The organism is Arthrobacter sp. BL-252-APC-1A (assembly GCF_009696625.1).
GTDB lineage: Bacteria > Actinomycetota > Actinomycetes > Actinomycetales > Micrococcaceae > Arthrobacter_B.
Genome location: NZ_VULS01000004.1, coordinates 115,344 through 171,315 on the forward strand (window position 1 = coordinate 115,344; position 55,972 = coordinate 171,315).

Annotated in this window: 55 protein-coding genes and 1 riboswitch (2 of these 56 only partly in view); of the genes, 37 read left to right on the forward strand and 18 right to left on the reverse strand. The window is 66.1% G+C overall.

All coding sequences use genetic code 11. From position 1 onward, the window contains the following. The 5 genes from FYJ28_RS07900 to FYJ28_RS07920 form a co-directional block, all read left to right on the forward strand. On the forward strand, positions 1–368 hold the final stretch of the coding sequence (locus tag FYJ28_RS07900; protein ID WP_082413427.1) for a PP2C family protein-serine/threonine phosphatase. 517 nt of this gene lie to the left of the window's left edge; 368 of the gene's 885 nt are visible here — the last part of the coding sequence; its start codon lies off the left edge, out of view; the stop codon is at positions 366–368. Next, on the forward strand, positions 368–1,783 hold the full coding sequence (locus FYJ28_RS07905) for an FHA domain-containing protein (protein WP_229780355.1): 1,416 nt from the start codon (positions 368–370) through the stop codon (positions 1,781–1,783). Before FYJ28_RS07900 ends, FYJ28_RS07905 begins: the two co-directional genes overlap by 1 nt. Then, complete coding sequence (locus tag FYJ28_RS07910) at positions 1,780–3,387, forward strand: serine/threonine-protein kinase (RefSeq protein WP_154578922.1); 1,608 nt, start codon at positions 1,780–1,782, stop codon at positions 3,385–3,387. Before FYJ28_RS07905 ends, FYJ28_RS07910 begins: the two co-directional genes overlap by 4 nt. Positions 3,388–3,513: 126 nt before the next feature. Then, entirely contained in the window at positions 3,514–4,218 is a 705-nt protein-coding gene (locus FYJ28_RS07915) for a hypothetical protein (protein ID WP_154578923.1), read from the forward strand. Between the two features lie 56 nt (positions 4,219–4,274). Next, positions 4,275–5,288 (forward strand): RDD family protein, encoded by a 1,014-nt coding sequence (locus FYJ28_RS07920; protein WP_154578924.1) that lies wholly within the window; start codon positions 4,275–4,277, stop codon positions 5,286–5,288. Here FYJ28_RS07920 and FYJ28_RS07925 read toward each other — a convergent pair. The 6 genes from FYJ28_RS07925 to FYJ28_RS07950 are packed head-to-tail and all read right to left on the reverse strand — an operon-like array spanning position 5,285 to position 13,458. Beyond that, complete coding sequence (locus FYJ28_RS07925) at positions 5,285–6,307, reverse strand: DUF6177 family protein (protein ID WP_154578925.1); 1,023 nt, start codon at positions 6,305–6,307, stop codon at positions 5,285–5,287. The genes FYJ28_RS07920 and FYJ28_RS07925 overlap by 4 nt on opposite strands. Further along, positions 6,307–6,720: a hypothetical protein gene (locus tag FYJ28_RS07930; protein ID WP_154578926.1), complete on the reverse strand. Its 414-nt coding sequence runs from the start codon at positions 6,718–6,720 to the stop codon at positions 6,307–6,309. The genes FYJ28_RS07925 and FYJ28_RS07930 overlap by 1 nt, the downstream gene beginning before the upstream one ends. Beyond that, positions 6,717–10,718: a type VII secretion protein EccCa gene (gene eccCa / locus FYJ28_RS07935; RefSeq protein WP_154578927.1), complete on the reverse strand. Its 4,002-nt coding sequence runs from the start codon at positions 10,716–10,718 to the stop codon at positions 6,717–6,719. The genes FYJ28_RS07930 and eccCa overlap by 4 nt, the downstream gene beginning before the upstream one ends. After that, positions 10,715–11,743: a MinD/ParA family ATP-binding protein gene (locus FYJ28_RS07940; RefSeq protein ID WP_154578928.1), complete on the reverse strand. Its 1,029-nt coding sequence runs from the start codon at positions 11,741–11,743 to the stop codon at positions 10,715–10,717. The genes eccCa and FYJ28_RS07940 overlap by 4 nt, the downstream gene beginning before the upstream one ends. Then, positions 11,744–13,090 (reverse strand): type VII secretion integral membrane protein EccD, encoded by a 1,347-nt coding sequence (gene eccD / locus FYJ28_RS07945; protein WP_154578929.1) that lies wholly within the window; start codon positions 13,088–13,090, stop codon positions 11,744–11,746. It abuts the gene before it with no gap. After that, complete coding sequence (locus FYJ28_RS07950) at positions 13,066–13,458, reverse strand: hypothetical protein (RefSeq protein ID WP_195840630.1); 393 nt, start codon at positions 13,456–13,458, stop codon at positions 13,066–13,068. The genes eccD and FYJ28_RS07950 overlap by 25 nt, the downstream gene beginning before the upstream one ends. A gap of 233 nt (positions 13,459–13,691) precedes the next feature. On the opposite strand from FYJ28_RS07950, the gene FYJ28_RS07955 reads away from it, so the two are divergent. From FYJ28_RS07955 to FYJ28_RS07985, 7 genes are all read left to right on the forward strand, one after another. After that, complete coding sequence (locus tag FYJ28_RS07955; RefSeq protein ID WP_055240353.1) at positions 13,692–14,027, forward strand: hypothetical protein; 336 nt, start codon at positions 13,692–13,694, stop codon at positions 14,025–14,027. A gap of 39 nt (positions 14,028–14,066) precedes the next feature. Continuing rightward, positions 14,067–14,372 (forward strand): pore-forming ESAT-6 family protein, encoded by a 306-nt coding sequence (locus FYJ28_RS07960; protein ID WP_055240354.1) that lies wholly within the window; start codon positions 14,067–14,069, stop codon positions 14,370–14,372. Between the two features lie 3 nt (positions 14,373–14,375). Beyond that, positions 14,376–14,759 carry a DUF6507 family protein gene (locus tag FYJ28_RS07965; protein ID WP_154578930.1) on the forward strand — a complete coding sequence of 128 codons (384 nt, stop codon included), beginning with the start codon at positions 14,376–14,378 and terminating at the stop codon, positions 14,757–14,759. Between the two features lie 52 nt (positions 14,760–14,811). Further along, positions 14,812–17,640, forward strand: coding sequence for a hypothetical protein (locus FYJ28_RS07970; protein ID WP_154578931.1), 2,829 nt, complete (start codon positions 14,812–14,814; stop codon positions 17,638–17,640). Further along, positions 17,625–18,122 carry a hypothetical protein gene (locus FYJ28_RS07975; RefSeq protein ID WP_154578932.1) on the forward strand — a complete coding sequence of 166 codons (498 nt, stop codon included), beginning with the start codon at positions 17,625–17,627 and terminating at the stop codon, positions 18,120–18,122. The genes FYJ28_RS07970 and FYJ28_RS07975 overlap by 16 nt, the downstream gene beginning before the upstream one ends. A gap of 21 nt (positions 18,123–18,143) precedes the next feature. Next, the gene (locus tag FYJ28_RS07980; RefSeq protein ID WP_154578933.1) at positions 18,144–19,031 is read left to right on the forward strand and encodes a hypothetical protein; all 888 of its coding nucleotides are present in this window, start codon (positions 18,144–18,146) and stop codon (positions 19,029–19,031) included. Between the two features lie 313 nt (positions 19,032–19,344). Next, the gene (locus FYJ28_RS07985) at positions 19,345–19,560 is read left to right on the forward strand and encodes a hypothetical protein (protein WP_154578934.1); all 216 of its coding nucleotides are present in this window, start codon (positions 19,345–19,347) and stop codon (positions 19,558–19,560) included. On the opposite strand, the gene FYJ28_RS07990 is transcribed toward FYJ28_RS07985, so the two are convergent. After that, entirely contained in the window at positions 19,557–20,819 is a 1,263-nt protein-coding gene (locus FYJ28_RS07990; RefSeq protein ID WP_229780338.1) for an RNA polymerase sigma factor, read from the reverse strand. The two genes, FYJ28_RS07985 and FYJ28_RS07990, sit on opposite strands and share 4 nt — an antisense overlap. Before the next feature lie 4 nt (positions 20,820–20,823). Continuing rightward, positions 20,824–21,267, reverse strand: a complete 444-nt coding sequence (locus FYJ28_RS07995; protein WP_055240360.1) for a YciI family protein — start codon at positions 21,265–21,267, stop codon at positions 20,824–20,826. A gap of 174 nt (positions 21,268–21,441) precedes the next feature. Here FYJ28_RS07995 and ligA point away from each other — a divergent pair, with 174 nt between their 5' ends. Together ligA and FYJ28_RS08005 are read left to right on the forward strand one after the other, a co-directional pair. Continuing rightward, positions 21,442–23,688 carry an NAD-dependent DNA ligase LigA gene (gene ligA, locus FYJ28_RS08000; RefSeq protein WP_326831594.1) on the forward strand — a complete coding sequence of 749 codons (2,247 nt, stop codon included), beginning with the start codon at positions 21,442–21,444 and terminating at the stop codon, positions 23,686–23,688. After that, the gene (locus FYJ28_RS08005) at positions 23,685–24,485 is read left to right on the forward strand and encodes an inositol monophosphatase family protein (protein ID WP_055240362.1); all 801 of its coding nucleotides are present in this window, start codon (positions 23,685–23,687) and stop codon (positions 24,483–24,485) included. Before ligA ends, FYJ28_RS08005 begins: the two co-directional genes overlap by 4 nt. Here FYJ28_RS08005 and FYJ28_RS08010 read toward each other — a convergent pair. Further along, entirely contained in the window at positions 24,482–24,859 is a 378-nt protein-coding gene (locus FYJ28_RS08010) for an ArsR/SmtB family transcription factor (protein WP_055240363.1), read from the reverse strand. The genes FYJ28_RS08005 and FYJ28_RS08010 overlap by 4 nt on opposite strands. A 148-nt stretch (positions 24,860–25,007) precedes the next feature. Between FYJ28_RS08010 and FYJ28_RS08015 the strand changes: the two genes are divergently transcribed. Genes FYJ28_RS08015 through FYJ28_RS08035 form a run of 5 tightly spaced genes read left to right on the forward strand, consistent with a single transcriptional unit; the run spans position 25,008 to position 30,048 of the window. Then, positions 25,008–26,609 (forward strand): ABC transporter substrate-binding protein, encoded by a 1,602-nt coding sequence (locus FYJ28_RS08015; RefSeq protein WP_154578936.1) that lies wholly within the window; start codon positions 25,008–25,010, stop codon positions 26,607–26,609. Positions 26,610–26,612: 3 nt separating this feature from the next. After that, a complete protein-coding gene (locus FYJ28_RS08020; RefSeq protein ID WP_235472034.1) occupies positions 26,613–27,632 on the forward strand; it encodes an ABC transporter permease in 1,020 nt (339 codons plus the stop codon). Then, positions 27,625–28,491 carry an ABC transporter permease gene (locus FYJ28_RS08025; RefSeq protein ID WP_154578937.1) on the forward strand — a complete coding sequence of 289 codons (867 nt, stop codon included), beginning with the start codon at positions 27,625–27,627 and terminating at the stop codon, positions 28,489–28,491. The genes FYJ28_RS08020 and FYJ28_RS08025 overlap by 8 nt, the downstream gene beginning before the upstream one ends. Further along, positions 28,488–29,390, forward strand: coding sequence for an ATP-binding cassette domain-containing protein (locus FYJ28_RS08030; protein WP_154578938.1), 903 nt, complete (start codon positions 28,488–28,490; stop codon positions 29,388–29,390). The genes FYJ28_RS08025 and FYJ28_RS08030 overlap by 4 nt, the downstream gene beginning before the upstream one ends. Further along, a complete protein-coding gene (locus FYJ28_RS08035) occupies positions 29,380–30,048 on the forward strand; it encodes an ABC transporter ATP-binding protein (RefSeq protein ID WP_154578939.1) in 669 nt (222 codons plus the stop codon). Before FYJ28_RS08030 ends, FYJ28_RS08035 begins: the two co-directional genes overlap by 11 nt. A 34-nt stretch (positions 30,049–30,082) precedes the next feature. Here FYJ28_RS08035 and FYJ28_RS08040 read toward each other — a convergent pair whose 3' ends face one another. Next, the gene (locus FYJ28_RS08040) at positions 30,083–30,331 is read right to left on the reverse strand and encodes a hypothetical protein (RefSeq protein ID WP_055240367.1); all 249 of its coding nucleotides are present in this window, start codon (positions 30,329–30,331) and stop codon (positions 30,083–30,085) included. Between the two features lie 313 nt (positions 30,332–30,644). On the opposite strand from FYJ28_RS08040, the gene FYJ28_RS08045 reads away from it, so the two are divergent. The 10 genes from FYJ28_RS08045 (at position 30,645) to FYJ28_RS08090 (ending at position 39,034) form a co-directional block, all read left to right on the forward strand. Next, entirely contained in the window at positions 30,645–31,091 is a 447-nt protein-coding gene (locus tag FYJ28_RS08045) for a TraR/DksA family transcriptional regulator (RefSeq protein ID WP_082413430.1), read from the forward strand. A gap of 121 nt (positions 31,092–31,212) precedes the next feature. Further along, positions 31,213–31,707, forward strand: coding sequence for a GNAT family N-acetyltransferase (locus FYJ28_RS08050; RefSeq protein ID WP_055240368.1), 495 nt, complete (start codon positions 31,213–31,215; stop codon positions 31,705–31,707). Positions 31,708–31,873: 166 nt separating this feature from the next. Continuing rightward, positions 31,874–32,170, forward strand: a complete 297-nt coding sequence (gene gatC, locus FYJ28_RS08055) for an Asp-tRNA(Asn)/Glu-tRNA(Gln) amidotransferase subunit GatC (RefSeq protein WP_091606413.1) — start codon at positions 31,874–31,876, stop codon at positions 32,168–32,170. A gap of 8 nt (positions 32,171–32,178) precedes the next feature. Then, complete coding sequence (gene gatA / locus FYJ28_RS08060) at positions 32,179–33,681, forward strand: Asp-tRNA(Asn)/Glu-tRNA(Gln) amidotransferase subunit GatA (RefSeq protein ID WP_154578940.1); 1,503 nt, start codon at positions 32,179–32,181, stop codon at positions 33,679–33,681. Continuing rightward, the gene (gene gatB / locus FYJ28_RS08065; protein WP_154578941.1) at positions 33,681–35,198 is read left to right on the forward strand and encodes an Asp-tRNA(Asn)/Glu-tRNA(Gln) amidotransferase subunit GatB; all 1,518 of its coding nucleotides are present in this window, start codon (positions 33,681–33,683) and stop codon (positions 35,196–35,198) included. Before gatA ends, gatB begins: the two co-directional genes overlap by 1 nt. A 122-nt stretch (positions 35,199–35,320) precedes the next feature. Next, positions 35,321–36,217, forward strand: coding sequence for an aminoglycoside phosphotransferase family protein (locus FYJ28_RS08070; RefSeq protein WP_055240372.1), 897 nt, complete (start codon positions 35,321–35,323; stop codon positions 36,215–36,217). A gap of 20 nt (positions 36,218–36,237) precedes the next feature. Then, positions 36,238–36,816: a hypothetical protein gene (locus FYJ28_RS08075; RefSeq protein ID WP_154578942.1), complete on the forward strand. Its 579-nt coding sequence runs from the start codon at positions 36,238–36,240 to the stop codon at positions 36,814–36,816. Further along, positions 36,803–37,060, forward strand: coding sequence for a hypothetical protein (locus tag FYJ28_RS08080; protein ID WP_154578943.1), 258 nt, complete (start codon positions 36,803–36,805; stop codon positions 37,058–37,060). Before FYJ28_RS08075 ends, FYJ28_RS08080 begins: the two co-directional genes overlap by 14 nt. Further along, positions 37,053–38,138 carry an NAD(P)/FAD-dependent oxidoreductase gene (locus FYJ28_RS08085; protein ID WP_326831595.1) on the forward strand — a complete coding sequence of 362 codons (1,086 nt, stop codon included), beginning with the start codon at positions 37,053–37,055 and terminating at the stop codon, positions 38,136–38,138. Before FYJ28_RS08080 ends, FYJ28_RS08085 begins: the two co-directional genes overlap by 8 nt. A gap of 152 nt (positions 38,139–38,290) precedes the next feature. Next, positions 38,291–39,034: a hypothetical protein gene (locus tag FYJ28_RS08090; RefSeq protein WP_154578944.1), complete on the forward strand. Its 744-nt coding sequence runs from the start codon at positions 38,291–38,293 to the stop codon at positions 39,032–39,034. Between the two features lie 209 nt (positions 39,035–39,243). Here FYJ28_RS08090 and FYJ28_RS08095 read toward each other — a convergent pair whose 3' ends face one another. After that, complete coding sequence (locus FYJ28_RS08095) at positions 39,244–39,552, reverse strand: acylphosphatase (RefSeq protein ID WP_055240376.1); 309 nt, start codon at positions 39,550–39,552, stop codon at positions 39,244–39,246. 10 nt (positions 39,553–39,562) lie between these two features. Then, positions 39,563–41,152, reverse strand: coding sequence for a histidine ammonia-lyase (gene hutH, locus FYJ28_RS08100; protein WP_154578945.1), 1,590 nt, complete (start codon positions 41,150–41,152; stop codon positions 39,563–39,565). A 152-nt stretch (positions 41,153–41,304) separates the two neighbouring features. On the opposite strand from hutH, the gene FYJ28_RS08105 reads away from it, so the two are divergent. Together FYJ28_RS08105 and FYJ28_RS08110 are read left to right on the forward strand one after the other, a co-directional pair. Beyond that, on the forward strand, positions 41,305–42,084 hold the full coding sequence (locus tag FYJ28_RS08105) for a CPBP family intramembrane glutamic endopeptidase (RefSeq protein ID WP_154578946.1): 780 nt from the start codon (positions 41,305–41,307) through the stop codon (positions 42,082–42,084). Positions 42,085–42,091: 7 nt separating this feature from the next. After that, positions 42,092–43,951 carry a glycoside hydrolase family 2 protein gene (locus FYJ28_RS08110; RefSeq protein ID WP_154578947.1) on the forward strand — a complete coding sequence of 620 codons (1,860 nt, stop codon included), beginning with the start codon at positions 42,092–42,094 and terminating at the stop codon, positions 43,949–43,951. 55 nt (positions 43,952–44,006) lie between these two features. Here the strand turns inward: FYJ28_RS08110 and FYJ28_RS08115 are convergent, their stop codons facing one another. Together FYJ28_RS08115 and FYJ28_RS08120 are read right to left on the reverse strand one after the other, a co-directional pair. Further along, positions 44,007–45,005: a hypothetical protein gene (locus tag FYJ28_RS08115; RefSeq protein ID WP_154578948.1), complete on the reverse strand. Its 999-nt coding sequence runs from the start codon at positions 45,003–45,005 to the stop codon at positions 44,007–44,009. Between the two features lie 829 nt (positions 45,006–45,834). After that, positions 45,835–46,476, reverse strand: coding sequence for a VOC family protein (locus FYJ28_RS08120; RefSeq protein WP_055240381.1), 642 nt, complete (start codon positions 46,474–46,476; stop codon positions 45,835–45,837). Between the two features lie 123 nt (positions 46,477–46,599). Next, a riboswitch (SAM riboswitch) is annotated at positions 46,600–46,716 on the forward strand. 65 nt (positions 46,717–46,781) lie between these two features. Here FYJ28_RS08120 and FYJ28_RS08125 point away from each other — a divergent pair. Together FYJ28_RS08125 and metX are read left to right on the forward strand one after the other, a co-directional pair. Next, positions 46,782–48,098, forward strand: a complete 1,317-nt coding sequence (locus FYJ28_RS08125; RefSeq protein ID WP_154578950.1) for a bifunctional o-acetylhomoserine/o-acetylserine sulfhydrylase — start codon at positions 46,782–46,784, stop codon at positions 48,096–48,098. After that, positions 48,095–49,231 carry a homoserine O-acetyltransferase MetX gene (metX, locus tag FYJ28_RS08130; protein ID WP_154578951.1) on the forward strand — a complete coding sequence of 379 codons (1,137 nt, stop codon included), beginning with the start codon at positions 48,095–48,097 and terminating at the stop codon, positions 49,229–49,231. Before FYJ28_RS08125 ends, metX begins: the two co-directional genes overlap by 4 nt. A gap of 302 nt (positions 49,232–49,533) precedes the next feature. Here the strand turns inward: metX and FYJ28_RS08140 are convergent, their stop codons facing one another. Beyond that, complete coding sequence (locus tag FYJ28_RS08140; RefSeq protein WP_326831620.1) at positions 49,534–50,406, reverse strand: SGNH/GDSL hydrolase family protein; 873 nt, start codon at positions 50,404–50,406, stop codon at positions 49,534–49,536. Between the two features lie 111 nt (positions 50,407–50,517). Between FYJ28_RS08140 and FYJ28_RS08145 the strand changes: the two genes are divergently transcribed. Then, positions 50,518–51,171: an alpha/beta hydrolase gene (locus tag FYJ28_RS08145; RefSeq protein WP_154578953.1), complete on the forward strand. Its 654-nt coding sequence runs from the start codon at positions 50,518–50,520 to the stop codon at positions 51,169–51,171. A 4-nt stretch (positions 51,172–51,175) separates the two neighbouring features. Here FYJ28_RS08145 and FYJ28_RS08150 read toward each other — a convergent pair whose 3' ends face one another. Further along, positions 51,176–51,406: an RNA-binding S4 domain-containing protein gene (locus FYJ28_RS08150; protein ID WP_055240385.1), complete on the reverse strand. Its 231-nt coding sequence runs from the start codon at positions 51,404–51,406 to the stop codon at positions 51,176–51,178. A gap of 133 nt (positions 51,407–51,539) precedes the next feature. Between FYJ28_RS08150 and FYJ28_RS08155 the strand changes: the two genes are divergently transcribed. The 3 genes from FYJ28_RS08155 to FYJ28_RS08165 all read left to right on the forward strand — a co-directional run bounded on the left by FYJ28_RS08155 (position 51,540) and on the right by FYJ28_RS08165 (position 54,987). Continuing rightward, positions 51,540–52,538, forward strand: a complete 999-nt coding sequence (locus FYJ28_RS08155) for a DMT family transporter (RefSeq protein ID WP_326831596.1) — start codon at positions 51,540–51,542, stop codon at positions 52,536–52,538. 155 nt (positions 52,539–52,693) lie between these two features. Then, positions 52,694–54,082: a glycine--tRNA ligase gene (locus FYJ28_RS08160; RefSeq protein WP_154578955.1), complete on the forward strand. Its 1,389-nt coding sequence runs from the start codon at positions 52,694–52,696 to the stop codon at positions 54,080–54,082. Continuing rightward, a complete protein-coding gene (locus FYJ28_RS08165; protein WP_055240388.1) occupies positions 54,082–54,987 on the forward strand; it encodes a GNAT family N-acetyltransferase in 906 nt (301 codons plus the stop codon). Before FYJ28_RS08160 ends, FYJ28_RS08165 begins: the two co-directional genes overlap by 1 nt. A gap of 75 nt (positions 54,988–55,062) precedes the next feature. Here FYJ28_RS08165 and FYJ28_RS08170 read toward each other — a convergent pair whose 3' ends face one another. Continuing rightward, positions 55,063–55,626, reverse strand: coding sequence for a TetR/AcrR family transcriptional regulator (locus FYJ28_RS08170; RefSeq protein WP_055240389.1), 564 nt, complete (start codon positions 55,624–55,626; stop codon positions 55,063–55,065). 39 nt (positions 55,627–55,665) lie between these two features. Beyond that, positions 55,666–55,972 carry the end of a YhgE/Pip family protein gene (locus tag FYJ28_RS08175; protein WP_154578956.1) on the reverse strand. It continues 1,817 nt past the right edge of the window, so 307 of the gene's 2,124 nt are visible here — the last part of the coding sequence; its start codon lies beyond the right edge, outside the window; the stop codon is at positions 55,666–55,668.

The following is a 55,972-nucleotide window of genomic DNA, read 5'->3' on the forward strand; positions in this document are numbered from 1 at the left end:
CACTGGGCACCGGCAATGACACCAACGCCGATTTCTGGCTGATTCCAGTGGAGCCGGGAGACCGGCTCATGGTCTGCTCCGACGGACTTACCGGAGAAGTGAGCGACGGCCACATTTTCCAGATCCTCTCCTCCGTGTCCAACCCGCAGGACGCCTGTGCCGCCCTGGTACAGGCCGCTTTGCGCGCCGGCGGCCGGGACAACGTCACCGTGCTGGTGATCGACGCTGAAACCGGCTCAGGGAACCCGGATTCCGGTGCCATCACGCTCCCCGGCCCGGCAGTGGACAACGCCCGTGCGCCGGAGAACTCCGATTCAGGAAATGCCGCCGGCTCCGAGGCGGCGGGACCGGCAGAAAACGGGCAGTGATGGACGGACTGCGGTATCGGCAGGCCGCTGAGCCGGCGTGGCTGGTCCTGACCCGCGGCAGCCGGACGGCGATGCTGCCCGCGGAAAGCAGCCAGGAACGTGTGGATGAAGTCTGGGCTGCCCTTCAGGACGGGTCTTCCCTGGACGAAGTGTTCGAGGCAGTCACCGGAGGACTGTCCGGTTCGCTGAGCAGGCTTCCCTCCTTCGGGCTGCTCTCGGTGGATGGCCAGGTGCACGTCCTGCTGCGCGGCCCGCTCGATCTGCTGGTGGACGGCGCCGCAGTCACGACCGGGAAGAATCTGCGGACCTGGAGCGAGCAGGTGCTTCCGGCATCGGGCCGTCTCACGGTGCAGGCGTCAGGCGAGCCTGCAGGCGCAGCCGGACCAGTGCTTGTTCTCCGTGAGGGGATGGCCCCGGCCAACAGCGTAGAGCTTGAGCTTGGGGCACTGCCTGCAGCGGCGGCTCCCCCGCGGGCAGGGCAGGCGGCACCCGTATCGAAGCCGGCCGCGCCAGCACCGGCGGCCCCAGCACCGGCAGCTGCCGAACCGGCCGCGCCGGCACCGGCGGCTCCCGCACCGACGGTCGCCGCACCCGCGCCGTCGTCCGGTCCGGACCTCAGCGATGCTGTCCCGTGGCTCAAACTGACGCCGCCGCCGTTGTCAGCAGACGCTGGTGCTGACGCAGGTGCCGCGGACCCTGCCACCGAAGTGACCGGTGACTTTCCGGCGCTGGAAGACGGGGAACCAACCGAAACACTCCCGCCGGTGCCCGAAGACCACGACGGGGACACTGTGATGGGCTTCAGCCCCCAGCCAGGCACGGCACTGCCCGGCACACCCGCCTCAGCCGCTTCCGGCACCGGAGACCTGGACGACGACGGCGAGACGATCCGTTCAGCTCCGGGGGCGCCACAGGGCCCGGGCGCTGCGCCTGGGAACAGGCAGTCCACGGACACCGGCCCCACGGTCCTGGCGCGTACCTGCCCGCAGGGCCACGTGAACCCGCCTACCGCGGCGGCCTGCCGGACCTGCGGATCGGAGATCTCCGGCGATCCGCGCCCGGTGCAGCGGCCCTGCCTGGGAATCCTGCGCCTGTCCACCGGGCAGACCTATGAGCTGGACCGGAACATCATTATCGGACGCCAGCCTTCGGCGTCGCGGGTAGCCGGAGCCGCCCTGCCAAGGATGGTTCAGGTACCCAGCGACAGCGGGGACATCTCACGGTCCCATGCCGAAGTCAGGCTGGAGGGGTGGCACGTGATGCTCAAGGACCTGTTTTCAACGAACGGAACAGTGCTCATCCGTGAAGGAGCGCTGCCGCGCCGCCTGGCCCAGGGAGAAGCAGCCATCCTTTTGGACGGGGACATCGCTGAGCTTGGCGACGGCGTCACGCTCCGGTTCGAAGGGCTCGCATGACCAAGCGGCCACCCGCGCCGCCGCCCGAGATTCCAGGATTCCGTTTCCTGCAGCACCTGGGATCGGGCGGCTTCGCCGATGTCTACCTCTATGAGCAGGACCGCCCCCGCCGCAGGGTGGCGGTGAAAGTGCTGCTGTCCGACCTGCGCGGCGACGCCTCGCGCTCCGGGTTCGAGGCGGAGGCGAACCTCATGGCGCAGCTTTCCTCCCACCCGTACATCGTCACGATCTACGAGGCGGACACCACGGCCGAGGGCCGTTCCTACCTGGCCATGGAATACTGCTCAAGGCCCAGCCTGGACGCACGGTACCGGCAGGGCGGACTGCCGCTGGCCGAGGTGCTCGCCGTCGGGATCCAGGTAGCTTCCGCAGTGGAGACAGCACACCGTGCCGGGATCGCACACCGGGACATCAAACCGGCGAACATCCTGACCACAGACTACAACCGCCCAGCCCTGACGGACTTCGGCATCTCCGGGACCATGGAAGCCGACGACGAAGGCGACGTCGGTATGTCCATCCCCTGGTCTCCGCCGGAAGCACTGACGGGGTCCCGGGTGGACGGAGTCCGCGCCGATGTCTATTCCCTCGGCGCTACGATCTACACGCTGCTCGCCGGGCGGTCCCCGTTTATGCGTCCCGGCCGGGGCAATACGCAGCGGGATCTGATGGACCGCATCATTTCCGAGCAGCTCACGCCGACCGGACGCAGCGACGTTCCCGAATCAATGGAACTGGCACTGGCCACGGCGATGGCCAAGAGTCCTGAATCGCGGTACTCCTCGGCCTACGCGTTCGCCCTGGCACTGCAGCGGATCCAAGCTGAACTCAACCTGGCCGTGACCGAATTTGCCGTGCTCGAAGATGCAGGGCGCCAGCAGGCAGAGCCGGAAGACGACGACCGCACCCGTGTCCGGCGAATCGTCTCCATCGACCCGTCCGCAACGACTTTCCCCCCGACCCTCCGCGGCTCCGGCCCACGCAGGAACAACGGGGGAGGGCTGCTGGAGGAAGAGGCAGAGGGAACCATACTGCGGGCACCTGCAGGGGTTCCCGGACAGACCCTCAACCCGGCAGCCCCGGCAGCCCCGGCGGCCGCGGCTGTCGACCAGAAGCCCCGTCCGGCTGGAGCGGGAAATGGCACACCGGCCGCACTGGCAGCTCCGGGGAACGCAGCGGATAACCGGAAAACGGGTTCCCGCCGCACCAGGGTCCTCGCCGCGCTCGGAGGAGCAGCCGTCGTGGCAGCCGCAGCGGTCGCGCTGCTGCTGCCGCCGGAGTCCGCGCCGCGGGAGGAGCCCCCGCCGCCGGCCCAGCCGCCGTCGAACGCCCTGGGTGGACTGGACGGTGCAGTGGCGCCGCCGTCGGGCCTCTCCGGAACGGAAGACTCGGGCACAGCTGTGTTCACCTGGACCAACCCCGAACCGCAGGAGGGGGACATCTACCTCTGGCGCAGCGTCACCGCCACCGCCAAGGGTGATCTGGTGCGCACTTCACAGCCCGAAGCCGTCCTCCCGGCCACCGGGACCGAGACCTGCATTGAAGTCCAGGTGGCACGCGCGAACGGACGTGCATCAGAGCCGGCTGCCGTGTGCACAGACTAGGGCGGTGGCCAGCGGCGGGCACCGCTATGGGACATAATGAGCCTCTGGGACGCACCAGCACTGTGCTGCCCGGAAAAGGCCTCCGTTGCGCGCCGCGCTCCGGGGCCGCTACGAAGGAGAGGGATCTTGGGGGATCTGGCGATCGACTTTAGCGGGGAATGGTACGAACCCGAGGACGGGTCCGTATTCCGGATTGGACGGGAAGGGGATCTCGCCATTGACGACAACCCTTACCTGCACAGGCAGTTCCTGACCATTTCCCAGGAACACTCGATTTGGTGGCTGACCAATATCGGAAGCCGTATTTCGGCCACCATCTCCGATTCCAGCGGCGGCATGCAGGCCTGGGTTGCGCCCGGTGCCCGCATCCCCCTGGTTTTCGAACAGACCCGGGTCATCTTCACCGCCGGCCCCACCACCTACGAATTCGATGTCCACCTCAAGACGCCCGCGTTCAGGCCGGACCCGCTTAACGGATCCGGCTCCGGCGAAACCACCATCGGGCCTGTGGTGTTCACCGAGTCTCAGCGGGCGGTGATCGTAGCGCTGGCGGAACCCCTCCTGAGGCGCGACGGCACCGGCTACAGTTCCCTCCCTACCTCCGCCGATGCTGCTGCCCGGCTGGGCTGGTCCCAGACCAGGTTCAACCGGAAGCTGGACAACGTGTGCGACAAGCTTGACCGCGTGGGAGTGGGCGGGCTGCGCGGCGGGCCCGGAAAACTGGCGGTGAACCGGCGTGCCCGGCTGGTGGAACATGCCGTGACATCCCAGCTGGTGACCGCAGCTGACCTGGTTCTGCTGGACCAGGTGGCCGAAGAGCCGGACGCATAGCCGGGCATCCGTATGCCGCGCTGCGCAGGAAAAAGAAGCTAGGAACGAAGAAGGCAATGGCAACCAACCCGAATCTTGTGAACGCCACTGCGGGGCAGCGGCTGGCTGCCGGGGCGGTGGACAGCATCCCGCTGCTGGTACTGGCACTCGTTGTACTGCTGGTGCCGGGGCGCCCCGCGCTCATTGTCTGTGCTGCGGCAGCGGCAGGGTACCTGGCCTGGCTCTGGCTGTGGGAAGCAGGAAAAGCCCAGACGCCGGGCAATCGGCTTCTGGGTCTGCGCACCGTGGCCGAGGACGGCCTCGCCCCCGGATTTCCAGCAGTACTGGTCCGAAACCTGCTGCTCCTCCTTTCCGCTGTGACGGTTGTCGGGCCCTGGATCCTGACGGTCTCGAATCTCTGGGACCACCCAACCCGCCGGCAGGGGTGGCATGACAAGGCCGCCCGTACACTGGTGGTCGATGTCCGGGCCGGCCGCGATCCGCTTCTGACCGGCGGACGCTGGGCCGGTGCAGCAGCCCCGGCACCGGTCCCGGCTGTCGCCCCGGTCCCGGCCGCCGCGCCGGCCACCGGCTGGGTGCCTGGACCTTCGACGCCGGCGCCTTCTGCACCGGCTGGGCCACCAGCTCCCATCAGCAGTGTGCCCGGAGTAGGCGCAGCCGCAACGCAGACAGCGGTGAGCAGTCCTGCACCGGAAGAGGAAGAAGACGTTGAACTGACCCGTATCGTCTCCCGCGGGCAGGGGACCGGCTGCCGCCTGGTGTTCGACGACGGCGCCGCTGTCCGGGTCACCGGCACCGCACTGCTGGGCCGCAACCCCGCGCCGGCCATCGGCGAAAAAGTGAACCAGCTGATCGACTTCGCGGATATGGGGCGGTCCGTGTCCAAGACCCACCTGCACCTGCAGTCAGACGGTTCAACCGGGCTGTGGATCACAGACCGGGGCTCCACCAACGGCAGCTCGATCGTGGCTCCGGACGGCCGGCACGAAGCACTGGCCGCCCACAGCCCCGTGCTCGCGCCGTCGGGCAGTACCGTCTACTTTGGTGACCGCCACTTCACCGTCGGCTAGTCCCTGACGGGGCGCCGCGGCTCGGGCGCCAGCTCCACAGCGAGCTGCGCGTAGGCCTCCAGCGGGTGCGGTTCGCCTGGCACCGGTTCGGAGGCGTAGCGCATGCCGAGGGACTGGGCCGGTGCGGTGCCGATGAGCTTCGCACGGGGACCGGCTGAGGCCAGTGCGGATGAAGCAGGTCGACCGGCGAGGGCTTCCGGACCGAAGAGGGCTGCACCGGGAACCGCAGTCCCGGTGAACCGGGCCGGGCGCAGCAGATCGCGGTATCCGAGGCCGTAGGCCAGCACTGCCGTACGCGCCCGGGCACGGTGCATGGCCGCGAGGAAGGTGTCCAGCCCAGCGTCATCGAGAGGGGCCCGGGCGCCGGCCAGCAATTCGACGCTCTCCACCACACCGGAACGGGTGCGCTCCACGGTGACGACGGCGATAGATCCTGCCGCCAACCCAGGACTGCCGGGGGCGCCGGGCGCGGAACCCAGGACAACCAGACGGCTGGGCAGCGGCGCACGGCCGTAGCAGTAGTCGGAGAAGGCAGCGGCGTCCCATGTTTCGCTTACCGGTTCATACAGTCCCCAGCCCACGGGCGATGATCCGGTGACAGCTTCAAAGACGCGTTCGGTGAACGTTCCGGCCCGGGTGGACAGCGACGCCGGGTGCAGCACACCGGCGCGGACGTGGAAGTACGCGCTGGGGCTCCGTTCCGCGGCGAGGAAATCGTCCGCCACAGTTCCGGCGGGCTGCAGGGTGCCGCCGTCCCAGGTCTGGGCCTGGCCGGTCACGGCGTCGAAGAACCCGCCGTCGGAGCCGGTTGCCATCCAGGACGCACTGTCGCCGTCGAAGAGGGCGGACAGCGGAAGCGTGAGGGAAGAAGCGGAAGGAGTCAGCAGCACAAAGCGGCGGCCGGACTCGACCGCTCCGGCGTGGGCGCGGGCGAGCCAGGGACTCAGGGCGGCTACCGGCTGGTCACAGAAAACCATCGCGGTGGACGTGGTGAGGAAGTCGTACGCAGAGTCGTGCATCAGGACCGCACCCCGTCAGGCATCAGGACTACGCCGCCGGTCAGCCGAGCCAACGCGTGGCTGAACGCATCAGCCAGTCTGCCGCCGTCGGGCACCCCTCCGGTGGCATAGACCTCGAGCCACCACAGCGGTGACGCGGCCCCGGTTCCCTCGGCGGTGAAGAACCCCGGAATGGCGGACCCGGCCGGTGCGCTGACCTCCGCGCCGGGGTGCAGCCGCATGATCTCTCCCGGCAGCTGAATGAGGCGGGGGAGTTCGATGGCCAGCGGCACGCTGTCCCCGTCCAGAATTTCAAGGACCTCCCCGGCAGCGGCCTCCCGCATGCTCTTCTCCGGCATGGTTTCGGCCAGGGCCTGGACCACGGTGCGGCGGTCCGGTTCGCCGGTGCTGACCACCACCCAACGCGCGCTCACTGGCCACCCACGGGTGCCACAGCGCTGGCCGGATCATTGAGGAACAGCTGGAGCATCTGCACCGGACGTCCGGGCTGGATCAGCTGGGCCCGGCCGGGCGGCAGCGTGCGGGCGCGGACACCGTTGATGAGGCCGCCCTCGGTCCGGTCGCCGGAGAGGATCAGGGCGGCGCTGCCGGAGTCCCGCAGCGCGGTGAAGAAGGATTCGTACATGCCGCGGCTGGCGCCCCGCACCCGGCGGGACAGCACTGCGTGCAGCCCGATCTCCGGTGCAAGGGGCAGATACGGGGTCAGCCGCGCGAGCGGTGAGGAACCGCCCGCAGTCAGCACATCGTAGTCGTCGATCACCAGGACCACGCGCGGGGCTGCCGCGACCTCCTCGGGGGAGGCCCCCACCCGCTTCTCCAGCTCGGAGGCGACGGCGGCTGCCAGCTTCTCGGCCAGTGCCGCGCTGGTCGCGTAGCCGCCCAGATAGTCTTCCTGGACCTCGCCGGCCAGGGCACGGCGGGGGTCGAAGACGGCAAAAACGATGTTCTCGGCGGTGTGCTGGGCGGCGAGGGTGCGAACCACGCTTCGAAGCACATTGGACTTGCCTGAGGCGTCATCGCCCATGACCACCAGGTGGTGCTCGCGGCCCTGGAGATCCAGGTTCTCGGTGCCCAGATCGGTTTCCCGCAGTCCCAGCGGCACCAGGCCCGGAACGGACGGTACCGCTGCGGGATCCGCAGGAGCGACGGCAGGAAGCACCCGGACCGCCATCGCCCGGCCGTCGGTGGAGGCGGCTACGGCTGCCACCAGATCCCGTGTGCCCTGGATTGCGGAGCCCTCATCCGGGTCGCCGTCGATCCGCGGCAGGGCGATGTGGCCCTGCAGTTTGCGGTCGGTCAGTGCCCGGCCCGGTGTACCGGGACGCAGGGCCTCGGCCAGCTTGCGGCCGTGCGCGGATTCGCCGGGATCGGCCAGGCGCAGCTCGATCCGGTTCCCAAAGAAGCTCTGCTGCGCAATCCGGATTTCATTCATGCGCGAGCAGGTGACCACCACGTGGATGCCGTAGCCGCCGCCGCGGGAGATCAAGGCGTGGACGGACTTTTCGATGTCCTCGAACTCGTCGGAGAGCTGCCCGTATCCGTCGACCAGCAGCACAATGTCCGCGCTGGGAAGCTCGGGAATCCGGCCCTGGGCGTGCAGGGTGCGCAGTGTTCCGAGCGAATCGATCTGGTGCTTCTCAAAGATCCGTTCGCGCTGGGTGAGCATGCCCAGTACCTCGTCCACGGTCCGTCGGACAACTTCCCGGTTGGTGCGCACGGCCACCCCGCCCACGTGGGGGAGTCCTTCCAGCGGGAGCAGCGAGCTGCCGAGCAGGTCCACGGCGTAGATACCGGCTTCGGACGGCGTGTGGGTCAGGGCGAGCGATGCCGCGATGGTGCGCAGCGCGGTGCTCTTGCCGGTCGAGGGCCCGCCCACAATGGCGGCGTTCCCGCCGTTGGCAGCCAGGTCCAGGTTCCAGATGCCCTGCCACTGCTTCGCCGGGTCATCCAGCAGGCCAATGGGAATGGAGAGGTTCCCGCCGGCGTTCAGCCGCAGGCCCTGGCTGGTGGTGAGCACTCCGCCGGCCGCGGTGTCCAGGGCAAGGCCACGGGGCAGCGGCGGCAGCCAGATCGGGTCCACGGCGCGCGGGAAGCGGGCCAGGGTGTCCATGAGCGTGGACAGCACGGTGGGTCCGGTGGTGCGTTTGGATGACGACGTCGAGGCCGGCGCCGGAGCGCCGCCGTCCCGGGAGGACTCCAGCGACGCCGCGTAGCGGGGAACTTCAAGGACCGGCGGCTGTTCGTCCACGTCCTGCTCTGCGGGGGCCGCTGCATCTTCCAGCGGACCGGAGACGTACCCGGCCTTGAACCGGGTGTAGGTGGTGGTATCCACCTTCAGGTATCCGAAGCCCGGCACGGGCGGAAGGTGGAAGGCGTCCGGAGTGTCCAGGACGGTCCTTGATTCGGATTCGGAGAGGGTCCGCAGGCCGATCCGGTAGGAGAGGTAGGTGTCCAGGCCGCGCAGCTTGCCGCCTTCGATCCGCTGGCTGGAGAGCAGCAGGTGCACGCCGATGGACCGCCCGATGCGGCCAATGGAAAGGAAGAGTTCGATGAAGTCCGGGCGTGCGGTGAGCAGCTCGCCGAACTCGTCGATGATGACCACCAGGTGCGGCAGCGGCGGGAGCTCTTCGCCCTGGCCCTGCCGGTGTTTGCGGTGCAGCTGGTAGTCGGTGATGTTGGCCAGGTTGCCGGCGTCCTTGAGGACTTCCTGGCGGCGCTGGATTTCGCCGGACAGGCTGGCGTAGACGCGTTCGATGAGGCTGACATCGTCGGAAAGGTTGGTGATGACGCCGGTGACCTGCGGCGCGTCGGCGAACGGCGCGAACGTGGCGCCGCCCTTGTAGTCCACCAGGACCATGGCCAGCAGTTCCGGTGGATGTGTGGCCAGCAGGCCGACCACCAGGGAGCGCAGCATTTCGGACTTGCCGGAGCCGGTGGCACCGACGCAGAGGCCGTGCGGACCGTGGCCAAACTGGGCGGATTCCTTCAGGTCCAGCAGCGCGGGACGGCCGCGGTCGTCAGCCCCGAGCGGTACCCGGAGGAAGTCCACCTCGCTGCGCGGCTGCCAGAGCCTGCGGATGTCTGCTTCATCCAGCTGGGGGGAGAGGCCAAGCATGTCCAGGAATCCTTCGGAGCTGCCGGTGCTCTCGTGTTCCAGGGAATCGGGGGAGAGCCGCAGCGGAGCCAGGGTCCGGGCGAGTGACTCGGCCAGCGCCACGGGAAGTGAATCCAGTGTGCCGGTATCCAGGCGCGGCTGGACCGGATCTTCGCGGTAGTTCTCCAGCAGGAACCCGGAGTCGGTTTCAGAGATGCGGACAGCTACTTCCCCCGGCTCCTGTCCTCTGTCTGCAGCAAGGTGGAGGGTGGTGATGCCCAGCTGGCCCGGAGCGGCCTGCCGGTCCGGTAAGGGCAGCTCGGACGGCAGCGTCCCGTAGCTGTCCGAAACCACCAGCAGGCGCGGGAGTGCTGAGCCGATTCCGCCGCGCAGGAAGTTCTTTCGGGCCTCAGCGGCCATGTTGGAGCGGCGGGAGAGATCGTCCTGGACCAGGTCGGCCAGCGTGTCCATGCTGGGCGCAATCCGCCGGACGGGACCGGTGCGGTGGGTTTTGTCCTGGTCCGCCAGGTGCGGGAGCCAGGTGGCCCACTCCCAGTCTGCGCGGGTCTGTTCAGGGGAGACCACCGCCAGGTGCAGGTCTTCGGGTGAGGAGAACGCCGCGGACTGGAGCAGCAGCAGGCGCGAGACCTGGAGCACGAATTCCCGGGAGCCGACCACGCTGACCGTTCCGGCGCCGTCCAGCGGAACGGTGACCGGCAGGTCGGGGCTGGCCTCATAGCGCCGCTTGAGGATCTGCAGCTCGGCGGTCATGAAGGTATCATCGCGGGCCAGCGCCGACCCCGAATCCATGATCGTGATTTCCCGGTTGCTCCGGGTGCCGGTGCCAATCCTGGTGCGGAGGAAGTCCTCGTTATGCCGGCGGCGTTCCCAGACCCGGCGGTGGTTGCGGACAATGTCGAAGAGCGCCTCGGGCGGCGGGTTGGCCGCACGCGCGACGGCGGCTGCCTCCTGTTCCTGGACCCGGAGCGTGGTGCGGCAGCGCTCCAGGTACTCGAGGTAGTTCTCCCGCTGTTCCCGGCGGGCGCGTACCTGTTTCCCGCGCTGACTGACCATCATCACGATCGAGGCGAGGATGGTCACGATCATCATGAGCGCGCCGACGGCAGCGAGCGGCGAGCCGCGGAAGAGCATCATCACGGTCATGGAGACGCCGGCGCCGAGCAGCGGCACCAGGGACATCATGTTCATCCCGCCCTTGCCGCCCTCGATCTGCGGCGGCGCGTCCAGGGCGAACGCTTCCATGCTGCGGGCCGGCGGGGTGGTGCGGGCGGGGCGGTGCAGCAGTTTCACGCTCATACCCGGGCCCTCCTCCCGGAACCGTTTTCGGCTTGCCTGGCGGCGGCGGGCTTTCCGGGCCGGCCGGGCGCGGAAGACGCAGCCGCGAGGACCCGGGCAGCCAGTTCGGCGGACTGCAGGCGCGCGGCACGGGACAGCAGCCGGGGCTGGATTTCGACGCCGGCGGCCAGATGGGCGTCATAGTCAAGCACTGCGGTGTCTATCCCGGAACGGGCGAGCCTGCGGGCTTCGGCCACGGGATTGAACGGGCTGCGGGAGGAACGGGTGAGAAGCACCAGCAGGGGCACCTGTGCCATGGCCGTGTTGCTGCGCCAAAGCTCGGCGGCCTGCCCGGCATCGTCGATTCCGGCCACGCTGGCCGGAGTGACGAAAAGGGCCAGATGGGATTCGGCCAGGGCCCACTGAACGGCGTCGGATCCGAGACCCGCCGGGCAGTCAAAGAGGGTGACCGGGCAATACCGGGAGAGTACCCGGGAGAGGTGGGTGGCGTCGTCGTCCGTGGCTTTATGGGTTCCCGCAGCGGACCGCCGCCCGGTAACCAGCAGGTTGTCCGGTCCGGGGGAGGCCACGACGTTCCGCACCTCGGCGAGCGAACCGGGGATGGTGCGTGCCAGGCGGGCTGCCGCGGCGTCCAGGGAGGGGGCCTCCGGTGCCGCAAGGCGGAGCGCGAGCGTTCCGGCTTCAGCCAGGTCAACCGCTGCTGCGGCGTCGGTGCGCAGGGAAGCGTAGGTGCGTGCCAGCAGGGCTGCGGCCGTGGTCCGTCCGGCACCGCCGCGGAAACCCGTCACCGCGATCCGCCGGCCGGTTGTTACTGGACGCTGCACACCGGCAGCGGCTTCTGCGAGGGACTGCGGGTAGTCGTCCCCGCGGAACATGTCCGCCGCCTGCAGCAGCAGCCGGCGTGCGGGCCCTTCCGCCGGGCGGGTGCGCAGCGTGCGCCGCAGGCGCTGGGGCGTGGATTCAAAGCCGTCGCCCTGGGCTGCGGCAGGCGCCCCGAAACCGTTCCCGGGAGTTATCTGTGTCATCTAGAAGCTCTCCAGCAGTTGCGCGAAGATACCGAACATTCCGGCCGCGAGCGGGACGGAGGCGAGGATCGCGAGGGTTTCCAGCCGCTTTGCCGCCAGCCGGAACCTCGCCTGGGCATGGTCGGGAAGGTTCAGGGACAGTGCGATCCAGACAGCGGCCGTGAGCACCAGCACAACCACCCCGGTGGCCCAGGGCTGGTCCGTGAACCAGCGGCTGCTGCCGGCCACGAGGGCCGCCAGCCCGACGGCGGTGGCAGCGTAGAGTGCCAGCCGTTCCGGGGCCAGTGGGAAGGCCCGGGCACGCAGGAATACCGCCAGGGTGAGCACTGCGAGCAGCGGCAGCGACCAGGCCTGCTGGGCTGTATCCGTGCCGAGGGTCCACAGCGCGAGGGCTGCGGAAGCTGCGGCGGCCGCGGTGCCGGCTACCAGTCCGCCGTGCGCCGAGGCGACGGCCTCGAGGGCATCCGGGCGTCCCACCTGGCCGCCCTTGGCCCTGCGGTCATCCAGCGCCGCCAAGCCGGAAGCGGCGAGAGCCAGGCCGGGGAGCAGGCCGAGCAGCAGTACGCTGGCGATCCCGGCGAGGGCTGCTGCCTGGACAGCTGTGCCGGTGAGAACCACCGAGGCGCTCCAGACCGCTGCAGTAAGAGCTGTTACCAGTGCGCCGGTGTACATGGCCTTGGGCCGGCGGTTCGCCGCACCAAGGGCCAGGAGCGTCACCGTGGTGGACCCGGCGAGAAGCAGTCCGGCGCGCGCGTAGTCGCCGTCGGTCCCGCCGAGGAATCCGGCTGCATGAAGGGCGGAGCCCAGTCCGGCCAGCCAGGCGGCCCCAATGGCGGCGGGTCCTGCGGGAGAGGAGGGGCTGCGGCGGCAGACCAGGATGCCTGCGGCCGCGGCCAGCACTGAGATCGCGGCGAGCAGCCACCAGGCTGCCTCCGGAGCGACCGCCGCGATGATCAGTTCGGCACCTGCCCAGAGACCGGCTGCTGCAAAGATACCGGCGGTGGCGTTTTTCCAGGTCCTGGTCCATCGGCCGCGAACTGCCTCGGTTTCGGCGACCACTAGGTCGGTGACGTCGTAGACAACCGGCGCGGGCGGGGCCTCGGAAGCGTTGCAGAGCTGAAGTGCGGTGCCATCGAGCACCTCGGCCTGGGCAAGGGTGTCCGTGGGAGTGAGCTCGGAGCCGTCCGGGGTGACGAGGACCTTGGCGGCCACGTCCGCGGCGGGTTCATCGCCCAGGAGATCCAGCACCTGCGGCATGAGCGCCGCCACCGGCTGGTCCGAGGGCAGCAGCAGATCCAGATGGCGCTGCCGGCCCACCAGTGTCACCCGTGTGTAGGCATGCGCCATGGCTGCCAGGCTCCTGTCTCGTGGCTCAGGTGATCGATGATTGTGTGTTCGGTGACGCTTGTGTGTTTGGTGACCGGACTGCCGCCGGCGGCACCTGCTGCGCTCCCGCCGTCGATCAGGGGACCTGCTGCGGTGCTTTGCTGCTGTTGCTGCTTGGCCCGGTTCTGCTCGAGCAGGTTCGTGACGAACGAGTAGCCGACGCAGACAGCTGCGATCAGGGCCGCCACGGCAACGCTGAACAGGAACAGCTTCACGGTGTCCGCCCAGCGGCGTTCGTTGGGGTTTCCCCCGTAGAGCAGGGCTGTGAGCAGCCGGTTTCGGCGGACAGCAACAGACTCAATGAGCTGGTTGTCGTAGTCGCTTGCCATGATGCATGTTCCCCCAATCACAAGTACGCTACATATCCTTACATGCCCCGGCCCTATTCCCGGCGGCGCCGGGCGGTTATCCACATGGGTAGTTCTCCCCATTGCGGGGCTCAGGAAGTGCGGCTTGTATAAGGGGGTACCGCGCGGAGGCCGGGCCGCTTTGGGCGGCCGGAGGACGGCAGCGGGGGGAATGACCGGACGATTGGCACGCAGGTGCCGGAGGTGGTAGACGAATGAAATTCGATATGGGGTCCTCGACTCTCGGCACACTGACGCAGCAGACGGGACACTCCAATGAGGATCTGGGCCAGCTGGTCCGCAACCTCATGGACGCCGTCACCCCGCTCCAGGGCAAGTTCAACGGCCAGGGCCGGGTCCGCTTCGATGAGTTCAAGGCCCGCACCGATGAGATCGCCAACGAGCTCAACAGCTCGCTGTCGGCGATCCTGATGGGCCAGTCGGAAATGGACCGTTCCTTCCAGATGGGCGACCAGGAGTCAGCGGACAACGCAGCCCAGCAGCAGGGCGCGGCCAGCTTTGATGCCGCACGCTTTGGCTCCTCACGCTAACTCCCGCCCTTTTACACAGTCTTAGAGAAGGAAATTGCCATGTCCCAGGACCGTTTGAGCTATGACACCGATACTTCCGCTGCCGTACAGGGAGACATCCAGGCCATTGTTGCCCGCCTTGAGTCCCTGATCGGGGAACGGGAGAAGGCCGTGAACGCGGCCATGTCCGACTTCCAGGCCGACGGAGTCTCCGAGGAGTACCAGGCGGTGGAGAACCGCTTCCGCAACGCCGCCAACGAGACCCGCAACATCATTGCCCTGGTCAAGCAGACGCTGAACCTCAACGACCAGACCGCTTCCAGCGCCGGCTCCCGCGCCAGGAGCGCTGTCCAGAACATTGGCTAGCAGGTGAGTTACAACGTCAACCCGGGTGCCGTCTCCGGGGTCCTCCAGCAGGTAGCACCCCTGCTGGAGGAATACGGTGCCGAGTTCGCTGCGGTGGGGGAGAAGATCAGCGAGCTGGCCACGGCCTGCATGGCTGAGCCGGTGGCCGCGGAACTGGGAGCCCTCACCGAGAAGCTGATCAACCCGGCCTTCACCAACATTGCCGGGCGCTCCTCGAACGCCGTGAACGCGGTCAACAACGTGTTGGCCGTCCTGCTCGAATCCGACGCGCAGATGGCCGGCGATGCCCGCGAAGCGTCCATGCGTGCCGCACAGTCTGCGGCGGACGATCCGCCGCCGGCGCCGGAACCTGCAGCCCACTACGGGCCTGGACCGCAGGCCGTCTAGGCCAGCCGCAGGCCCAGCAGCACTCGTATCCAGTTCAAACCGGGGGAAACCATTGAGCATCGACATCGCAGCGTTCGAGGCTGTGCTGCCGGATCCGGAAGTGATCCGCGCAGCGGCCGCGGCGCTGGTGAGCGCCGTCGGCGCCGTCGTGGACACCGCTGAGGAATCCTCCACTGCGTGGGGACACCTGCAGTCACCGGACGTCTATGACATTGCCGGTTCCGAAGTGGTGTTCAACGCCTTCCGCCCGGTTACGTCCTCCGCCGCGGATCTCGATGCGGACATTGGCACCGTCGATAAAGCCGTGCTGGCCTACGCGGATACCGTGGATGCCCTAAAGCTGCGGCTGGACGCGGTAAAAGCGGATGCTGCCAACTTCTTCTCCCGCACCCGCGGCCGAAGCCAGGATGACTGGGATGATGACGAAGGCCTGATCCAGGCGGAACAGAACATCATCGGGGACCTGAACCGGCTGTACTCGGATCTCCAGGAAGCCCAGCGCGTCTGCGCCAACGCGATCAGCGCTATCTACGGCGGCCCGAAGTATGTGCTGACCACTGAAGAAGGCGCCGGGACCGGTGAAGTGGAGTTCGGGTTCAGCGGGGAACAGCTCGACGCCGCTGCGGTGGAGGGCAACGTTCCCTGGGGGCAGCCCACCGAGTGGGACAAACCCTGGTACCGGGACGCCTGGGACGGTGTTGCCTCCTTCGGCAAGGGTGTTTGGAGCGGCGTTACCGGCACAGTCACGGGGCTCGGCAACATGGTTGGGCTCGGCGGTGCGGAGGCCTTCGAACAGACCTGGAAGGGCCTGGGGAACCTCGCAGTAAACCTGGTGATCATGACTACCCCTGTTGTCCAGATTGCCCTGCACGCCAGTGGCAACAGTGACCGTGTTCAGCAGGCGGGGGATGAACTGCTGGCTGTTGGCAAGGCTGCCATCCACTGGGATGAGTGGCAGACCGATCCTGCATACGCTGCCGGTGCGACGTCGTTCGACCTGGCGTCGATCCTGCTGACGGCTGGTGCCGGTGCAACGGCGAAGGTCGGTTCCGTGGCGGGGAAGATCGGCGATGTAGCCAATGCCTCGGGCAAGGTCTCGGCCGTGGTGAATGCCACCGGTATCGGCAAGGTGGCCGGGGTGACGGTGAAGGTCACCGACGCCGCGCAGGCGTTCAAGATCAATGCCATCACCACGGTGGTGGATACCTCCCGGGTGACCGTCGGCAAGGTCGGAGATGCGTGGCAGGCGGCGGATCAGTTTGTGATCGATTCGAGCAAGTCAGCGCTGGACTCAGGCCGGGCGGCACTGAACTCAGCCCTGAGCAAGGTGGATACCGTGCTGGCCAACGCCGGCCACGGCCGGTTCGGGACTCCGGCGCTGGCCGGTGCCGGCGGGGCGGGCCCCCGCGTCGTGGCCTTCACACCCGACACTCCACCGGCCCGCACCGGTGCCGGTTCGGGTGCCGGTTCCACGGTCCCGCATTCGACGACGACGCCGGATGCCCCGGTGCGCACGAACGTTCCTGAGCCCTCCGGCAACGGCCGGTCATCTGCACCGGATGCCCCGGTGCGCGGCAACGGTTCTGGTGCTGAATCGCCGTCGGGCAAGCCCGGGCATGCCGTGCCGGAGGACCGCACGCCGTCGGGCAAGACCACGGAGACGTCTGCTCCCGCGGGACGTGTGGATGGCGACGACGGCCGTCCGGGTGGAAAGGGCGATGCCGACGATGTGCGGCCTGGTGCTGCAGCGGTTGACGATGCTGCCGGACCGCGGAACGGTGATGCTGATTCGCCCGCGTCAGCTGAGGGGCCGGATGCCATGGATGCACCTGCGACCAAGCCTGTTGTGCACTACGACGCGGAAGGCCGGGTCGAGAAGGTGGACCTCGGGGACCGCACCCATACGGTCTCGACCCGGAACGACCAGATTGCGCAGCTGCAGCGTTCCCTGGATCCTGCGACGTGGAAGAACACTGACGGTTTCCTAGCGGCCCATCTCTCGCCGTCTGAGTTCCAGGCCCTGGACGGGCTGCGCAGCCCGGACGGCAAGCTGCCGCCGCATGTGGTGGAGACACAAGTTGCTGACCTGCTGGAGAAGGCTTTCGACGGAGAGATTCGCGGACCGGTTCGCCCCGGCGCCAGCCCGCTGGAGAACGCGCTGCGGGGGATTCCGACCCGCTATTACTATGACCTGACCGATGCGCAGGCGATCATGGTCCACGACGTCCGGCATCTGCTGGGCAGTGGGGATATCAGCCAGCCGTTCCAGAAGATCATGGGGGCTGACGATGCCCGCCTTGTCCTGGCCAATGAGGACCTCTATGCAGGCAGCATGGGCGGGTTCATCTCGCAGGCGTCCGACACGTCCTTATTGCGAACAGTAGACGAGATTATCCTGGGTCTGCGGTTGGACTACGTCCTTCCCAACAATGCCGGAATGCCATACCGGGTGGGGGAAACGGAAGCAGTCTATGCGGTCCGATTCCACGCCCAAAAGGCGGCGCCTATCCACATCCCGGACTATTCCAACCATCTCCGCGTCGAGGAACTGCGCCGTGACCGGGTTGCAGAGCAGATCAGAGAGGCCGACGGAACGCTCACGCCCGAAGACATCCGGCTCACGGAACAGGACATTGCAACCTACCGGGAACACGCGAATACCGAATCGGGAGCAGGAACACTTGCTGACCGCGCGGAATGGCCGAACACCGGTCATGGCCTTACGAGCAGCAGGGTTGACGCTTTGCCTGTGGTGCCGGAACTCAAGGTCGACAGGGGTGTGATAATGGAATCAGGTGCGGAAATGTGGCGGATCGACAGGGACGGAAACGAAGTATTAGTGGGAGTCTTTAATCAAAAAACTGGATGGATGAGCCTGTAATTATGTGGAGAAAAGACGGGACAAAACTCACCGGAAATTACGGGACATGGAAGGGGCGAGAATTTGAGCTTTGGTCCCTGAAGCCATATGAAGGGTATTTGACCCTGGTGCAGAACGGCGGCGATTCGCCAGGCCCGGAATGGCACACCGCAACCTTTCCGAACCGATTTGCAAAAACTCCCCTTACCCACAGCCTGGATGTCCCGGCAGACGAAGTTACCAACCGCCACAGCATTGAGGTCACCGGCAACATGGGCCCGGGACGTCACTTCATGGTCATCGCGGAAGACCATGAAGGGAAGCTGGCCGTGGAAAGCATCGACCCGATGGCTGCGCAGTACAAGCGCCAACTTATCAACAACCACAACTTCAAGCCGTTTAGCGAGAACGAACCGTTGGAACACGTATTCGTTGCTGGCTGGCTTCCTGCTGACCGTATTCGGGATATCAACGTAGAAACTATTCCATTTGGCAGTGACTGATTGATCTACCGAAGGGTAGTAATGAATTTTTTTCAGAAGGCATTGAGTCCGGCGCAGGTTGAGTACTTGGTGGGTGGTAACCGGGACACGATTTCGGGGTTTGTGGTGAACGCCGGGGATGCGGTGAATGCGCGGACGCCGGAGGACTTGTTTGCGGTTCATGGTCTGGATTTCCCGGGGTCGCCGTGGGACCGGGCTGCCGGGTACGTTGATGTGCTGCGGTTCCAGGTGCCGTTGTCCATATATGTGCACGATGCTGCGGGCCCGGAATTTGTGGACCGTCCGCCGTTTACGGGGACGGGTTTCGCTGCGTGGTCCGGTGGTGTGGTGCCGGTGTATTTCCTGGATGAGTGTGCGCTTCCCCCGGGAGCTGAGCTGTGGCGTATCCGGGCAGGGCAGCCTGAGGAACTGATCGCGGTCTATTTTGAGGTGGCGACCGGCTGGGGTGTTTCCGATGCCTCGGGCATCTCCCGGCCTGGTGCGCATACCCCCTCGCACATTATGGGCTGGTCAGCGGTCTGGCAGGGGCAGGTGTTCCGTGCTGATTTGGTGGATGAAGGCCGGTCCGTTGAAGTGGCGGCCACGTCGGATCCCGGGGTGGAGGGTTTTGAGCAGACCCCGAAGGGGGTTTGGCGCCGGACGGTGGGACTGGGGGAGATCCGGGACTTCTATGAGCTGCTGGCAACGTGTTCGTGGCAGGGGGAGCCGTTCCGGATCACGGATGTCGCCCAGGGCGAGGGCGGGCAGGTGTACCGGTTGTTCTATACGGGGCGTAACGCTGACCGGGCTGAGGCGTTGGGGCTGAACAAGGCTGATGCCGGGGTGTATTGGACGGTGGTGCCGGCGTCGCAGGTGCAGGATGTTCAGGTGGTCCAGAACCGGTTGCCGTCGCTGGCGTTCCGGGGGTGACCCGGTGACTAGATTACGGCTGGTACCACCTCTTCCCGATACAGGCGAGGAGAGGACACCCGAGCCAGAGTACCGGCGCGCACAGCGATACTTGCCCAACGGGATGCGGGTCCCGGGTCTGTACGGTGTCTTGCAGGGTGAGTGGTTTCGGGCCAACTCATTGGGTCATGGACGCTTGTTTCTTTATACGCATGCCGAAGAATCCCCGGGGGAACAGTGGCAGCCGTCTGATGATGCGGATGACAGGGGCAGGCCCTTGTCTTGGACCCGGATAGTCTCTGAAAGAGACTTGGACCGGTTGGTGGACATCTCAGTGCTAGCAACTTGGCAAGGGCTCGGGGTAGGCATCCAAAAATACCGCGAGGGGACGGTGTACTCCTTTGTCGATATCGCCCCGAAGGAGGAGCAGATTCGCCGCGGAGAAATCCCTGAGATCACTATTGCCGGACCAAGCGAGTATCACGGAGCGTTCCGCTGGGAAGACCTCAGCGACGTCGTCCTGACCGAGCACGATCTGCTGACGCGCTAAGGCATTCCAGCCGCGCGGCCCTCCAAAACCTCCCGCTCCCGGTCGTTGCGCGCCAGCGCAGCAGCAGCACTGAATTCAGTCCGTGCCTCTTCGACCCGGCCGAGGCGGGACAGCAGCTCACCCCGCACGCTGGGCAGCAGATATGAACCGCGGAGCGCACCCGTGGCAGCAAGCCGGTCCACCATCTCCAGCGCCGTCGCCGGACCGGTCTCCATGGAAACCGCAACGGCACGGTTTAGCTCCACCACAGGAGACGGTGCCAGCCGGCCCAAAGCCTCATACAGCAGCACGATACGGTGCCAGTCCGTGCCCTCGACACTCGGCGCAACCGTGTGGCACTGCGCAATCGCAGCCTGCAGCGCATAGCTACCCCTGCCCCGCCCCAGCGCATCAGCCTGAGCCAGGGCAGCCCGCCCGCGCTCAATCTGGGCGCGGTCCCACAGCGTGCGGTCCTGGTCGGCCAGCAGCACGGGTGATCCATCCGCACGCGTTCTGCCGCGGAACCTGGATGCCTGGAACTCCATCAGCGCCACCAGGGCGAGAGCCTCCGGCTCCCGTGGAACGAGTCGGGACAGCAGCCGGCCCAACCTCAGTGCCTCTGCAGCAAGGTCCTGGCGCATCCACGATTGCCCTGCGGACGCAGCGTACCCCTCCGTGAACAGAAGGTAGATCACCGCGAGCACCCCGCCTAGCCGGTCGCGCCACTCATTCGGTTCCGGTACATCGAAAGGAACCCGGGCGGCGGCCAGGGTCTTCTTTGCCCGGACAATCCGCTGCTGCACCGCAGCCACCGGAAGCAGGAACAGCCGCGCGATCTCCCCGGTGGACAGTCCGCCCACAATCCGCAGGGTCAACGCCACCTGCGCTTCACGGGACAGCACCGGATGACAGGCCACAAAAATCAGCTTCAGGACGTCGTCCGGCAGCGGATCCCACGCCGGGGCGGCCGCGTCCCGGAGCTCCCTGCCGAGGTCCGCGTAATGCTCCTCGAGACGCTCCGCCCGCCGCCAGGCATCAATCGCGCGGCGCTTGGCGACGGCGGTCAACCACGCAGCCGGGTTCCGCGGCACTCCCTCGGCCGGCCACTGGGCCAGGGCCTCAGCCACCGCTTCTTGGGCAACATCCTCCGCCAGCCCGACATCCCCGGTGGCACGGGCCAGCGCCGCGACAATCCGCGCACCGTCAATCCGCCACATGGCGTCTATCCGGTGGCGGACCGCCGCGGCGGTGTCCTCACCAGCCCAGTCCATGGACGCCATGACGCTAGGGGTTCTCTGCGCGCAGCTTCTCTTCCTGCTCGCGCCAGCCTTCTTCCTTCTGGATGTACTCGTTGTCAGCGAAGTCCTCAAAGTCAGAGGCATCGGTTACCCGCCGGACTTCCAGCTTCGCGCCGGGGCCAAGCGGGCACCGGCTGGCCCACTCCACAGCTTCCTCCTTTGAGGAAGCCTGGATGATCCAGAATCCGTTGAAAAGTTCGTGGGTCTCTCCATACGGCCCGTCGGTGATCAGCGGGGGATCCTGGGCGAAGTCCACCAGGAAGTTGGCGTCCTCCGTCGCTTCAGCCAGCCCTTCGCCAGCCAGCAGGACGCCGGCGTTGATCATCGACTCGTTGTAGGCGCCCATGGCGTTGATGATTTCTTCAAACGGCATGTCCTTGGAAGCTTCAACGGCCGAATCAGTGGTCCGCATAATCATCATGTACTTCATGGCATTCTCCTGATCTCTAGGGGGAGCGCTCCGTGCTGCTCCTACTATGCCGTCGAACGGGCCGCACGGATATCGACAGCCATTGGGGATTTATTTCCCGAGCCGGGGACGCGCGGCAGCCGGCAGGTCCCGCATAGCTCCCGCCGCCGTCGTACATACGGCAAGATTGGGTAGGTGAGCACAGCCAAGACCTCCCCCGAAGAAGCCGTCGACGCCGTCAGCACGGATACCCCTCCCAGTGACAGCCTGCGCGAAGAGTACGAGACCCTTTCCGACCAGGTCCGGAAGTACCGCTTCGCGTACTACAACGAGGACGCCCCGCTGGTCTCCGACGCCGAGTTCGACGAGTTGTACCGCAGGCTCGAGAAGCTCGAGGCACTCCACCCCGAACTGGTGACCAACGATTCCCCCACCCAGGAAGTCGGCGGCGAAGTATCCGCGGCGTTCGCGCCGGTGGAACACCTCTCCCGGATGTACAGCCTGGAAGATGTCTTCTCGCTGGATGAGCTCGATGCCTGGGTGAAGCGGGCCGAGGCCTCCATCGCGTCCATCGCGCCGGGGTCGAAGGTCCGGTGGCTGACCGAACTGAAGATCGACGGCCTGGCGGTGAACCTGCTGTACCGCAACGGCGAGCTGGTCCGGGCCGCCACCCGAGGCGACGGCACCACCGGTGAGGACATCACCCACAACGTGCTCACGATTGCCTCCATCCCGCGCCGCCTCGAGGGCGAGGACCTTCCCTCCGAGGTCGAAATCCGCGGCGAGGTGTTCATCCCTTCCAAGGAGTTCACCCGCCTCAACGAGAAAATGGTCGACGCCGGGAAGGCGCCGTTCGCGAATCCGCGCAACGCTGCCGCCGGGTCGCTGCGGCAGAAAGACCCGAAAGTCACCGCGGAACGCCCGCTGAGCATGTACGTGCACGGCATCGGCGCCCGGGAAGGCCTCGGAGCCGCCAGCCAGTCCGAAACCTACGAGCTGCTCAAGGCCTGGGGCCTGCCCACCTCGCCCTATTACAAGGTGCTGGACACCTATGACGAGGTCCTGGAGTTCATTGCCGTCAACGGCGAACACCGGCACGACCTGGCCCATGAGATCGACGGCATTGTGGTCAAGGTGGACGACTTCGCGCTGCAGCGCGCGCTCGGCCACACCTCCCGGGTGCCGCGCTGGTCCGTGGCGTACAAGTACCCGCCGGAGGAGGTGAACACCAAGCTGCTGGACATCCGGGTCAACGTGGGCCGCACCGGCCGGGTCACCCCTTACGGCATCATGGAGCCGGTAAAGGTGGCCGGGTCTACCGTGGAGATGGCCACGCTGCACAACCAGGACGTGGTGAAGGCCAAGGGCGTGAAGATCGGCGACACCGTGGTGCTGCGCAAGGCAGGCGACGTCATTCCCGAAATCGTGGGACCCGTCGCCGCACTCCGCGACGGTTCCGAACGCGACTTCGTGATGCCCACCCACTGCCCCTCCTGCGGCACCGAGCTGAAGCCGGCGAAGGAGGGCGACGTCGACATCCGCTGCCCCAACGCCCGCTCCTGCCCGTCCCAGCTGCGCGAGCGTGTGTTCCACCTGGCCGGCCGCGGTGCGTTCGATATTGAAGCCCTGGGCTGGGAAGCGGCCATCGCACTGACCTCGCCCGCCGAACCCGAAAACCCGCCGCTGACCAGCGAGGCCGGTCTGTTCGATCTCAAGGTCGAAGACCTGGCCGATGTCCGGATCGAACGGCCCAAACGCTCCAAGGGCGTAGTGGTCGGTACCGAGCTGGTGCCGTACTTCTACACCAAGGGAACCGCCAAAAAGCCGTCCGAGCCGTCGGCCAACACCCGTAAGCTTTTCGAAGAACTTGAAAAGGCCAAGTCCCAGCCGCTCTGGCGGGTCCTGGTGGCACTGTCCATCCGGCATGTGGGCCCGACGGCGGCACGCGCCCTTGCAACTGCGTTCGGCTCCATGGAGAACATCCGGGCAGCCACCGAAGAGCAGCTCGCGCACGTGGACGGCGTGGGCCCGACCATCGCCGCGGCGCTGGAGGAATGGTTCGCCGAAGACTGGCACGTGGAAATCGTCGATTCCTGGGCCCGTGCGGGCGTCCGAATGGCTGATGAACGGGACGAATCCCAGCCCCGCACCCTGGAAGGCCTCACAATCGTCGTCACCGGCACCCTGCCGAACTTCAGCCGCGACGAAGCCAAGGAAGCGATCATCACCCGCGGCGGCAAGGCCTCCGGCTCCGTTTCGAAGAAGACCGACTATCTGGTGGCGGGGGAGAACGCCGGCACCAAGCTGGACAAGGCAGAGTCGCTGGGAGTTCCCGTACTCGACGAAGACGGGTTCCGCCAATTGCTGGAAAACGGACCGCTGGACTCGGATTCAGCGGACAACGCAGAAGACAATGCAGAGGACGAGGAAACCACGCCATGACCGAAGCACCCGCCCCTGACCCGCTGGAACTGCTCGACGTCGCCCGGCAGGCAGCCGCCGCCGGAGCCGCTGTGCTGGCCAAACGGTCGGAGGCAGGGCTGCACGTCGAGAACAAGGGAGCCTCCGGAGACTGGGTTACCGCCTATGACACCGAGGCCGAGTACGCCGTCCGGGACGTGATCAACCGGATGCGTCCCTTTGACACGGTCACCGGGGAAGAGCTGGAAGCCAGCGTTCCCGAGGATCCCTCCGGCATCCGCTGGTCGGTGGACCCGCTGGATGGAACCACCAACTTCATCCGCAACATTCCCTTCTACGCCACGTCGGTGGCCGCGGTGAACGCCGACGGCGGGTGGCTGGCCGGGGTAGTCCACGCACCGGCGCTGGTGCGCGTCTACTGGGCAGCGAAGGGCCATGGCGCGTGGCTGGCCGAGCACGGGAGCCTGCGCCGGCTCCACGGCCCGGACCCCGAACGGACGGGCAAGCTGCTGGGCACGGGCTTTTCCTACGAACCGGAGGTGCGCACCGAACAGTATGCAGCGCTCGCGGACCTGATGGACGGCTACGCTGACGTGCGCCGGCTCGGCTCGGCGGCACTGGACCTGTGCATGGTGGCTGACGGAACGCTGGACGCCTATGTGGAGCGGGGACTGAACGAGCACGACTTCGCCGCCGGCGCGCTTATCGCCGAGGAAGCGGGCCTGACGGTTCGCCGTCCCGGCTCGCCGGACCGAAAGATGGACGACGCCGAGCGGCTGGCAGCCGTGACCACGGCCTGGCTGGTGCCGCCCGCCTAGGCAGGCCCCGGCACGCCGTGTGTGCGTGAATGCTGATCGCTGTGGTCCGAATGCGGCGCCCCAATGACGTGCAGCAGCTGGTGAAGGGAATCGTCCACAATCCGGTAGCGGTGTTCACGCCCCACCTTGGCCGCCTGAACCCATTCCCTGTCCCGCAGCCGGCGCAGGGACTGGCTTACCACTGTCTGGGAAACCCCCGAAGCAGCTGCCAGCCGGGTCACGGTGATGCCGGGACTGAAATGCAGGCAGAGCAGCAGCTGCAGTCTCGTGGGATCTGAGATCAACTCGAACCGGGTACACCACGCCGCAACGTCCACTGCGTCCAGTGCGCGGGCTGCGGAGTCTTCTGGAGCCTTGCCGGTAGCAGATCCCATGAACCCTTCCCTTACAGATTGCGGCTGCGAAACCAATTTCGGTTTGAAGCGCCCCTTCGATGCCTGAACCCTAGCTGTGCCCGGCGCAGGAATCGAGAATTGATCCACCAATAGCTGCACACGTATGCATACGTTGAGGGGTTTCCCTATGCCAGCAGGAAAGCATCAGAGCAGGACCTTGGCGGCCGGCACCATACTGGTCTGCGGAGTTGTGGCCGGCTGCAGCGGCTCACCGGGGGAGACCACCGGAATCATCCTGGCGGATGCAAACGAACCCGGACAGTTCAACCCGGTTGGCGGTCACGGAGACAGCGGTCAGTCACAGATCTACGACGGCCTGCTGCGCCTGTCTCCCCAGGACGGGTCTTCGGCGCTTCCGGAGCTCGCGCCGTGGCTCGCGGAAGGCATGCCGGAGAGTAACGCCGAAGGAACGCAGTGGACAGTCCACGTCCGCCCCGGGGTGAAGTTCACCGACGGCACGGACCTGGACGCCGGGGACGTCGCGGCGACCTACCGCGCCGTCGTAGATCCGGCGTCGGCATCCGAACTGGCAACGTCCTATGACATGCTCCGGGATGTCGAAGCCTCTGAGGACGGCACGGTCACCTTCACCCTGAAATACCCCTATGCGGGCTTCCCCAGCCGGCTGCTGCTGGGGATTGCACCGTCCGAACGGCTGACTCCGGGACTGGCGGCAGAGTCCACCCTCAACACGGATCCAGTGGGAACCGGACCGTACAGGCTCACGTCGCTCCGCCCGGGCGAAGCGGTCCTTACGGCCAATGAGGATCACTGGAACGGCGCTCCCGAAGTTGAAACCGTCACCATCATCCACGTCCCGGATGACAATTCGCGGGCCCAGCGGCTCCAGTCCGGGGAAATCGACGGTACGGTCCTGCCGCCGCTGCTGGCAGCCCAGTATGAGGGCAAGTCCGGATACATTTACGAGGCCGTCAAGACGGCCGACTGGCGTGGGCTGTCGCTGCCGGCGGACAGTGTCTTTGCCGCTGACCCGGCCGCAGTGATGGCCATGAACATGGCTGCTGACCGCCAGGGCATGGTGAACCATGTCCTGGGCGGGCGCGGCAAACCCGCCCATACTCCGGTGGCTGACATTTACGGGGAAGCCTTCGACCCGGACGCGGTGTTCGATTACGATCCCGAGGCAGCCGGTCAGCTGCTGGACGATGCAGGCTGGCTGCGCGGCGAAGACGGCATCCGGACCAGGGACGGAGAGCGCGCCGGGTTTGAGGTTGCCTACAACGCCACTGACACACTGCGGCGGGACCTTGCGCTCGCGTTTGCCTCGAACATGTCCGAACTCGGTGTAGACGTCACGCTTCTCGGCACGGACTGGAACGTCATCGAGGAGCGGCGCGGAGAAGTGGGCATCCTGCTCGGCGGCGGCGACAAGCCATATGACCTGGACACACAGCTCTTCGAAACCCTCCACAGCCCGCTTGAGGGCGGCTCGCCCTTTGCCAATCCCGGCGGCACCGGAAGCCCGGAAATGGACACCCACCTTGAGGCCGCGCGCAGCACCCTGGACGCGGACGAACGCACGAAGCACTATTTGGCCGTCCAGGACCTCTACATCCAGGATCCCGGCTACGTGATGCTGGCCTTCATCGACCACAACTACGTCCAGGAAGACCAGGGCTGGAACAACGTCCAGACCGTGCTGGAACCACACGCCCACGACGTCGGCTGGGGCTTCTGGTGGAGTCTCCGCGACTGGACGCGGGACTAACCGGTGCCGGGCATCGAAGCCGCGTCCCGGCCGGCGCGACGGCGCAGGCGCCTGCGCCAGACGCGGGTGATCGTCCTGAGGCGTCTGGGCCTGGGCGTGCCGGTGGCCGTGGGCGTCTCCCTTCTCGTTTTCCTGCTCGCCAGCATCTCGCCCTTCGATCCGCTTGCCGCGTACCTGGGAGACCGCTTTGCACAGACCTCCGCGGAACAGCGCGAGGTGCTGTCCGAATCCCTCGGGCTGGGCACCTCGTGGATCCAGGCCTGGTGGCACTGGGTGACATCCGCGCTGTCAGGAGACCTTGGCTACTCCCGTGTGTTCCGCCAGCCGGTGGCGTCCGTGATTTCTGAACGGCTGCCCTGGACGCTGCTGGTCGCGGGAACCGGCCTGCTCCTGGCAGCCGTCGGTTCGCTGCTGCTGGCTGCCCGGTGCGCCCGCCGCCCGGGCGGTCTCCTGGATCGGATCACGGCAGCGGCGGCAACCCTGCTCCAGGGGCTGCCGCCGTTCGTGATCTCGCTGGGGCTGCTTATGGTTTTCGCCCTGGGCCTGGGGCTCCTGCCCGGGGGAGGGCTGAGCGATCCGGGCACGGAGCCAACTGCCGGGCAGGTGCTGCGCCATATGATCCTCCCCGTTACGGCTACGGCGCTTTCACAGCTTCCCTGGCTGGCACTTTCCCTGCGGGCTTCCACCAGGGAGGCGCTCGCATCCGACGCCGTGCGCGGAGCCCTGCTGCGCGGACTGTCCGAAAGGACCGTCGTCCGCCGGCACGTCATGCCTGCCGCCCTCGCTCCGTTCATCGCCGTCCTCGGCACCCGGCTGCCGGAAGTCATCGTGGGGGCGGTGCTGGTGGAGACGGTGTTCTCCTGGCCGGGGCTGGCGGCAGCGGTGGTTTCCTCGGCGCAGGCCCTGGACTTCGCGCTGCTGGCGGCCTTGACGGTGCTGACAACCGCAGCAGTGCTCGCCGGTTCGCTGGTCGCAGACCTGCTGTATGTCTGGATTGATCCGAGGGTGTCCGCCGATGTCTAGCACCGTGGAAGCTGCAGATCTCCGTCTCACCGGCCCCGCCGTCCGGAGGCGGGGACTCCGTGCAGCCGGCACGATCCTGGGTGTGGCTGTCCTGGTGCTGATTGCGTCCTACGCCGTCTTTGTTCCGATGCTTGCCGGCACGGACGAAAAGCTGACCGATTTCAGCTCCGCCCGGCTGCCGCCGTCGGCCGCCCACCCCTTCGGAACCGACCACGCGGGCCGTGACCTCTTCATCCGGCTTGCCTCCGGGCTGCGTGTCTCACTGCTCATCGCTGTTCTCTGTGCGCTTGCCTCGATGGGACTCGGGATGCTGATAGGGGCCGTGTCGGCGGCGCTCGGCGGCCGGACGGACCGAATCGTCATGCGGGTGGTCGATGGCATCAACGCTGTGCCCCACCTGCTGCTGGGGGTGGTCATTGTTGCGATGTTCCGCGGCTCCGTGACAGCCATCATCGCCTCCATTGCGCTCACGCACTGGACGCAGGTCGCGAGGATTGTCCGCGCCGAGGTCCTGTCCCTGCGCAGCCGGGAATACGTGGAGGCTGCCTACCTCCTTGGGTCGACCCGGCGAGAGGTACTGCGGCGGCATTTCCTTCCCGGGACGCTGGCACAGGGGGTAGTGGCCACTGTCATGCTGCTCCCGCACGCCATTTGGCACGAGTCCACGCTCTCTTTCCTGGGACTGGGCCTGTCGCCGGACCAGGCATCCCTGGGAACGCTTCTGAAGGAAGCGCAGTCGGAAGTGATGCTCGGCGGCTGGTGGGCCCTAATTTTCCCGGCGCTGCTCCTGCTGGTTACCACCCTGGCTGTGGCCGCCTGCGGGAAAGGCATCCTCTCCCGGACGGAAGGAAGACAATGAACAGCATCGCGATCCGCGCCGAGGGGCACACCGTACGCATACCCAGCCGCACGCGGCGGGGTGCAGCCTGGGTCCACGCGGCCACCGACGTGGCCTTCAGTGCGCACCGGGGCCGGGTGCATGCCCTTGTTGGTGAATCCGGCTGCGGGAAGACCACCTTCGCCTCAGCCATCCTCGGCATGCTGCCGCCGGGAACGATGGCCGCCGGTGAGCTGGACTATGTGGATGCCTCCGGCACCCGGACCCCGCTGACGGCGGGTCGGGACGGAGCAGCCCGTGCGGCCAAACTGCGCGGGCGGGTCATCGGCTATGTTCCCCAGTCTCCGGCCACCTACCTGACACCCGTGCGGACCGTCGGATCCCAGCTTGGGGAAACGGTCCGCGAACTGGGCGGAGCCAGGAACCCGCAGGATCTGCTGGCGCAGGTGAACCTGGAGGCGCAGGCGCTGGACGCGTTTCCACACGAGCTCAGCGGCGGCATGCTGCAGCGGGCAGCCATCGCCTTTGCCCTGGCCGGCGGTCCGGACGTCCTGCTGGCCGACGAACCGGTTTCCGGCCTGGACCCTGACCTGGCACAGCTGACGCTGGGGCTGCTGCGCCGCGTCGCCGACGCCGGCGCCGCCGTCGTCCTCATTACCCACGATCTGCAGCGCCTGGCCGATTCAGGCACTGCGGACGAAGTCTCGGTCATGTATGCCGGGCGCATCGTGGAGTCCGGCCCGGCGTCCGAAGTCCTGGAGCTTCCGTCCCATCCGTACTCGCGGGATCTGCTCGCAGCTCTGCCCGCCAACGGACTTCAGGCGATGCCCGGCACCTCCCCGGAGCTGACGGACCTTCCCCCGGAGTACAGCTACGCCGAGCGGCTCGCGGCGGCAGCGGAGGCCGGCTATGCCCGCTGAGCTGAGCGCGGTGGACGCCGGATTCAGCTACGGCGGCACAGCTGTCCTGCGCAACGTCACCATCAGTGTCCCGGCCGGAGGGCAGGTCGGCCTCACGGGGCCCTCCGGCAGCGGCAAGACCACGCTGGCCCGTATCCTGGCCGGTTTGCTGCCGGCGGGGGAGGGAACGGTGACGTGCAACGGACAACCCGTGCAGCGGCCCTGGAAACAGAACGGACACGGCTGCGGCATCGCGATGCTCTTCCAGTCTCCGCGGGCCTCCTGCAGTCCCAGGCTGACGCTGCGGCAGATCATCGCGGAAGGGGCACGGCGAACAAGCCGGGGCGGGAGGGCACACCTCGTCGAGCAGCTAGCCGCGCAGGTGCAGCTGACCCCGGACCTCTTGGACAGATACCCCCGTGAAGTGTCCGATGGGCAGCTCCAGCGGGCGTGCCTGGCAAGGTCACTCGCGGCAGCGCCCGGTTATCTGATCTGCGACGAAGCGACCGCGATGCTGGACGCCGCCACCACTGCGTCGCTGGTTCGCGTCATCAGCAGCGAGGTTGAGTCCCGCGGCATGGGGGTCCTGGCCCTGAGCCATGACCGGCCGCTCCTTGATGCGTGGTGCACCTCCGTCACCAGCCTGGCGGAGCTGTCTGCTGCTCCCGGAGAACGATGAGCCTCGGGGCATCCCGGCCCCGCGGGCCACCGGCTTAGTAAGCGCCGGTCCAGGACGGTACGGCGGTTTTTGAATCCACCGTGATCTTGTCCCGGTCCATCACAATCACGTGGCCTTTCCAGTAGTGGAAGTTGTCCACCACGGCGTCTTCCATGACCTGGACTATGACGCCCATCTTGCTGCAGTCGCAGCGTGAAGCTCCCATGACCCGCAGCCGCACGGAACTGATGCCCTTCTCGCAGCGCACAATCATTCCCGGCGCGAGCCTGATTTCATTCTGCATGCCTACCCCCAGTGCTAGACCTTCGTTCCGGAACAAGCTGGAACGGTGCTGTGAGAATAGCGCTCAAATGCTTCCGGCGGGGGTGGGGATCAAGCCGATTCAGGCTTAGGAAAAGAATTGTGGATTCCTTGAGCAGGAGTTGAGCCAAACTTGAGCCTTCGCCCCAAATTCCCCTCCCGGAACAGGCGTCACGCCCCACAGCCGGAGAATTAAGCCCTGAGGAAAGCGCGCTCTGCAGGTGCAGGTTTTCGTGGGTCCCGCGCGGATAATTGATGGAACTCAGCGAGATCCATGGACACCGGGAGGACGCACCATGCCACGTAAAGTCACAGCGGCATCGCGCAAACTGGCACCAGCGGTCACCACGCGTGTCCAGGAACCGAAGCCCCAAACGCCCAAAGACCTGGACACCGCCCGCTTCGCTGCCATCATCGACGATCACATCGATTCTGCCCGCGCCAAGATAGACACAGTCCTGGCGGACATTAGAGAAGTCACCGCCGCAGCGAAGGACACCCCGGCGGATGACGAGCACGATCCCGAAGGCACCACGGTCTCCGTGGAGCGGGCTAACGAAGTCTCCATGCTGGCCGCACTGGAAGCGTCACTCGTTGAGCTTCTCGACGCGCGGGTGCGGCTGGACGACGGTGCGTACGGTATCTGCGAACGCTGCGGGGAACCGATCCCTGAAGCCCGCCTGGAAATCCGGCCCGAGGCCCGCTTCTGCGTAGCCTGTGCAGCCGCTGCCAGGCGTCGCTGACCGCTCGGGATCCAGCCACCGGCGAGGATGTGCCGACCGTCACCACCGGCGGGGAAGGTGCTCCTGCGGCAGATAGAATCTACCGTGGAAATCAACCACCACGTAAGGATTCGTAACACCAATGAGCATTACCGTCCGGCGGGCAACACCGGCAGACTATGAAGACATCCGCCGGATCACCCGTGAGGCGTACCTCAAAGCAGGGTTCATTGAGGCCGACAATCCCTACGTCCAGGAACTTGAAAACGTAGAGCACCGCGACGAGCACGCCGAACTCTGGGTCGCCGAGAAGGACGGAGTCGTGGCGGGCTCGGCGGCGGTCACCTTTGCAGGCCAGCCGTACACGGACATCGCGGTCGAAGGTGAGCTGGAGTTCCGTATGCTCGCCGTTGATCCCGCCGTGCAGCGCGGGGGAGTTGGCCGTGCACTGGTTAATGCGATCGTTGAGCACGCCCGCAGCCTGGAGGGAATCCATGCCGTTTCCCTGACCAGCATGACCAGCATGCTCGGTGCCCACAGCATGTACCTCTCCCTCGGGTTCGAACGCGTGCCCGAGAGGGACTGGACGGTTCCCGGCGAGGACTACATCCTCTGGGTATTCCGGCTGGAACTGTAGCTGCCCGACGCGCCGTGGCACCGGCGTCGCGCGCTGCTCTGCGGTTTGCCCGAAAGCAGCACTGCCGCCGTGTGCCCGGCCCACCAGAACCGGGGGCCCAAACGCCGTAGACTGGTACGGATACCGGCGTACGCCGAAAATACTGCATAAGACGCATGGGAGACTCATGTCTGAGATCAATCGTGAGGCTGTGGCGCATCTGGCGCGGCTGGCCCACATTGAGATGACCGATGACGAGCTGGACAAAATGGCCGGCGAGCTTGATGTCATCGTGGATTCGATCAAATCCGTAAGCGAAGTTGCCGGCGAGGACATCCCGGCCACCTCCCACCCGATCCCGCTGGCGAATGTGTTCCGCGAGGACGTTGTGGGGCAGACGCTGACCAATGAGCAGGCCCTGTCCGGTGCACCGGACAACGCCGAAGGCCGCTTCAAGGTCCCTGCCATCCTGGATGAGGAGTAAAGACTTCCATGAGTGAACTGATTACCTCCAGCGCTGCCGAATTGGCAGACAAGCTGGCCTCCCGCGAAGTATCCGCAGTCGAAGTCACCCAGGCCCACCTGGACCGGATCGCTGAAGTCGACGGCGAGATCAACGCGTTCCTGCACGTCAACACGGATGAGGCGCTGGAAGTTGCCGCCGGTGTGGACAAGGCACGTGCCGCCGGTGAAGAACTGCACACCCTGGCCGGCGTTCCGATTGCCATCAAGGACCTGATCGTCACGGTCGGCCAGCCCACCACGGCGGGTTCGAAGATGCTCGAGGGCTGGATGAGCCCGTACGACGCAACGGTGATCTCCCGTATCCGTGCCGCCCGCATGCCGATGCTTGGAAAGACCAACCTGGATGAGTTCGCCATGGGCTCCTCCACTGAGCACTCCGCCTACGGTCCCACCCGCAACCCGTGGGACCTGGACCGCATTCCCGGCGGCTCCGGCGGCGGTTCGGCAGCAGCCGTTGCCGCATTCGAAGCGCCTCTTGCTCTGGGCACCGACACTGGCGGGTCCATCCGCCAGCCGGCATCCGTCACCGGTTCCGTGGGTGTGAAGCCCACCTACGGCGGGGTCTCCCGCTACGGTGCGATCGCCATGGCCTCCTCGCTGGACCAAATCGGCCCGGTCTCCCGGACTGTGCTGGACGCTGCCCTGCTGCAGGAAGTCATCGGCGGACACGACCCGCGTGACTCCACTTCCCTGACCGATCCCGTTGGAAACCTGGCGGAAGCTGCCCGCAACGGCAGTGTGGCCGGGATGCGCATCGGCGTTATCAAGGAACTGCAGGGCGAGGGTTACCAGCCCGGTGTACAGGCGCGCTTCAACGAGTCCCTGGAGCTGCTGAAGGACGCCGGAGCGGAGATCGTTGAGGTTTCCTGCCCCAACTTCAAGTACGCCCTGGGTGCCTACTACCTGATCATGCCTTCGGAGGCCTCCTCCAACCTGGCGAAGTACGACGGCGTCCGCTATGGCATGCGCCGCCTGCCCGCCGACCCGCCGCTCACCATTGAGCGCGTTATGGGCGCCACCCGCGCCGCCGGTTTCGGCGACGAGGTCAAGCGCCGCATCATCCTGGGCACCTACGCCCTCTCCGCCGGCTACTACGACGCCTACTACGGCTCGGCCCAGAAGGTCCGCACCCTGATCCAGCGCGACTTCAACGCCGCGTTTGCGCAGGCTGACGTGCTCATCTCCCCGACCTCGCCGAACACCGCGTTCAAGCTCGGCGAAAAGCTGGATGATCCGCTGGCCATGTACCTGAACGACGTCGCCACCATTCCGGCCAACATGGCCGGCGTTCCCGGCATCTCCATCCCCGGCGGCCTGGCCGACGGGCTGCCGGTTGGCATCCAGTTCCTGGCACCCGCCCGTGAAGACGTGCGCCTCTACCGTGCCGGTGCGGCACTTGAAGGCCTGCTGGAGCAGAAGTGGGGCGGCCCGCTGCTGGCCTCGGCACCCGTACTCGGAGGAGTGAAGTAATGTCCGTGCACACCATGGAAGAAACCGTGCCTTTTGACGAGGCCATGGAGAAGTACGATCCGGTACTCGGGTTCGAGGTCCACGTGGAGCTCAACACCAAGACCAAGATGTTCTCCGACGCCCCGAACGAGTTCGGTGATGTGCCGAACACCAACGTCACCCCCGTGGACCTTGGCCTGCCCGGCGTGCTGCCGGTGGTCAACAAGAAGGCAGTGGAGTACTCGATCCTGATCGGCCTGGCGCTGAACTGCAAGATCGCCGAATCCTGCACCTTTGCCCGGAAGCAGTACTTCTACCCGGACACCCCCAAGAACTTCCAGACCTCCCAGTACGAAGACCCCATTGCGTACGACGGCTGGCTGGACGTTGAGCTGGAGGACGGAACCGTGTTCCGCGTCGAGATCGAACGCGCGCACATGGAAGAGGACGCCGGAAAGCTCACCCACATGGGCGGCGCTGCCGGACGCATCCAGGGCGCCGACTTCTCCCTGGTGGACTACAACCGAGCCGGTGTTCCGCTGGTGGAAATCGTCACCAAGCCGATCGAGGGCGCCGGTTCCCGCGCACCCGAACTCGCCAAGGCCTACGTGGCAGCCATCCGGGAAATCGTGAAGAACCTCGGTGTCTCCGACGCCAAGATGGAACGCGGCAACGTCCGCTGCGATGCCAACGTCTCGCTGCGCCCGCACGGCCAGGAAAAGTTCGGCACCCGCTCCGAGACCAAGAACGTGAACTCGCTGCGCGCCGTCGAACGCGCCGTCCGCTTCGAAATCCAGCGGCATGCTGCCGTGCTGGACTCCGGTGAGAAGGTTGTCCAGGAAACCCGTCACTGGCACGAGGACACGCGGTCCACCACTTCGGGCCGGCCCAAGTCCGACGCCGATGACTACCGGTACTTCCCGGAACCCGACCTGCTGCCCGTGGTCACCACCGAAGAGTGGATCGAGGAGCTGCGCTCCCGCCTGCCCGAGCCGCCGGCCGAGCGCCGCAAGCGGCTCAAGGCCGACTGGGGATACTCCGACCCCGAGTTCCGCGATGTGGTCAACGCCGGCGTCATGGAAGCCATCGAGGAGACCATCGCAGCCGGTGCCTCCGCCCAGGTGGCACGCAAGTGGTGGATGGGTGAAGTTGCCCGCCGCGCCAAGGAAGCCGAAGTGGATCCGGTGGATACCGGCGTCACCCCGGAACTGATCGTTGAACTGGACCGCCTGGTCCAGGCCGGCAAGATCAATGACAAGCTGGCCCGCCAGGTGCTCGACGGCGTGCTCGCCGGCGAAGGCACTCCGGAGGAAGTCATTGAGAAGCGCGGCCTCGCCGTCGTTTCCGACGACGGTGCCCTGCTCGAAGCCATCGATGCCGCCCTGGCAGCAGCGCCGGATGTCGCGGACAAGATCCGCGGCGGCAAGATCCAGGCTGTGGGCGCGATCGTCGGCGGCGTTATGAAGGCAACCCGCGGACAGGCCGACGCCGGCCGCGTTCGTGAGCTGATCCTGGAACGTCTGGGCGTCTCCGCCTAACGCTCTCCACCGTGCCGGCCCCGGCCCGGTGCTGACGGCCCATGCGGCCTGATGCACCGGAACGGGGCCGCCCGGCGTTAATACCCCTCCCGGAACCCACGGCACCGGGGTAGGGTGCTGGCATGCCCGGCGTTCCGTCCCAGCTCAGGGTGGATGCGGGCCTGGTGCGCGGCCTGCTGCAGAACCAGCAGCCGCACCTGGCCGACCTCCCTCTCCTTGAGGTGGGCGACGGATGGGTCAACCACGTTTTCAGGCTGGGCGGGGAGCACGCCGTGCGCCTGCCCCGGCGGGAAGACGCCGCCGCCCTGATGGCCAAGGAGCAGCAGTGGCTGCCTGCGCTGACCGCCGGACTGCAGACGGACACCTCAACCCCGGTCTACGCGGGTGTGCCGGAGGAGTCTTATCCCTATCCATGGACCGTCAGCGCCTGGTTCGATGGCCTGGACGTCTCCCTGCAGCCGCGGGACCGCAACGAATCCCTGGCCAGACCGCTCGCAGAGTTCCTGAATGCCTTTCACCGGCCGGCACCCCAGGATTACCCGCGCAACCCGGTGGTTGGCGGGCCACTCCTGTCGAGGGACGAAGCGGTCCAGGAGCGCCTTCACGCCGGGATGGTCCCGCGTGCCGCCCGCATCGGGGAACTGTGGGCTGAAGCAGTGCAGCTGCCGGGCTGGAATTCGGTGCCGCTCTGGCTGCATGGGGACCTGCACCCCGCCAACCTGATCGCCAGGGACGGAACGCTCCAGGCCATCATCGATTTCGGAGATCTCACTGCAGGGGACCCGGCAGCAGACCTTGCCGCTGCCTGGCTGGTTTTTGACGCGGCAGGGAGGCGGTCCTTCCGCAGTGCACTGGGAACGCAGTACGACGGCGATCCCTTCGTCTGGCTGCGGGCCCGCGGCTGGGCGCTGTGCGTGGCTTCGAACCTGCTGGCCGGTGCTCAGCGCCATCCAGGCCTGTACCTGGTGGGATCGGAGACTCTCATGGAGATCCTTACCGACGATCTCTCCTGGCTGTAGGGGCCGTGCCAGAATGAGCTATGCCCATCTCCTGGAGACACTCCGTCCGCGTCCAGACTGAAGGCGACGGGCACGTCACAGAGGACAGCTGCGGGTTTTCAGCATCGAGTGCCTGGGTGATCGACGGCGCTACCTCGCTGCTTCCGGAGCTGGACCTGCCCGGGGCGTCCAATCCTTCCTGGTACGCGCGGACACTGGACCTGCTGTTGGCGGAGAGCGCCGCAGCGGTGACTGGCCCGGCAGACACTGGTTCGGCAGCCGGCGGTGTGCTGGCCGAAGCACTCCGCAGGGTGGATAGGGTGGCAGAGGAACAGGCCGGCAGCGAACGCACCCGTTTTCCCAGCGCTGCCCTGGCCCTGGCACAGCTCACCGGGAACGGAGTTGAAGTGCTGGTACTAGCGGACTGCCATGTGGCGGTGGAACTGGAGGATACATCCGTGGTGCATGTGACGAGTGAACCTGCAGACCTTCGGGTCCACCGCGAACGCCCGGCCGATCCGGACCGAACGCCCGGCCGATCCGGACCAGGCGCGGGAACTTCTGCGCCGCGACCGGGAGCTGCGCAACACCCCGGGAAGGCTGTGGGTGGCCCGGCGTGAACCGGAAGCGGTACAGCACGCCCATTTGGTGCGGCTGCCTGCGCCGCGCCGGGTGGTGCTGGCATCCGACGGCGCGTGGCGTGCTGTGGACCTGGGCCTGGTGGACAGTCCCTGCAGCTTCCTCCGGGCCGCCTCGACTCCCCTCGGTGCGCAGCAGCTGCTGCTTGAACTGCGCGAGCGGCAGGCGGCAGTAGGGGAAAAAGCCGACGACGCCACCATCCTGACGGTGGTGCCCGGTGCATAAGGCCAAAACTCCGGTCCTGGTTATTGGCGGAGGCATAGCCGGGCTGTCCCTCGCCTCCCGCATCGCCGGGGACACCGGCGTCATACTCCTTGAAGCCGAGAATGAACTCGGTTACCACACCTCATCACGCTCCGCGCGGCAGCTCATTCCCAGCTACGGGCCGCCGGCTGTGCAGGACCTGACCGTGAGAACGCTGGCCCTGATCCGTGAACTCGAGGCAGACCTTCCCGAACCGATCCTGGTACCGCGGGCCTTTATGCTTGTGGGCACCGAAGAAGACGTGCGTGACCGTGCCAGCGGGCACATGTACCCCGTGACCATCGCGGAGGCAGCGGCACTTGCTCCGGAACTGGGCACCGGAACCTTCGAAGCCGCAGGACTGGACACCACCTCTGTCTCCTGCAACACCGACATCCTGCTGGACTGGCACCGCGCCCGGATCGAATCCTCCGGCGGACGCATCCTCACGGGACGCCGCGTGGACTCTGCCAGCCGGACCGGTGACGGTCTGTGGACCGTCACCGCCGGCGGAGAGTCCTTCACGGCAGAAATAGTGGTCAATGCTGCAGGAGCTTGGGCCGACCCGGTCGCCGCGCTCTTCGGCGTCCGGGAACGCGGGCTGCAGCCCTACCGCCGGACAGCAGCAATTGTGGAGGCAGGCAACCCGCCCGCCGCAGACGGTCCGATGGTCGCCAGCGCGGAAGACACCTTCTATTACCGGCCGGACCTCGAGGGAGTGCTGATCTCGCCGTCCGAAGCCGTACCCAGTCCCGCTGAGGACGCCCGGCACCGGCCCGAGGACATTGCCGAGCTCATCTCCCTGGTCAATTCCCTGACCGGGCTGGAGCTTGGACGTACCGTCCGGGCCTGGACCGGGCTGCGGACTGAGGCAGCGGACGGACTGCCCGTTGTGGGGTTCGACGACGCCGTTCCCGGGTTCTACTGGCTCGCCGGGCAGGGTGGCTACGGCTTCCAAACCTCTTCGGGAATTGCTGAATTTGCAGCTGCACGGCTGCTCGGCCGGGACCCGGTTTTGGACGTCTCCGGGGCCCTTTCTCCGGCCCGTACGGGACTGTGACGAAAATCTCATCTTCACGGTGTAACGAATCGGTGAAACGGCCTGTGAATGGTCAAAGCAGGACGCACCTAAACCTAGAGTTGTAGGGCAGGGCGGCTCCGGCCATTTTCCCATTCCAGCCCTGCTGTTTGTGCTTTTGAGAGGTTTCGTCAGTGCCAGAAATATTGCCGCCGCAGTTCGCCGGTGTGCAGCAGCGTCCCTTCTACGTCAAAGCCCGTTCCGTGATCACCGCCGTGAGCGTTGTGTGGCTGGTCCTGGCGGTCGCTGGCTATGGTTCGTTTTCCGGCGGCACGACTTCCCTGGCCCTGTCCCTTGCCCTGATGTACGGCACCGGCGTGGCCATCCTGGTGGTCGCTTCAGCCCTGTACCGGCTGGTGAAGCGCTCCGCTGTCCGCCGGACCGAAAATGCCCCGCAGGACCACGCCGCCGCTGTCTTCGTGGACGCGACGCGGTTCGCGGCAGAAGAACTGAAGTTTGCACTGGCCCCGTCCTGGTCCGGCAGCCGTCCGGCATCAGCCTGGCCGGCGGCGGCGCCGGCCCCTGCCGGACTGGACTCTGCTGCTCAGGAGGAGTCCGCTCCGGCTGCGCACAAGCCCCTCAGCAAGCCCGATGTGAGCCGTCCGGCCGCCAAGGCAGCACCTGTTCAGGCCAAGACGGTCAAGCCAGGCGTGAGCCAGCAGGCTGGCAAGGCTGCGTCCGTTGAGGCAAAGGCAAACAAGCCGGCCGCCGGCCGTCCGCAGGCCGGCCATCCGACCGTGAGCAAATCTGTGGTGAACAAGAAGGCAGCTGCCAAAAAGAAAAAGGGCAGCAAGCCGCGCCAGATCAAGCCGGGGACTGGTGTCCACCACCAGCGGCCGGCCAAGCAGGCGGAGTCTGGACTGAAGCGGGCGGCTTAGCCGGTCTCACTCTCAGGGAGTTGCCAGCTTGCTGACAGGAGCTTTCCAGACCGCTGTCCTAACGTAGTTAGTACCTCATAAGGGTGCGAGTGATGAATGGATAGCGTAGTGAACTATCCGGCGCCGGCAGACTAGGGTTGTTCCCCCCAACCAACCCACAGTCTGCCGGCGTTCTTCATGTCTGGACTCGTTTTTGTGAAACCTTGGGATTAGCCGGCGTCGAACCCGTTGAACTCACCGGTGGCGGGGGAGTGGCGTTCCTCCACGTTCTCAACGGCTCCGGGCGCAGAAGGTGAACGAACCCATTCCATGAGTCCGTCCAGGGCTGACGGCAGGCCCTCAGCTGTAATTGCCACGGAGCCGTCGGCCTGGTTGATGACAGTTCCTGTCAGCCCCAGCTTCAGCGCCTGGCGCATCACCCGGTACCGAAACCCCACGCCCTGAACCAGACCGCTTACACGGGCGGTAACCCGGATCTGGTCCCTGGCGCTGCCTGACGGGCTCTGCGGTGAATTCATGTCCCGAAGCCTAGTGCAGCGGCTCTTCCAGCACACCGTTGGCTGCGTCCAGCAACGCTCCGCCGGCCACCAGCCGGTAGACGGCTTCAATCTCGGGGGCAAGGTAACGGTCGGGGCCAGGCCCCTGCACTACGGAACGCACCGCGGTCCGCACCGCCGTCGAGACCGGAGCGCTGCGCGAAGTGGCCAGACCGCCGTCGCGCATGTCCAGTGCCCGTGCGGAGGTGAGCACCTCCACTGCCAGAACCCGGGCCAGCCCGTCCAGGGCCCGGCGGAGCTTCAATCCCGCTGCCCATCCCATGGAGACGTGGTCTTCCTGCATGGCAGAGGACGGGATTGAATCCACGGAGGCGGGGACGGCCAGCCGCTTGAGTTCCGAGACAATGCCGGCCTGGGTGTACTGCGCAATCATGTGGCCGGAATCAACGCCGGGATCGTCGGCCAGGAAAGCGTTAAGGCCGTGGCTGCGGTTGCGGTCCAGGAACCGGTCAGTGCGCCGTTCGCTCATGGAAGCAACGTCCGCAACGGCGATGGCCAGGAAATCCAGGACGTAGCCCACGGGAGCTCCGTGGAAGTTGCCGTTTGACTCCACCCGTCCGTCGACGGTCACAACGGGATTGTCCACAGCGGAGGCACGCTCACAGGCTGCAACATGCTCGGCATGGGCCAGGGTAGACCGGGCCGCCCCGTGAACCTGGGGCGCACAGCGCAGCGAATAGGCATCCTGGACCCGGGTAAAGGTTCCGGTCTTCTGTTCCTCCACCAGGACTGACCCATGCAGCACGGCACGGATGTTCGCTGCGGATTCGGCCTGACCGGGCTGCGGGCGCAGGGCCTGGAGGTCAGCGGCGAAAACTGCGTCGGTTCCCAGGAGTCCTTCAACACTCATGGCGGCGGCAACGTCCGCGATGGTCAGCAGACGGTGCAGGTCCGCGATGGCCATGGTGAGCATTCCCAGCATGCCGTCCGTGCCGTTGATCAGCGCAAGGCCCTCCTTCTCCTGCAGCTCCAGGGGTTCCAGGCCAGCCGACATCAGGGCCTCGGCTGCGTCCTGTTCCCGCCCGTCGGCGTCGCGCACCCGTCCCTCGCCCATCAGGGCCAGGGCACAGTGGGAGAGAGGCGCCAGGTCACCGGAGCAGCCGAGCGAACCGTATTCACCGATGATCGGAGTCACTCCCGCGTTGAGTAGGCCGGCGTAGGCCTGGGCAACCGCGGGACGCACTCCGGTCCGCCCTGTCGCAAGGGTTGCCAGGCGGCCGAGCATCAGCGCACGGACTACCTCGCGGTCCACTTCCTGTCCGGACGACGCCGCGTGGCTGCGGACCAGGGACCGCTGGAGTGCAGTCCGCTGGCTGGCGGGAATCTGTTTGGTGGCCAGTGCCCCGAAGCCCGTGGAGACGCCATAGTGGGGTTTTGAATCAGCGGCCAGTGACTCGATGACGGACCGGGATGACTCCATCGCTGCCAGAACTTCGGAGGTGAGGGCGACCGGAGCGTTCTGCCGGGCGACGGCAAGGACGGCTTCCGGGTCCAGTGGCCCGGTGCCGATGTTCACGGTCAGGGCTGTCCCCGGAGCGGAATCCTGAGAAAAAAGAACCAAGACATCTTCCTGTCTGTTCGCTGCCGACGCTCAGCGCCGTACGCTGAAATGCCGCACAGTGGTATTGGCATTTCAATCAGTGAAATGCACTCGGCGGTTAACCGCAAGTGCGGGGCCAGCGGCCCGGGAACTCGATCAGGCACAATAGGCACATGCCCTCCGCCTCTGCTGACTCCGTGCCCGACGCCGGGACGCGGCGCAGGCTCAAAGTCGAAATCCTGATCGTACTGGGACTGTCCCTGGGGCAGTCGGGCGTGTACGCCGTCGTGCGCCTCTTGGACAAGATGACACAGGGGCCGCTGCAGGGACAGACCACCACGCTTAACCCGGTGCTGGATGACAGCCCTCTCTTTGACCTCGTCTACCAGCTGCTGGGCATCTTCTTTTCGCTGGTCCCGGTGGCGCTGGTCCTGTTTCTGCTGACCGAACCGGGGCGCTCAGCGTTCCGGCGGATCGGCTTCACCTTCTCCCGGCCGTTGCTGGACTTTGGGCTCGGCTTCGCACTCGCGGCCGTCATCGGCGTCGGGACATTGGGCGTTTACGCCGCAGGACGGGCAATGGGCATCACCACGGCCATCGTCCCGGCGGCCCTGGACACGTACTGGTGGACCCTTCCGGTCCTGGTGTTGTCCGCGATGCGCCATGCGGTCCTCGAAGAGGTCATTGTGGTCGGATACCTGTTCACCCGGCTGCGCGCGCTGGGATGGTCCGTACCCGCCATGATTCTGACCAGCGCCCTGATCCGGGCCAGCTACCACCTGTACCAGGGCATCGGTCCCGGGACTGGCAATTTCCTGATGGGACTGCTCTTCGGGTACGCCTACTACAAAACCAAGCGCGTGATGCCTTTGGTCATCGCCCATGCGCTAGTTGATATTGCAGGATTTGTCGGGTTCGCGCTCTTCGGATCCGCCATTGGAATTGGAGACTAACCCCTACATGCCATTGCTGACACCCTGGGGCGAAGCCCTGGACCCGGAGAACGTGCTGCCCGAATACCCGCGGCCCCAGCTGGTTCGTAGCGGCTGGACCAACCTCAACGGTTACTGGGACTACGCCTTCACCTCCGCTTCCCGGACCGCTGAGCCGGAGGACTGGGACGGAAAGATCCTGGTGCCGTTCTCGCCCGAGGCGTCGCTCTCCGGCGTCGAACGCCAGCTCCAGCCGGGCGATGCCCTCTGGTACCGGCGGACGTTCGCCCTCCCGGACGGACCGGGGGAACGGGTCATGCTGCATTTCGGGGCGGTTGACCAGAGCTGCGCGGTCTACGTCAACGGGCAGGAAGCAGGAACGCACGACGGCGGCTATCTCCCCTTCGCCTTCGATGTCACCGGCCTGCTGGGGGCAGGTCAGCAGGAGCTTGTGGTGCGGGTGCTGGACGGCACTGACACCAACGGGGCTTCCCGCGGCAAACAGAAGCTGGAACGCGGAGGCATCTGGTACACGGCGCAGTCGGGTATATGGCAGACCGTGTGGCTGGAGAAGGTCCCGCAGACCTGGATCCGCGACGTGGTGATCACGCCGCTGGACTCCCTTGACGGCGTCGAAATCACTGTGGTTGCAGGCGGTAGTGCCCGGGAAGCTGGTGCTGTGGACGGTGCCGACGTCGAGTCTGGCGCCGCGAGGGGTGCTGCGGGCGGCGGTGCGTTCGACTCTGACAAAGCGGTCCGCGACCTGCCTGCCCAAGTGACGGTCTATGCCGACGGGGTCGCTGTGGCAGCGGCCGCGTACATTCCCGGGGAACCCATACGGCTGGCCCTGCCGGACCCTCGGCTGTGGAGTCCGGAGGATCCATTCCTGTACGACGTACGGGTCCGACTGGGCACCGACGAGGTTCAGTCATACTTCGGCCTGCGGACGTTTGGGACCGGACCTGATTCGGCCGGGCACCAGCGGTTGCTGCTGAACGGCAAGCCATACCTGCACGCTGGCCTGCTGGACCAGGGCTATTGGCCCGACGGCCTCTATACGCCGCCGTCGGACGAGGCAATGGTGTTCGACATCCAGACTGCCAAGGACCTGGGCTTCAGCATGCTGCGAAAGCACATCAAGATCGAGCCGCTGCGCTGGTACCACCACTGTGACCGGATCGGCATGCTTGTCTGGCAGGACATGGTCAATGGCGGAATGGGCGAAGGCCGGGCCCCGGAACCGGTGCCGTTGCCCGGCAGAGGGAGCCGCAGCGACCGGCGGTATGCGAGGTTCGGGCGCAGCGACCCCGTCGGACGTGCTGCGTTCCGGAGGGAGATGGGCAGCGCCGTCGAACTGCTGAGGAGTGTTCCCAGCATCGCCGTCTGGGTTCCGTTCAACGAGGGCTGGGGGCAGTTCGACGCAGCGGGCATTGCTGCGGAGCTGCGCGCGCTCGACCCCACCCGGAGCATAGACCATGCCAGCGGCTGGCACGACCAGGGTGCCGGCGACGCGAAGAGCCTGCACGTCTACGCCGTCCCGTTCCGCATCCGGCGGCGCTGGCAGCGTGATCCCCGGGCGATTGTGCTCTCCGAATACGGCGGTTTCAGTCTTCCTGTGGAGGGACACACCTGGAACAACAAGGTGTTCGGATACGGCAAGACCCTGCACAGCAGCGCCGAACTCGAACGGGCATACACCGCGCTGCACCGCACCCAGATCGAGCCTGCCTTGCAGCAGGGACTGGCTGCGACCGTGTACACCCAGCTCACCGACGTCGAGGACGAGGTCAACGGCCTGGTGACCTATGACCGCCGTGTCTTGAAGCTCGACGCCAATGTGGTGCGTGCCGTCAACGCCGACCTGGTGCGTGCTTTCTCCGGAAATTGAAAGGGTCGCGGCCTCATAGGCGCAACCGCGTAGCGGCAGGTTAGAGAGGACACTGTCATGCTGACCGGCGTGCGCCGGGCGGTGGCGAGGTTGTTCCAAGTTTGCCCAATCTTCGTGAGCGCGGGAGTCCTGCCCGAATCAGCAACTGTGCGAGTCCCTCGGGATGATCTGGCGGTCGGCTGGCCTCAACCCACATCCAGCGCACGAATCGAACGCCGGTAGCCCGGATAGCGTCCTCGCGTCGTTTCTCCTTTACGAGTGCCTGTTGGGTCTGCAGTATCCCGCCGTTTACCGAAGAACCATACTTGACGGCGCCGTCGAATTCCCCAACCAGATTTTGCTCCTCCCAGAAGAAATCCGTTCGGCCAAGCAGCTGTCCTCCAGACGAACGAAACTCACGCTGCAGTTCTGGTGGGGGAAAACCATAGCGATGCAGCAACGCCCGTGAATAGGACTCACCGGGCGATTCGGAGCGGGCATCCGCGAAGTCGATGACACGCCGGGCACGGGCACGTTTGGTGTGGGTGCGCAGCCCCTGTGCGAGGTCCCGCAGGGCAGTCCTCTCCAGGGGCGGCAATCCCTGGCAGTGGTCCGGACGGAGAACATGGTCCATAGCTGGAACGGCGTGTTCAAAGGGCAGATACGCAGCCATGTCCAGTGCTGTCTGGGCCCTGCCCGTGACGGCTATGCCGTCGATGGATGCGACCGGCTCCAGCAGCTCACGCTCAGCCCACCGAAGGTCTCCGCGGCTGCGTCCGTGTGTATCGGCTGGTGCAAGGAACATGACTTCCGGTGATGGTCCAACGGTGGGGATGCCCCAGATCGTTGCCGCTGATTGCTGTATGAGGACCCGCTGGGATTGTCCGGTCTGAGCAGCTGCGGCCAGCCGGACTCGTTCACGTTCCCAGGGCGCCAGGCTTCGCCAGTCGGATGCCGGGACATAAACGCCCTGTCGTAGGCGTACCAGCTCGCCGGAAGTGCATCTGCGTGCGAGGGTACGGCGGCACGTTCCGTCCAGATCCGCCTCGGCTGCAAACAAGAAGTTCAACGACATGCGCCAACCATGCTGCTCTTCTAGCTGGGTGTGGTCTTGGAAAGGTCGATCTGTGGAAAACGAAGCCGTGGGGAAACGGTGGAGTCGGTGGGCGGAAGCGAAGGCCGGGTCGTACCGAAAACCCTGCAGTTTGGGACATGCCTGCCAGTTTGGGACTTTCCTGACGCCGCGCCGCGCAGGAAAGTCCCAAACTGGCAGGGAAAGTCTCAAAGCGGAGGGAAACGCACTGATCACGTGTCCCGTGGTGCAGGGAAGTCCCGCAGTGCAAGGATCTGCTTGCATGTCATGTCTGAACCAGCGGGAAAGTCTCAAAGCAGAGGGTATTTGCTGGACGGCGAGCCCGAAACAGTCGGGAAGTCACAAGGCAGCGGGTATTTGATGACCGTTGAGCCCGAAACAGCAGGCTAAAGCCTCAGAACGGAAGAACGTCTTTTTGCACGGAAAACCCGCGGAAAATACGTCCCAATGCCCGGCACTCTGAAACAGTTCGGGGAGACCGTAGACCGGCTGTGTGTTGAGGGGTCCTCGAATTCGGGGGATTGCGGGCTGCATCCACGAAACGGTCTCGCATCGAAAACCCTCCACATTGGGACTTGCCCGCCAGTTTGGGACTTTCCTGCCGCGGCGCTGCGCAGGGTTGTCCCAAACTGGCAGAGTTGTCCCGAAGTGGAGCGAAATTGTGCCAGGGGTGTCCCAAAATCGCAGGGATGTCCCGAAGCGGAGAGAAATCGGCAAGCACCTCACCCATGCTGGAAACGCTCCAGTTTGGGAAAAATCGTCCCCGGCGTACCGGAGCGATTGTCACAAACCGGAGCGAATCAACCCAGAACTAGATCTCGACGAGACCCTTCTCCGTAGCGAAGGTGACAGACATGATGCCCGGGGTGCCCTTGGGGGAGACCCAGGTGACGTCCACGGATTCCAGCGGCTTCTCAACCGGCATACCCAGCCACTCGGTCACACGTTCGGCAGAGCCGGCGATCGTGAGCGACTCAAGGGAGACGGTTCCAGCGAAGGCACGGGACGGATGCAGGTCGGCCTTATCCTCATCCCAGCGGAGCATATACGGAACCTGCGGGTCTGCAATCAGTCCGTTGATGCCGATCTGGCGCCAGGTAAGTTCCTGGCCGTCGGGGAACTTGCGGTTGCCCGGAACGGAAGAGCGGCCAAGGCGTTCTTCGAAGGGAGCCAGGTCTTCCACGGCAACACACCAGCCCATCCAGCCGCCGCCGGCTTCAGAGCGTGCGCGCACGGCCTGCCCAAACGGAGCCTTGTCCGAGGCCGGATGGTTCAGTACCTCAACAACCTCAAGGTACTGGTGGTTGGCAAGGGGAATGATCATGTTGCGGGTGCCAAAGCGCGGGTGCACCCCGCCCTTGACGAAGTCGGTTTGAAGGGCAGCAGCAATGCGTTCCGTGGTGGCCAGCAGGCCGTCGGATTCGCAGGCATAAGAGACGTGATCCAGGCGCATGCGAACATCTTGGCACGTTGTGACCTGTGTCTCGACTAAGGCAAGCCTAAGCCGGTAACACGTCTTTTTCATGCTGCGTCATATGGGTTGCGCAACTGCTGGGGGGTTGGTTCTATGGGTACAGGTCATGAGTGCCAGCAGATAGCCCCGGCTTGCTGGCCGGCAACCCTCCAACCGCGGTGGGGTGCCCCGGGTGAAGACCTGGCCGTACGCAAACAGGCGTACCGGCAAGCGCGGGCCACACGTGTCGCTTCGGTGTACTCCGAACCAGACCCGGTGGGGCCCCTGGTCATAAAGGGAGCACAATGTCTGCCAACTGGTCCTTCGAAACCCGCCAGATCCATGCAGGTCAGGAGCCCGACGCCGTTACCGGCGCGCGCGCCCTGCCCATCTACCAAACCTCCTCCTTCGTCTTTCCCAGCGCCGAAGCGGCAGCAAACCGGTTCGCACTGGCTGAGCTCGAACCGATCTACACCCGGATTGGCAACCCCACCCAGGAAGCGGTGGAGAACCGTATCGCGTCCCTGGAAGGCGGACTCGGAGCGCTCCTCCTCGCCTCGGGCCAGGCGGCCGAAACCTACGCGATCCTCAACCTGGCGCAGGCCGGGGACCACATTGTGGCCAGCCCCAGCCTCTACGGCGGCACCTACAACCTCTTCAAGCACACGTTCAAGAAGTTCGGAATCGACGTCACCTTCGTCGCCAACCCGGACAACCTGGACCAGTGGCGGGAAGCGGTCCGTCCCAACACCAAGGCGTTCTTCGGGGAAGTTGTTTCCAACCCCCGCCAGGACGTGCTTGACATTGAGGGGATCTCCGCCGTCGCGCATGAGGCAGGTATCCCGCTGATCGTGGACAGCACCCTGTCCACGCCGTACCTGATCCGGCCCATCGAATGGGGAGCGGACATCGTGGTGCATTCGGCCACCAAGTACCTGGGCGGGCACGGCACGGTAATCGCCGGCGCAATTGTGGACTCGGGCAACTTCGACTTCGGTGCGGATCCGGAGAAGTTTCCAGGCTTCAACACCCCGGACGAGAGCTACAACGGCCTGGTTTACGCCCGCGATCTTGGGGCCAACGGCGTGCTGGGCGCGAACCTGGCATACATCCTCAAGGCCCGCGTGCAGCTGCTGCGGGATCTTGGCTCCGCGCTGTCCCCGTTCAACGCCTTCCTCCTGGCACAGGGCCTGGAAACGCTGAGCCTGCGCATGGAGCGGCACGTTGAAAACGCCGTCGCCGTCGCACAGTGGCTGGAAGCGCACGACGACGTCATCTCAGTTGCGTACGCAGGCCTTGAGTCGAGCCCGTGGTACGAACGCGGCCGGAAATACGGCCCCCGCGGAACCGGAGCGATCGTGTCCTTCGAGATCGAGGGAGGTGTGGAGGCAGGTAAACGCTTCGTCGATGCGCTGGAGCTGCACTCCCACGTGGCGAACGTGGGAGACGTGCGCTCCCTGGTGATCCACCCGGCGTCGACCACTCACAGCCAGCTTGGCGCCGAGGCGCAGGCAGCAGCGGGCGTGAGCCCTGGACTGGTGCGCCTCTCGGTGGGACTTGAGCACATTGATGACATCATCGCGGACCTCGACGCCGGTTTCCGCGCAGCCAAGGGAGCATGAAGTACAGCGTGACCACCTATCCGCCGGCACCGCAGCACTCCGTCCGCACACTCGACGGGGTGCTGCAGTATGCCCCAATCGGTGACCTTGAACTGGAAACGGGAGGGGTGCTCCCGGACGTGGTCCTTGGCTACGAGACCTGGGGGACGCTGAACAGTGACGCGTCCAACGCCGTCCTGATTCCGCATGCCCTGACCGGCAGCACCCACGTAGCGCAGGGCAGCACGGACGAGCCCGGCTGGTGGGACGGGCTGGTGGGCCCGGGCAGGACCATCGACACCAACAGGTTCTACGTTGTCTCCATCAACATGGTCGGCGGCTGCTACGGGTCCACGGGCCCGGCGTCGGCGGACCCGGAAGGACTTCCGTGGGGATCCCGCTTCCCGTTCGTGACAATCCGGGATTCCGTGCACGCCGAAGCGCGCCTGGCCGACCAGTTGGGAATCCGCCGCTGGCATACGGTCCTGGGAGGATCCCTGGGCGGTGCACGGGCACTGGAATGGGCTGCCACGGAGCCGGAGCGGGTGGCCCGGTGCGCAGTGATAGCTGCGACGGCGGCAAGCACCGGTGAGCAGATTGCCTTTGCCCAGGCCCAGGTGGCAGCCATCCGGCTGGACCCGGATTACAACGGCGGGGACTACTACAACGGCCGTGCCCCGCTGGCCGGACTGGGCCTGGCCCGGCGGATTGCGCACATCACCTACCGCTCCGAGGCCGAGCTGCAGTACCGCTTCGGGAGGACGCCGCAGCCGGGGGAGGACCCGCTGGGGGCGGCACTGCCAGCGGAACGCGGGCGTTACCAGGTGGAGAGCTATCTGGATCATCAGGGTCAGAAGCTGGCCAGCCGGTTCGACGCGAACAGCTACGTCATCCTCACCGAGGCGCTGATGAGCCACGACGTCGCCCGCGGGCGCGGCAGCCTTACCGAAGCGCTCGCGGCTACTGAGTCACAGTTCCTGGTAGCTGCGGTGGATTCGGACCGGCTGTATTTCCCTGAGCAGTCCTTTGAACTGGCGGCGGCACTGCCCGGGGATAACAGCGTGCACCTCATCAGCGCCCCGATCGGCCACGACGGATTCCTAACTGATGTGCTGCAGCTCAGGGAAGTTTTGGAGCAGGACTTCTTCGCCTAGGAACTGCGCCGCACCATAAGTGGATGAACGGTACGGCACGGTGCCCTGAGCTGGGCAGGTGGAGCCGGACTGATTCTCTACGGCGGGGTGAACACGGCAGCCGCCTCGGCAGTGCTGGCAGGCTGGATCCCGGCAGGGCCCAACGCCGATATCGAGGGGCTGAGAGGCCACGCCTTACTGTGGGACCCGCTGTTCCTGGCCTGGGGAGCTTCACTGCTGGCCTACTTGTGGCTATCGAGGCGGCACCCGCAGCGGCCCGGCCCGGGGCACGCAGGCCCGGCCCATGAGAACCCCGGAGCAGGCTAGTCCTGGCTGGCCGGCGCTGCCCCCGCAGCTTCAGTGCCGGCGGCCTCGGAGGAGCCCTGCGGCATCCGCGTGCCAAAGAACGGTCCCGCGTCCGGGCGCTTGGGGGAAATGCCGTCCCCTGAAGAGCGGCGGCGCACCCGGCGCACCACCCATGGGACCAGGTACTCGCGGGCCCAGACCAGGTCTTCGGAACGCGCCGTCCGCCACTTCTTGGGCGGCAGCTCCTTGACCCGGGCAGGTTCCAGCGTGTGCGGCACGCCCAGCGTCTCCAGCACCATCGCGGCGATGGTCTGGTGCCCCAGGGGAGAGAAATGCAGCCGGTCGGGAGCCCACATCTGCGGATCACCCAGCTCCCGCAGCGCCCACATGTCCGCAATGACGGCGTCGTGCCGGACGGCAACCGTACGGAGGTTCTCGTTGTAGATGGCGACGCGGCCGCGGACGCTTCCCAGAACTGGCGTGGCGCCAATGTCAGGGCCGGTGAAAAGCACTACGGTGGCTCCGGTTTCCCGTAGCCGGGCGATGGTGGAGTCCATGGTTTCGGCGAGCCGGTCCGGGTCCCCTCCGGGACGGATGACGTCGTTGCCGCCGGCGCAGATGGTCACCAGATCCGGCTTCAAATCGATGGCCGGCTGAAGCTGTTCGGCAACAATCTGGTTGAGCAGCCGTCCGCGGATGGCGAGGTTGGCGTAAGCGAAGTCGGGATGGCCGGCTGCGAGTTCCTCCGCCAGCCGGTCGGCCCAGCCGCGGTTCCCTCCGGGACTCTCCGGGCTCGGGTCGCCGATCCCTTCCGTAAAAGAGTCCCCGATCGCGACGTACCGGTTGAACGGATGAGCCTGGGGCGAAGGCTGCCCTGCGGGCTCAGGAATGGGTTGCTCGGTGGGGACTGGCTGCACATTTTCGGTCACCAGACCATACTGCCGGTCAGCGCCTGGCTACGCGACCGTAGGTTGCCCGGAGTGCATGCCAGAATGGCATTTATGACTGAAATCTCTCCCTGGAACCCTGTTGTGCTGTTTTCAAAGCCCGAGGAGGAGCGGGCAGGGACCCCGCTGCTGGTCCTTTTCCACGGCTACCTGGCCAACGAGGAAGATCTTATGGGCCTGGCGGGGCACCTGCCGGAGGAATTCACCATCGCTTCCGTCCGTGCGCCGCAGGCACTGGGGCCGGGCTATTCCTGGTTCCCGCTGATGCACGAGCCGGACTACTCCGTGGACCGCGTGGTTTGGGCCGTCCAGGACGTCTCTGACTGGCTGGACGGAATGCGGGAACAGCACAGCAGCGTATCCCTGCTGGGATTCTCCATGGGCATGGCGGTGGCCAGCACGCTGCTGCGGCACCGCCCCGAAGAGTTCGCCGCCGTCGTTGGTCTTTCAGGGTTTGTAGTGCCGGCCGAAGGCAACGGGTTCTTCCATGACGAGGAACTTGCCGCCCTGAAAGTGCCGTTCTTCTGGGGCCGGGACCAGGCCGACCCGGTCATTGACGCCGAGCGCATCGAGTACACCCACGCCTGGCTGAACGGCCACACCAAGCTCACGAAGGTGCTTTACGCCGGCATGGGCCACGGCATCAACATGCAGGAACTCGGACACGTGCGCGAGTTCCTTACACACACGGTCCTCGGCTCCCGGTAAGGAGTCAGCCGCCTGAGACGATCCGGATGGCCTGGCTGTTCACCTCGATGGTGTCGCCGGAGTGGAGCTGCCGGCCGCGGCGTTCCTCGATCTCGCCATTGACCTTCACCATCCCGTTCTCGATCAGTTCCTTGGCCTCAATGCCGTCCTCGGCAAGGTTGGCAAGTTTCAGTGCCTGGCCAAGGCGGATCATGTCATCGCGGATGGGCAGGTCCTGGGATTCGGTTGAGCTCATGGGACTATTCTGCCGGACAAAGCGCACGACGCCGGCACAGGCCCGGGTGCCTGCCGCACCCGGGTGCCGGTCAGGGCGGCACGGCAGCGGACAGGTTTGAGGAAGAATGCGTGCCCGGTTGTACTGTGAGACGGTGTCCCAGCCTGCCCGCCTTCCTGCCGCCGTCGGACTTCCAGTTGCCCTTGCCGCGGGGATAGCCATCCCTGCCCAGTCCCGGATCAACGGAGCGCTGGGCACCGCACTGGATGATTCCCTTGCTGCGGCACTGGTGAGTTTCGGCGTGGGCCTGGCCGTGATGATCCTGGTCAGCGCTGTGCTGCCAAGGGGACGGGCGGGCTTCGCACAGATCCTGCCCGCCCTGCGTGAACGGCGGTTCCCGCGGGTCTACATTGTGGCCGGCGTGATCGGCGCCTGGTTCGTGCTGACCCAGACCATGACCATTGCCCTGCTTGGCGTCGCGGTGTTCACCGTCGCCACGGTCGCCGGCCAGACCCTCACCGGGCTGGTGGTGGACCGGATGGGTATTGGTCCCGGCGGTAAAAAGACGCTCACCCTTATGCGGATGGTCGGCGCGGTCATGACAATCGCCGCCGTCGCGTGGGCCGTCAGCCCAAAGCTCACCGATACCGGCGGAACGGGGGACTGGCTCCTGGCCGTGCTGCTGCCGCTGAGCGCCGGCATGGCCATGAGTTTCCAGCAGGCCATGAACGGCACCACGGGGATGCACTACGGCACACCCATCACCGCGACTCTGCTGAACTTTGTGTCCGGCTTCGCTGCACTGCTGGTTCTCTGGCTTATCAAGGTAGCCGTAGCCGGATTCGGCAACCCCCTGCCGGACACCTGGTGGTACTACCTCGGCGGGCCCATGGGGTGCATCTTCATTGGCGTCAGCGCCATGCTGGTCAAATCGCTCGGCGTCCTGCTGACCAGCCTGGGGCTCATTGGCGGGCAGCTGATCGGCTCCCTGCTGCTGGACATCTTCGTGCCGGCACCGGGATCAGTGGTGGTGGCCGCCACCGTGCTCGGTACCGCGCTCACACTGGCAGCGATTGTCGTCGCGACCCTTCCCTGGAACATGCCCGGTGTCCGTCTCGGCACGGGGCGCAGGCGGCCGCGAGCGCGCCGGTAGCAGCCTTTCGCTGCCGTGACCTTAAGCTGGTATCTATAGGTTTTGCCCTCCGCCATGCCCCGCGCACTTCCGCGCGGGAGGCTGAGCGGGTAAGGGATCAGAAGCGGACCGCACCCAGCGGCCTGCGCGAGAAGAAAGAACGGCGGTACCATTCCATGGCTTCGACCAAATCCAAACTGGATCCGATCATCTCCCTGGCTAAGCGCAGGGGCTTCGTCTTCCAGTCGGGTGAGATCTACGGTGGTTCGCGTTCCGCCTGGGATTACGGGCCCCTCGGCGTCGAGCTGAAGGAAAACATCAAGAAGCAGTGGTGGCAGTCCATGGTCCGCGGCCGCGACGACGTCGTAGGCCTGGATTCCGCGGTTATCCTCCCGCGCGCCGTCTGGGAAGCCTCCGGCCACGTTGAGGTCTTCTCCGACCCGCTGGTTGAGTGCCTGAGCTGCCACAAGCGCTACCGCGCTGACCACCTCGAAGAGGAATACGAAGAGAAGAAGGGCCGCGCACCGGAAAACGGCCTGGCGGACATCGCCTGCGCCAACTGCGGCACCAAGGGCCAGTGGACGGAGCCGCAGGAATTCTCCGGCCTGCTCAAGACCTTCCTGGGCCCGGTGGCCAGTGAAGAAGGCATGCACTACCTGCGTCCGGAAACGGCCCAGGGCATCTTCGTGAACTTCAACAACGTGCTCACCACCTCCCGCAAGAAGCCGCCGTTCGGGATCGGCCAGATCGGCAAGAGCTTCCGCAACGAGATCACCCCGGGCAACTTCATCTTCCGTACCCGCGAGTTCGAGCAGATGGAGATGGAATTCTTCGTCGAGCCCGGCACGGATGAGGAATGGCACAAGTACTGGATCGAAACCCGGAAGAACTGGTACACGGACCTGGGCATCGACCCGGAGAACCTGCGCCTGTTCGAGCACCCGCTGGAGAAGCTCAGCCACTACTCCAAGGGCACTACGGACATTGAATACCGCTTCGGTTTCCAGGGCTCGGAATGGGGCGAGCTGGAAGGCATCGCCAACCGCACCGACTTTGACCTTGGCACCCACTCGAAGCACTCCGGCACTGACCTGAGCTACTTCAACCAGGCCACCAACGAGCGCTTCACGCCGTACGTCATTGAGCCCGCCGCCGGCCTGACCCGTTCCTTCATGGCGTTCCTGGTGGACGCCTACACCGAGGACGAGGCACCGAACGCGAAGGGCGGCGTGGACAAGCGCACCGTCCTGCGCCTGGATCCGCGCCTGGCCCCGGTCAAGGCTGCTGTGCTTCCGCTGAGCCGCAACGAAGACCTGTCCCCGAAGGCGAAGGAACTGGCCGCCCAGCTGCGCCGGAACTGGAACATCGACTTCGACGACGCCGGTGCCATTGGCCGCCGCTACCGCCGCCAGGACGAGATCGGTACCCCGTTCTGCATCACCGTGGACTTCGACACGCTCGAAGACCAGGCCGTAACCGTCCGCGAGCGGGACACCATGGCCCAGGAGCGCGTGAGCCTGGACAAGGTTGAGGGTTACCTCGCCGAACGGCTGATCGGCGCGTAATGGCGATCTCCTTCCGTGAATGGCGCGAGGACGACGACCTGGCGCTGATCCAGCTTTGGGGCGACCCCGAGACCGGTGAAGCCGCGCACTTCCGTTCTGTCCTGCGGCCGTCGGCCAACGAGCCGTGGAGCCGCTGCATCGTGGCGGAGGACGACGGCGTGCCGGTGGCTGCAGGGGTGGTCTACGAGACCAGCCTGCACCCGGACCGGCTGTGGGTGTACATCGAGGTAGCCCGGGAGAACCGGCGTGCCGGCCTCGGGTCCACCCTCCTGGGCATGCTGCGCAAGGAAGCCGAGAGTGCGCCGTCGGGCGTCACGAAGCTCCGTGCCAAGGTATCTCCGGATACCCCGGGTGCGGCGTTTGCTGCCGCCGCCGGGATGGAGCCCATCCAGCGTTCCCGCGCGGTGATCGTTGAACCGGGCAAGATCAAGCTGCCCGTCTTCGAGGACCACGGACCGCAGCTGGAAGAAGCGGCGACCGGATCGGTGGAACTGACCCGCGCCGTCGCTGACTTCTACAACGCCGTCCATGACTGGGACCGGGCGGACATGGGAATCGGCCGTGCCCAGCAGATGCTGCTGCAGGAGGCCACCGGCGCGTCCGGTGCCGTGGTGCTGCGGGACAAGCCCAAGCATGAAGGCGGGAAGATCGCGGCTTTCGCCGTGAGCTACACCTCTGAGCGCACCGACGCCCCGGCGGACGTGCTGCTGGGCTGGGATACCGGGCTGGAGGAATCCGAGGCGGAAGCCGCAGTGGCCTCACTGCTGGCCATGCTCGCCTACCAGTACCCGGTGCAGCTGGAGGTCGATGACTCGATGACAGCTCTGGTTCGTGTCCTGGAGCCGCTCCTGGCCGCCGGCGCCGCACGGCAGGACGGTGCGGACACGCTGATCGTCAGCAGCTGATTCGTCCTTTATTTAACAACGACGGCGCCGGATCCCGCCCAGGGGTCCGGCGCCGTCGTTGTTTCTTGGGTGTTCTCAGGCAGTCAGCTGTCCGGAGAGTGTGAACAGCACCGAGTCGGCAACTTCCCCCAGGCTGCGCTCCGGAGCGAAGACGAGCCACTCGATGCCGCCCACCAGTACGGCGCCAAAGACGGTGCCAGCCATCAGTTCAGCATCCGGGCGTTCCGGGTGGGTCTGCCTGATCACTGCCACAAACTCGGCCAGCGCCTCCCGGCGGACCAGCTGGAGCGGGGTTTGCCAGGACCGGTCCGTCCGGAAGATCTCGGCCGCGATGAGCTTGGCCAGGGGCTGGTTCCCGGAAATCACCTCGAGCATGGCGGTAATCATTGAACTCAGGGCAGGAGCACCGGACCTGCCCTCGCGGGCCTGCCGCAGTGTCTCCGCCAGAGCGCCCACTCCGTCCAGGAGCAGCTGTTCAAAGAGCTTGTCCTTGGAAGAGAAGTTGTAATAGACGCTTCCCTTGGCGACGCCGGCGCGCACGGCAACGTCTTCCATGGTGGTGCCCGTTATCCCGTTCAGCGACGCCAGCTCCAGGGCGGCATCCAGAATCGACCGTTTGGTGCCTGATACCCGTGGCATGCAATGAGTCCTTTGTTTCTCCGGTGGTTCCCTTCGATCTTAGAGGTGCAGCTCAGGATGCAGGCGCTTGATCGTCCACATGCGCTGCCGGCCCGCGCTCAGCGAGCTCACCGCTACGCACACGGCAGTAAGGATGCCCAGGAACGCCACGGCGATCCACATGCGGGCATCAACTCCGCCCGTAATCAGCGCACGAAGTCCGTTGACCACGTAGGTTGCGGGCATAAACGGGTGCAGGGCCTGGAAGAAGCCCGGTGTGGTTTCCACCGGGTACGTACCGCCGGAGGAGCTGAGCTGCAGCATCAGCAGCACCAGCGAGACCACACGTCCTGCTGCTGTGCCCAGC

Excerpts from the sequence above, each read along its gene's own strand:
- FYJ28_RS07905 (WP_229780355.1), top strand. The coding sequence starts at position 368 with ATGGACGGACTGCGGTATCGGCAGGCCGCTGAGCCGGCGTGGCTGGTC.
- FYJ28_RS07910 (WP_154578922.1), top strand. The coding sequence starts at position 1,780 with ATGACCAAGCGGCCACCCGCGCCGCCGCCCGAGATTCCAGGATTCCGT.
- FYJ28_RS07920 (WP_154578924.1), top strand. The coding sequence starts at position 4,275 with ATGGCAACCAACCCGAATCTTGTGAACGCCACTGCGGGGCAGCGGCTG.
- FYJ28_RS07925 (WP_154578925.1), bottom strand. The coding sequence starts at position 6,307 with ATGCACGACTCTGCGTACGACTTCCTCACCACGTCCACCGCGATGGTT.
- eccCa (WP_154578927.1), bottom strand. The coding sequence starts at position 10,718 with ATGAGCGTGAAACTGCTGCACCGCCCCGCCCGCACCACCCCGCCGGCC.
- FYJ28_RS07940 (WP_154578928.1), bottom strand. The coding sequence starts at position 11,743 with ATGACACAGATAACTCCCGGGAACGGTTTCGGGGCGCCTGCCGCAGCC.
- eccD (WP_154578929.1), bottom strand. The coding sequence starts at position 13,090 with ATGGCGCATGCCTACACACGGGTGACACTGGTGGGCCGGCAGCGCCAT.
- FYJ28_RS07950 (WP_195840630.1), bottom strand. The coding sequence starts at position 13,458 with ATGGCAAGCGACTACGACAACCAGCTCATTGAGTCTGTTGCTGTCCGC.
- FYJ28_RS07955 (WP_055240353.1), top strand. The coding sequence starts at position 13,692 with ATGAAATTCGATATGGGGTCCTCGACTCTCGGCACACTGACGCAGCAG.
- FYJ28_RS07960 (WP_055240354.1), top strand. The coding sequence starts at position 14,067 with ATGTCCCAGGACCGTTTGAGCTATGACACCGATACTTCCGCTGCCGTA.
- FYJ28_RS07975 (WP_154578932.1), top strand. The coding sequence starts at position 17,625 with ATGGATGAGCCTGTAATTATGTGGAGAAAAGACGGGACAAAACTCACC.
- FYJ28_RS07980 (WP_154578933.1), top strand. The coding sequence starts at position 18,144 with ATGAATTTTTTTCAGAAGGCATTGAGTCCGGCGCAGGTTGAGTACTTG.
- FYJ28_RS07990 (WP_229780338.1), bottom strand. The coding sequence starts at position 20,819 with ATGGCGTCCATGGACTGGGCTGGTGAGGACACCGCCGCGGCGGTCCGC.
- FYJ28_RS07995 (WP_055240360.1), bottom strand. The coding sequence starts at position 21,267 with ATGAAGTACATGATGATTATGCGGACCACTGATTCGGCCGTTGAAGCT.
- FYJ28_RS08005 (WP_055240362.1), top strand. The coding sequence starts at position 23,685 with ATGACCGAAGCACCCGCCCCTGACCCGCTGGAACTGCTCGACGTCGCC.
- FYJ28_RS08010 (WP_055240363.1), bottom strand. The coding sequence starts at position 24,859 with ATGGGATCTGCTACCGGCAAGGCTCCAGAAGACTCCGCAGCCCGCGCA.
- FYJ28_RS08015 (WP_154578936.1), top strand. The coding sequence starts at position 25,008 with ATGCCAGCAGGAAAGCATCAGAGCAGGACCTTGGCGGCCGGCACCATA.
- FYJ28_RS08025 (WP_154578937.1), top strand. The coding sequence starts at position 27,625 with ATGTCTAGCACCGTGGAAGCTGCAGATCTCCGTCTCACCGGCCCCGCC.
- FYJ28_RS08030 (WP_154578938.1), top strand. The coding sequence starts at position 28,488 with ATGAACAGCATCGCGATCCGCGCCGAGGGGCACACCGTACGCATACCC.
- FYJ28_RS08035 (WP_154578939.1), top strand. The coding sequence starts at position 29,380 with ATGCCCGCTGAGCTGAGCGCGGTGGACGCCGGATTCAGCTACGGCGGC.
- FYJ28_RS08040 (WP_055240367.1), bottom strand. The coding sequence starts at position 30,331 with ATGCAGAATGAAATCAGGCTCGCGCCGGGAATGATTGTGCGCTGCGAG.
- FYJ28_RS08045 (WP_082413430.1), top strand. The coding sequence starts at position 30,645 with ATGCCACGTAAAGTCACAGCGGCATCGCGCAAACTGGCACCAGCGGTC.
- FYJ28_RS08050 (WP_055240368.1), top strand. The coding sequence starts at position 31,213 with ATGAGCATTACCGTCCGGCGGGCAACACCGGCAGACTATGAAGACATC.
- gatC (WP_091606413.1), top strand. The coding sequence starts at position 31,874 with ATGTCTGAGATCAATCGTGAGGCTGTGGCGCATCTGGCGCGGCTGGCC.
- gatA (WP_154578940.1), top strand. The coding sequence starts at position 32,179 with ATGAGTGAACTGATTACCTCCAGCGCTGCCGAATTGGCAGACAAGCTG.
- gatB (WP_154578941.1), top strand. The coding sequence starts at position 33,681 with ATGTCCGTGCACACCATGGAAGAAACCGTGCCTTTTGACGAGGCCATG.
- FYJ28_RS08070 (WP_055240372.1), top strand. The coding sequence starts at position 35,321 with ATGCCCGGCGTTCCGTCCCAGCTCAGGGTGGATGCGGGCCTGGTGCGC.
- FYJ28_RS08075 (WP_154578942.1), top strand. The coding sequence starts at position 36,238 with ATGCCCATCTCCTGGAGACACTCCGTCCGCGTCCAGACTGAAGGCGAC.
- FYJ28_RS08095 (WP_055240376.1), bottom strand. The coding sequence starts at position 39,552 with ATGAATTCACCGCAGAGCCCGTCAGGCAGCGCCAGGGACCAGATCCGG.
- FYJ28_RS08105 (WP_154578946.1), top strand. The coding sequence starts at position 41,305 with ATGCCCTCCGCCTCTGCTGACTCCGTGCCCGACGCCGGGACGCGGCGC.
- FYJ28_RS08110 (WP_154578947.1), top strand. The coding sequence starts at position 42,092 with ATGCCATTGCTGACACCCTGGGGCGAAGCCCTGGACCCGGAGAACGTG.
- FYJ28_RS08115 (WP_154578948.1), bottom strand. The coding sequence starts at position 45,005 with ATGTCGTTGAACTTCTTGTTTGCAGCCGAGGCGGATCTGGACGGAACG.
- FYJ28_RS08120 (WP_055240381.1), bottom strand. The coding sequence starts at position 46,476 with ATGCGCCTGGATCACGTCTCTTATGCCTGCGAATCCGACGGCCTGCTG.
- FYJ28_RS08125 (WP_154578950.1), top strand. The coding sequence starts at position 46,782 with ATGTCTGCCAACTGGTCCTTCGAAACCCGCCAGATCCATGCAGGTCAG.
- metX (WP_154578951.1), top strand. The coding sequence starts at position 48,095 with ATGAAGTACAGCGTGACCACCTATCCGCCGGCACCGCAGCACTCCGTC.
- FYJ28_RS08145 (WP_154578953.1), top strand. The coding sequence starts at position 50,518 with ATGACTGAAATCTCTCCCTGGAACCCTGTTGTGCTGTTTTCAAAGCCC.
- FYJ28_RS08150 (WP_055240385.1), bottom strand. The coding sequence starts at position 51,406 with ATGAGCTCAACCGAATCCCAGGACCTGCCCATCCGCGATGACATGATC.
- FYJ28_RS08160 (WP_154578955.1), top strand. The coding sequence starts at position 52,694 with ATGGCTTCGACCAAATCCAAACTGGATCCGATCATCTCCCTGGCTAAG.
- FYJ28_RS08165 (WP_055240388.1), top strand. The coding sequence starts at position 54,082 with ATGGCGATCTCCTTCCGTGAATGGCGCGAGGACGACGACCTGGCGCTG.
- FYJ28_RS08170 (WP_055240389.1), bottom strand. The coding sequence starts at position 55,626 with ATGCCACGGGTATCAGGCACCAAACGGTCGATTCTGGATGCCGCCCTG.